At 63.2% G+C, this 57,372-nt stretch carries 56 protein-coding genes and 1 tRNA gene (1 of these 57 only partly in view); 41 read left to right on the plus strand and 16 right to left on the minus strand.

What is annotated here, in order from left to right:
• From EN859_RS16235 to EN859_RS16315, 17 genes are all read left to right on the plus strand, one after another.
• On the plus strand, nt 1-783 hold a 783-nt coding region (locus tag EN859_RS16235), incomplete at its 5' end, for a flagellin (RefSeq protein ID WP_135913534.1).
• Nucleotides 784-1,052: 269 nt separating this feature from the next.
• Nucleotides 1,053-2,051, plus strand: coding sequence for a flagellin (locus EN859_RS16240; RefSeq protein WP_127853904.1), 999 nt, complete (start codon nt 1,053-1,055; stop codon nt 2,049-2,051).
• 134 nt (nt 2,052-2,185) lie between these two features.
• Nucleotides 2,186-3,832: a flagellar basal-body MS-ring/collar protein FliF gene (gene fliF, locus EN859_RS16245; RefSeq protein ID WP_127853905.1), complete on the plus strand. Its 1,647-nt coding sequence runs from the start codon at nt 2,186-2,188 to the stop codon at nt 3,830-3,832.
• Between the two features lie 3 nt (nt 3,833-3,835).
• Entirely contained in the window at nt 3,836-4,459 is a 624-nt protein-coding gene (locus EN859_RS16250) for a hypothetical protein (RefSeq protein ID WP_127853906.1), read from the plus strand.
• Nucleotides 4,456-5,763, plus strand: coding sequence for a MotB family protein (locus EN859_RS16255; RefSeq protein ID WP_127853907.1), 1,308 nt, complete (start codon nt 4,456-4,458; stop codon nt 5,761-5,763). The genes EN859_RS16250 and EN859_RS16255 overlap by 4 nt, the downstream gene beginning before the upstream one ends.
• Nucleotides 5,760-7,139 carry a chemotaxis protein MotC gene (locus tag EN859_RS16260; RefSeq protein WP_127853908.1) on the plus strand — a complete coding sequence of 460 codons (1,380 nt, stop codon included), beginning with the start codon at nt 5,760-5,762 and terminating at the stop codon, nt 7,137-7,139. Before EN859_RS16255 ends, EN859_RS16260 begins: the two co-directional genes overlap by 4 nt.
• Nucleotides 7,136-8,500 carry a flagellar hook-length control protein FliK gene (locus tag EN859_RS16265; RefSeq protein ID WP_127853909.1) on the plus strand — a complete coding sequence of 455 codons (1,365 nt, stop codon included), beginning with the start codon at nt 7,136-7,138 and terminating at the stop codon, nt 8,498-8,500. Before EN859_RS16260 ends, EN859_RS16265 begins: the two co-directional genes overlap by 4 nt.
• On the plus strand, nt 8,430-9,020 hold the full coding sequence (locus EN859_RS16270; RefSeq protein WP_189502009.1) for a transglycosylase SLT domain-containing protein: 591 nt from the start codon (nt 8,430-8,432) through the stop codon (nt 9,018-9,020). The genes EN859_RS16265 and EN859_RS16270 overlap by 71 nt, the downstream gene beginning before the upstream one ends.
• Nucleotides 9,021-9,244: 224 nt before the next feature.
• Nucleotides 9,245-9,913 (plus strand): response regulator transcription factor, encoded by a 669-nt coding sequence (locus EN859_RS16275; RefSeq protein ID WP_127853910.1) that lies wholly within the window; start codon nt 9,245-9,247, stop codon nt 9,911-9,913.
• Between the two features lie 88 nt (nt 9,914-10,001).
• On the plus strand, nt 10,002-11,258 hold the full coding sequence (locus EN859_RS16280) for a flagellar hook protein FlgE (protein ID WP_127853911.1): 1,257 nt from the start codon (nt 10,002-10,004) through the stop codon (nt 11,256-11,258).
• A 30-nt stretch (nt 11,259-11,288) separates the two neighbouring features.
• Entirely contained in the window at nt 11,289-12,740 is a 1,452-nt protein-coding gene (gene flgK, locus EN859_RS16285; protein ID WP_127853912.1) for a flagellar hook-associated protein FlgK, read from the plus strand.
• 3 nt (nt 12,741-12,743) lie between these two features.
• Nucleotides 12,744-13,793, plus strand: a complete 1,050-nt coding sequence (locus EN859_RS16290; protein ID WP_127853913.1) for a flagellar hook-associated family protein — start codon at nt 12,744-12,746, stop codon at nt 13,791-13,793.
• A 31-nt stretch (nt 13,794-13,824) separates the two neighbouring features.
• Nucleotides 13,825-14,172, plus strand: a complete 348-nt coding sequence (flaF, locus tag EN859_RS16295; RefSeq protein WP_127853914.1) for a flagellar biosynthesis regulator FlaF — start codon at nt 13,825-13,827, stop codon at nt 14,170-14,172.
• The gene (flbT, locus tag EN859_RS16300; RefSeq protein ID WP_127853915.1) at nt 14,169-14,612 is read left to right on the plus strand and encodes a flagellar biosynthesis repressor FlbT; all 444 of its coding nucleotides are present in this window, start codon (nt 14,169-14,171) and stop codon (nt 14,610-14,612) included. The genes flaF and flbT overlap by 4 nt, the downstream gene beginning before the upstream one ends.
• A complete protein-coding gene (flgD, locus tag EN859_RS16305) occupies nt 14,612-15,019 on the plus strand; it encodes a flagellar hook assembly protein FlgD (protein ID WP_127853916.1) in 408 nt (135 codons plus the stop codon). Before flbT ends, flgD begins: the two co-directional genes overlap by 1 nt.
• 25 nt (nt 15,020-15,044) lie before the next feature.
• Nucleotides 15,045-15,311, plus strand: coding sequence for a flagellar biosynthesis protein FliQ (gene fliQ / locus EN859_RS16310; protein WP_127853917.1), 267 nt, complete (start codon nt 15,045-15,047; stop codon nt 15,309-15,311).
• A 327-nt stretch (nt 15,312-15,638) separates the two neighbouring features.
• On the plus strand, nt 15,639-17,282 hold the full coding sequence (locus EN859_RS16315; protein ID WP_127853918.1) for an MFS transporter: 1,644 nt from the start codon (nt 15,639-15,641) through the stop codon (nt 17,280-17,282).
• A gap of 101 nt (nt 17,283-17,383) precedes the next feature.
• Here EN859_RS16315 and EN859_RS16320 read toward each other — a convergent pair whose 3' ends face one another.
• Both EN859_RS16320 and EN859_RS16325 read right to left on the minus strand, forming a co-directional pair.
• Entirely contained in the window at nt 17,384-19,165 is a 1,782-nt protein-coding gene (locus EN859_RS16320) for a chloride channel protein (RefSeq protein WP_127853919.1), read from the minus strand.
• A 147-nt stretch (nt 19,166-19,312) separates the two neighbouring features.
• Complete coding sequence (locus EN859_RS16325; protein ID WP_127853920.1) at nt 19,313-19,612, minus strand: putative quinol monooxygenase; 300 nt, start codon at nt 19,610-19,612, stop codon at nt 19,313-19,315.
• A gap of 209 nt (nt 19,613-19,821) precedes the next feature.
• On the opposite strand from EN859_RS16325, the gene flhA reads away from it, so the two are divergent.
• From flhA to EN859_RS16360, 7 genes are all read left to right on the plus strand, one after another.
• Entirely contained in the window at nt 19,822-21,909 is a 2,088-nt protein-coding gene (flhA, locus tag EN859_RS16330; protein WP_127853921.1) for a flagellar biosynthesis protein FlhA, read from the plus strand.
• Complete coding sequence (fliR, locus tag EN859_RS16335; RefSeq protein ID WP_127853922.1) at nt 21,906-22,658, plus strand: flagellar biosynthetic protein FliR; 753 nt, start codon at nt 21,906-21,908, stop codon at nt 22,656-22,658. Before flhA ends, fliR begins: the two co-directional genes overlap by 4 nt.
• A gap of 1 nt (nt 22,659) precedes the next feature.
• Nucleotides 22,660-23,043 carry a hypothetical protein gene (locus EN859_RS16340; RefSeq protein ID WP_127853923.1) on the plus strand — a complete coding sequence of 128 codons (384 nt, stop codon included), beginning with the start codon at nt 22,660-22,662 and terminating at the stop codon, nt 23,041-23,043.
• 458 nt (nt 23,044-23,501) lie between these two features.
• Nucleotides 23,502-24,035, plus strand: coding sequence for a rod-binding protein (locus EN859_RS16345; RefSeq protein ID WP_127853991.1), 534 nt, complete (start codon nt 23,502-23,504; stop codon nt 24,033-24,035).
• Between the two features lie 7 nt (nt 24,036-24,042).
• Nucleotides 24,043-24,468 (plus strand): hypothetical protein, encoded by a 426-nt coding sequence (locus EN859_RS16350; RefSeq protein WP_127853924.1) that lies wholly within the window; start codon nt 24,043-24,045, stop codon nt 24,466-24,468.
• A gap of 34 nt (nt 24,469-24,502) precedes the next feature.
• Nucleotides 24,503-25,024: a hypothetical protein gene (locus EN859_RS16355; protein WP_127853925.1), complete on the plus strand. Its 522-nt coding sequence runs from the start codon at nt 24,503-24,505 to the stop codon at nt 25,022-25,024.
• Nucleotides 25,025-25,253: 229 nt separating this feature from the next.
• Nucleotides 25,254-25,538 carry an SCP2 sterol-binding domain-containing protein gene (locus EN859_RS16360; protein WP_127853926.1) on the plus strand — a complete coding sequence of 95 codons (285 nt, stop codon included), beginning with the start codon at nt 25,254-25,256 and terminating at the stop codon, nt 25,536-25,538.
• A 58-nt stretch (nt 25,539-25,596) separates the two neighbouring features.
• On the opposite strand, the gene EN859_RS16365 is transcribed toward EN859_RS16360, so the two are convergent.
• Together EN859_RS16365 and odc2 are read right to left on the minus strand one after the other, a co-directional pair.
• Nucleotides 25,597-26,160 (minus strand): N-acetyltransferase, encoded by a 564-nt coding sequence (locus EN859_RS16365; RefSeq protein WP_245525592.1) that lies wholly within the window; start codon nt 26,158-26,160, stop codon nt 25,597-25,599.
• A 274-nt stretch (nt 26,161-26,434) separates the two neighbouring features.
• Nucleotides 26,435-27,568, minus strand: a complete 1,134-nt coding sequence (gene odc2 / locus EN859_RS16370) for an ornithine/lysine decarboxylase (protein WP_127853927.1) — start codon at nt 27,566-27,568, stop codon at nt 26,435-26,437.
• Between the two features lie 540 nt (nt 27,569-28,108).
• Here odc2 and EN859_RS16375 point away from each other — a divergent pair.
• From EN859_RS16375 to EN859_RS16390, 4 genes are all read left to right on the plus strand, one after another.
• Nucleotides 28,109-29,308: an amidase gene (locus EN859_RS16375; RefSeq protein ID WP_127853928.1), complete on the plus strand. Its 1,200-nt coding sequence runs from the start codon at nt 28,109-28,111 to the stop codon at nt 29,306-29,308.
• Between the two features lies 1 nt (nt 29,309).
• Entirely contained in the window at nt 29,310-30,209 is a 900-nt protein-coding gene (locus EN859_RS16380; RefSeq protein ID WP_127853929.1) for a LysR family transcriptional regulator, read from the plus strand.
• A gap of 87 nt (nt 30,210-30,296) precedes the next feature.
• Entirely contained in the window at nt 30,297-30,965 is a 669-nt protein-coding gene (locus EN859_RS16385; RefSeq protein WP_127853930.1) for a DUF1007 family protein, read from the plus strand.
• The gene (locus EN859_RS16390; protein WP_127853931.1) at nt 30,962-32,104 is read left to right on the plus strand and encodes a nickel/cobalt transporter; all 1,143 of its coding nucleotides are present in this window, start codon (nt 30,962-30,964) and stop codon (nt 32,102-32,104) included. Before EN859_RS16385 ends, EN859_RS16390 begins: the two co-directional genes overlap by 4 nt.
• Here EN859_RS16390 and denD read toward each other — a convergent pair.
• The 4 genes from denD to EN859_RS16410 all read right to left on the minus strand — a co-directional run bounded on the left by denD (nt 32,101) and on the right by EN859_RS16410 (nt 35,014).
• Nucleotides 32,101-33,063 carry a D-erythronate dehydrogenase gene (denD, locus tag EN859_RS16395; RefSeq protein ID WP_127853932.1) on the minus strand — a complete coding sequence of 321 codons (963 nt, stop codon included), beginning with the start codon at nt 33,061-33,063 and terminating at the stop codon, nt 32,101-32,103. The genes EN859_RS16390 and denD overlap by 4 nt on opposite strands.
• A gap of 1 nt (nt 33,064) precedes the next feature.
• Entirely contained in the window at nt 33,065-33,271 is a 207-nt protein-coding gene (locus EN859_RS16400; protein ID WP_127853933.1) for a hypothetical protein, read from the minus strand.
• 63 nt (nt 33,272-33,334) lie between these two features.
• Complete coding sequence (locus EN859_RS16405) at nt 33,335-34,315, minus strand: cation diffusion facilitator family transporter (protein ID WP_127853934.1); 981 nt, start codon at nt 34,313-34,315, stop codon at nt 33,335-33,337.
• 12 nt (nt 34,316-34,327) lie between these two features.
• Nucleotides 34,328-35,014, minus strand: coding sequence for a GNAT family protein (locus EN859_RS16410; protein ID WP_127853935.1), 687 nt, complete (start codon nt 35,012-35,014; stop codon nt 34,328-34,330).
• An 83-nt stretch (nt 35,015-35,097) separates the two neighbouring features.
• Here EN859_RS16410 and EN859_RS16415 point away from each other — a divergent pair, with 83 nt between their 5' ends.
• A complete protein-coding gene (locus EN859_RS16415) occupies nt 35,098-36,282 on the plus strand; it encodes a pyridoxal phosphate-dependent aminotransferase (protein WP_127853936.1) in 1,185 nt (394 codons plus the stop codon).
• Between the two features lie 36 nt (nt 36,283-36,318).
• On the opposite strand, the gene EN859_RS16420 is transcribed toward EN859_RS16415, so the two are convergent.
• On the minus strand, nt 36,319-37,074 hold the full coding sequence (locus EN859_RS16420) for an SDR family oxidoreductase (protein WP_127853937.1): 756 nt from the start codon (nt 37,072-37,074) through the stop codon (nt 36,319-36,321).
• A gap of 259 nt (nt 37,075-37,333) precedes the next feature.
• Nucleotides 37,334-38,080, minus strand: a complete 747-nt coding sequence (locus tag EN859_RS16425; RefSeq protein WP_127853938.1) for a tellurite resistance TerB family protein — start codon at nt 38,078-38,080, stop codon at nt 37,334-37,336.
• Nucleotides 38,081-38,280: 200 nt separating this feature from the next.
• Between EN859_RS16425 and EN859_RS16430 the strand changes: the two genes are divergently transcribed.
• The gene (locus EN859_RS16430; RefSeq protein WP_127853939.1) at nt 38,281-38,640 is read left to right on the plus strand and encodes a nuclear transport factor 2 family protein; all 360 of its coding nucleotides are present in this window, start codon (nt 38,281-38,283) and stop codon (nt 38,638-38,640) included.
• A 4-nt stretch (nt 38,641-38,644) separates the two neighbouring features.
• On the opposite strand, the gene EN859_RS16435 is transcribed toward EN859_RS16430, so the two are convergent.
• Nucleotides 38,645-39,568 (minus strand): rhodanese-related sulfurtransferase, encoded by a 924-nt coding sequence (locus EN859_RS16435; protein WP_189502011.1) that lies wholly within the window; start codon nt 39,566-39,568, stop codon nt 38,645-38,647.
• A gap of 158 nt (nt 39,569-39,726) precedes the next feature.
• On the opposite strand from EN859_RS16435, the gene EN859_RS16440 reads away from it, so the two are divergent.
• Nucleotides 39,727-40,365 carry a 2-dehydro-3-deoxy-phosphogluconate aldolase gene (locus EN859_RS16440; protein WP_127853940.1) on the plus strand — a complete coding sequence of 213 codons (639 nt, stop codon included), beginning with the start codon at nt 39,727-39,729 and terminating at the stop codon, nt 40,363-40,365.
• 45 nt (nt 40,366-40,410) lie between these two features.
• On the opposite strand, the gene EN859_RS16445 is transcribed toward EN859_RS16440, so the two are convergent.
• The 3 genes from EN859_RS16445 to EN859_RS16455 form a co-directional block, all read right to left on the minus strand.
• Nucleotides 40,411-40,484: transfer RNA gene (locus EN859_RS16445), tRNA-Gln, on the minus strand.
• 136 nt (nt 40,485-40,620) lie between these two features.
• Complete coding sequence (locus EN859_RS16450) at nt 40,621-42,426, minus strand: DUF882 domain-containing protein (RefSeq protein ID WP_127853941.1); 1,806 nt, start codon at nt 42,424-42,426, stop codon at nt 40,621-40,623.
• Nucleotides 42,427-42,805: 379 nt separating this feature from the next.
• Nucleotides 42,806-44,359 (minus strand): sigma-54 dependent transcriptional regulator, encoded by a 1,554-nt coding sequence (locus tag EN859_RS16455; protein ID WP_127853942.1) that lies wholly within the window; start codon nt 44,357-44,359, stop codon nt 42,806-42,808.
• A 158-nt stretch (nt 44,360-44,517) separates the two neighbouring features.
• Between EN859_RS16455 and EN859_RS16460 the strand changes: the two genes are divergently transcribed.
• From EN859_RS16460 to EN859_RS16480, 5 genes are all read left to right on the plus strand, one after another.
• Nucleotides 44,518-46,356 (plus strand): M3 family oligoendopeptidase, encoded by a 1,839-nt coding sequence (locus EN859_RS16460; protein ID WP_189502013.1) that lies wholly within the window; start codon nt 44,518-44,520, stop codon nt 46,354-46,356.
• A 413-nt stretch (nt 46,357-46,769) separates the two neighbouring features.
• Nucleotides 46,770-47,609 carry a proton-conducting membrane transporter gene (locus tag EN859_RS16465; protein ID WP_127853943.1) on the plus strand — a complete coding sequence of 280 codons (840 nt, stop codon included), beginning with the start codon at nt 46,770-46,772 and terminating at the stop codon, nt 47,607-47,609.
• Nucleotides 47,610-47,783: 174 nt separating this feature from the next.
• Complete coding sequence (locus EN859_RS16470; RefSeq protein ID WP_127853944.1) at nt 47,784-48,929, plus strand: aminodeoxychorismate synthase component I; 1,146 nt, start codon at nt 47,784-47,786, stop codon at nt 48,927-48,929.
• Complete coding sequence (locus EN859_RS16475; RefSeq protein WP_127853945.1) at nt 48,878-49,540, plus strand: aminotransferase class IV family protein; 663 nt, start codon at nt 48,878-48,880, stop codon at nt 49,538-49,540. The genes EN859_RS16470 and EN859_RS16475 overlap by 52 nt, the downstream gene beginning before the upstream one ends.
• Nucleotides 49,541-49,593: 53 nt before the next feature.
• Nucleotides 49,594-50,532, plus strand: coding sequence for a DUF3445 domain-containing protein (locus EN859_RS16480; RefSeq protein WP_127853946.1), 939 nt, complete (start codon nt 49,594-49,596; stop codon nt 50,530-50,532).
• 70 nt (nt 50,533-50,602) lie between these two features.
• Here EN859_RS16480 and EN859_RS16485 read toward each other — a convergent pair whose 3' ends face one another.
• Nucleotides 50,603-51,046 (minus strand): hypothetical protein, encoded by a 444-nt coding sequence (locus EN859_RS16485; protein ID WP_127853947.1) that lies wholly within the window; start codon nt 51,044-51,046, stop codon nt 50,603-50,605.
• Between the two features lie 98 nt (nt 51,047-51,144).
• Nucleotides 51,145-51,468: a hypothetical protein gene (locus EN859_RS16490; RefSeq protein ID WP_127853948.1), complete on the minus strand. Its 324-nt coding sequence runs from the start codon at nt 51,466-51,468 to the stop codon at nt 51,145-51,147.
• A gap of 180 nt (nt 51,469-51,648) precedes the next feature.
• On the opposite strand from EN859_RS16490, the gene EN859_RS16495 reads away from it, so the two are divergent.
• From EN859_RS16495 to hemH, 5 genes are all read left to right on the plus strand, one after another.
• Complete coding sequence (locus tag EN859_RS16495) at nt 51,649-52,698, plus strand: LacI family DNA-binding transcriptional regulator (protein WP_127853949.1); 1,050 nt, start codon at nt 51,649-51,651, stop codon at nt 52,696-52,698.
• A 131-nt stretch (nt 52,699-52,829) separates the two neighbouring features.
• Nucleotides 52,830-54,275 carry a homospermidine synthase gene (locus tag EN859_RS16500; RefSeq protein ID WP_127853950.1) on the plus strand — a complete coding sequence of 482 codons (1,446 nt, stop codon included), beginning with the start codon at nt 52,830-52,832 and terminating at the stop codon, nt 54,273-54,275.
• Nucleotides 54,276-54,360: 85 nt separating this feature from the next.
• Nucleotides 54,361-54,738, plus strand: coding sequence for a hypothetical protein (locus tag EN859_RS16505; protein WP_127853951.1), 378 nt, complete (start codon nt 54,361-54,363; stop codon nt 54,736-54,738).
• A gap of 190 nt (nt 54,739-54,928) precedes the next feature.
• A complete protein-coding gene (locus tag EN859_RS16510) occupies nt 54,929-56,971 on the plus strand; it encodes a bifunctional UDP-sugar hydrolase/5'-nucleotidase (RefSeq protein ID WP_127853952.1) in 2,043 nt (680 codons plus the stop codon).
• A 174-nt stretch (nt 56,972-57,145) separates the two neighbouring features.
• A protein-coding gene (gene hemH, locus EN859_RS16515; protein ID WP_127853953.1) for a ferrochelatase crosses the window boundary here: on the plus strand, nt 57,146-57,372 show its 5' end (the start). It continues 838 nt past the right edge of the window; 227 of the gene's 1,065 nt are visible here — the first part of the coding sequence; it begins with the start codon at nt 57,146-57,148; the stop codon falls past the right edge of the window.

Consider the following 57,372-nt stretch of genomic DNA (forward strand, 5'->3'; position numbering starts at 1 on the left):
GACTCACTCGGCCTCGGCGCTTCCAAGGTCGATACCGCCTACACCGGCATGGACAAGGCCATCGAGACCGTCAATGCGATCAAGGTCAAGCTTGTTGCCGCCTTCGGCGCGACCGACACCGACAAGGATAAGATCCAGACCGAAATCACCGCCCTCCAGGCACAGCTGAAGGCTTATGCCGACGGCGCCACCTTCTCCGGCACCAACATGCTGTCGGTGTCCAATGCGACCGGCACGGCTGCCGATGTGAAAGTCGTGTCCGCTTTCAACCGCACCTCCGCCGGTGTGTCTTCGATCAGCACGATCGACGTCAATGTCGAAAACATCAAACTGTACGATGCCGGCGCCGCGCCAACCAAGAAGGGTATTATCGATGCTGTCCGTCTTGGCACGACCGGCGCAATCACGGGCACGGCTCAGGTTCCGACACCAGGTGCGGCGCCCGCGGCCGGCGATACCTACTCGGTCTCTTCACTGACCGTTCAGGGCCACAGCGATGCACAGATTCAGCAGCAGATGTTGGTCGTCGACGCCGCGCTCAAGGACATGACGAACGCCGCGACAAACCTCGGCGCCGCCAAGAGCCGCATCGACCTGCAGAAGACCTTTACTCAGAGCCTGATGGATTCCATCGATCGCGGTGTCGGCCAGCTCGTCGACGCCGACATGAACAAGGAATCGACCCGCCTTCAGGCGCTGCAGGTCCAGCAACAGCTCGGTATCCAGGCGCTGTCGATCGCCAACGGCTCGTCGCAGTCGATCCTGTCGCTCTTCCGCGGCTGATCGCCTACAGCCTAAGTTCGGTCATCTTGAAATCGGGCCGCGCCATCAGCGCGGCCCGATTTCTTTTGTGCAAAAACCCACCCCCGCAAAGTGCCGCTTCTCCCTCGCCAGGTTATTGCTTTTAAGAAGGCATTAACCATATCGCGGTAGTCATGGTTAACCATTCGCTTTAGGACGGACAGACCGGTCGGTCGATTGGCATGACGCCATCCCGTCGAACAGGTTGACCAGGCATGCGCAAGCACGCCTACTTTTTGAAGGGGTGCATCTTGGCAAGCATTATGACGAACGCTTCGGCGTTGACCGCGCTTCAGAGTCTCAACGCCACAAACAAGTCGCTTGAACAGACACAGGCCCGTATCTCGACGGGCTACCGCGTCTCCGAAGCCGCCGACAATGCCGCCTATTGGTCGATCGCCACGACGATGCGCTCCGACAATCAGGCGCTGTCAACGGTGCAGGACGCTCTCGGCCTCGGCGCTTCCAAGGTCGACACCGCCTACACCGCGATGAACCAAGCGATCGAGACGATCAACGCTATCAAGGTTAAGATCGTTGCCGCTACCGGCGCCTCTGATTCCGACAAGAGCAAGATCGACGTCGAGATCAAGTCGCTGCAGGCTCAGCTTAAGAGCTATGCCGATGGCGCTACCTTTTCGGGCACCAACTATCTCTCGGTCAATTCCACTGTCGCCTCGGGAAGCCCTTCGGCCGGTGTCGCCCTTGACGCCAAGATCGTCTCCGCCTTCAATCGTAACGCTGCAGGCAACGTGACCCTGGCTACGATCGACATCAAGGTCGACGCGATCAAGCTCTACGATGCGGCAGCCACGACCAATACCACCAAAGGCATTCTCGAAGGCGTCCGGCTTGGAACCACCGGTCTACGCGACAACACAGCGATCACGCCGGCAGCCAACGCAGCCATTGCCGCGACCGACGGCTACGCCATCTCCACGCTTTCGGTCAAAGGCTACAGCGACGCCCAGATCGCCCAAATGCTCAAGGTCGTCGACACCGCACTTGGCGAGATGACCGACGCCGCCACCGTGCTTGGTTCCGACAAGAAGCAGATCGATCTGCAGAAGACGTTCACCCAGAGCCTGATGGACTCCATCGACCGTGGTGTCGGCCAGCTCGTTGACGCCGACATGAACAAGGAATCGACCAGGCTGCAGGCGCTTCAGGTCCAGCAGCAGCTTGGCATCCAGGCACTATCGATCGCCAACAGCAACTCGCAATCCATACTGGCGCTGTTCAAGAGCTAAGACGCCGGCTGATCATCCTGTTTCGACGAAAGGCCGCGCCGCAAGCGCGGCCTTCTTCGTCTCCGCCTATCATCTTCGCACAAGCTTCGCAGTCTAGTGTTCTGGCGGACAGTCATGCTGGGAGCGATTGAACCGTGCCGGAACAGATCCAGAGCATCATCTCCAATCTCCAGGGATTTGGCGTCAAGCGCCTCGCCATGCTGGCCGGCATCGCTGCGCTGGTGATGACCGTCATCGGCGTCGCCTCGGTCTATCTCAACCGTCCGGCCTACGAAACGCTCTATGTCGGGCTTGAACGCTCGGACGTAAACCAGATCGGCCTCGTGCTCGGCGAGGCCGGCATCGGCTTCGACGTAGGCGCCGATGGCACGACCGTGCTGGTGCCGGCCGGCACCACCGCGCAGGCGCGTATGCTGCTCGCCGAAAAAGGCCTGCCGACCAGCGCCAACGCCGGCTATGAACTGTTCGACAATGTCGGCTCGCTTGGCCTGACATCCTTCATGCAGCAGATCACCCGGGTGCGCGCGCTCGAGGGCGAGATCGCGCGCACCATCCAGTCGATCGCCGGCATCAAGGCGGCGCGCGTCCACATCGTCATGTCCGAGCGCGCCAATTTCCGCCGCGACGAGCAGCAGCCCTCCGCCTCGGTCGTCATCCGCTACTCCGGCATCGACGCCGAAAAGAGCGCCATGTCGATCCGCCATCTCGTCGCCGCCGCCGTTCCCGGCCTTTCGGCCGACAAGGTCACCGTGCTCGATTCCGACGGCAACCTGCTGGCCGCCGGCGACGATCCCAGCAACACCAGCGCCGCCCGCACGCTGGGCGTCGAGCAGACCGTCGAGGCGCAGATCGGCGACAACATCCGCCGCGCGTTGACCCCCTATCTCGGCCCCGACAATTTTCGCGCCAGCGTCAAGGCCGACGTCAACACCGACACCCGCCAGACGGAAGAGACCATCTTCGATCCGGAGTCCCGCGTCGAGCGCTCGGTGCAGTCGGTGCGTGCCAACGAGAACAACAACCAGAAGCAGGCATCGTCGCCGACCAGCGTCGAGCAGAACCTGCCCGAGACCCAGACCACCAGCACCGAGGGTCCGCAATCCTCCTCGCAGAACGACCGCAAGGAGGAGATCACCAATTACGAGATCAATTCGAAGAGGATTGCCACTGTCTCCAACGGCTATTCCGTGACCAAAATGTCGATCGCCGTCGTCGTCAACCAGCAGCGCCTGATGACCATCCTCGGCAAGGACGCCACGCCGGAGCAGGTTGCCAAGCGCGTCGCCGACATCCAGAAGATGGTTGCGTCGGCCACCGGCTTTGATGACAAGCGCGGCGATGTCATCGACGTTTCGGCGGTCGAGTTCATCGACGGGCTGGACGGCGAGCCGATCGAGCAGCCGGGCATGCTGGCATCGATCGGGCAACATACCGGCACCCTTATCAATGCCGGTGCGTTTATCGTCGTGGTGTTCCTGGTCGCCTTCTTCGGCCTCAAACCGATGGCGGCCGCATTGACCGCGCCAGCCAAGCCTGCCATCGCCGGGCCGAGCTTCGACGATGTCCAACGTTCGCTGCCGACGCCCGACGCCGCTGCCGATGGGTCCGCCACGGCCGTCGGCGCCTTGCCCGGTGCCCGCCCTGGCCCCACCCCGCTCGATGACCTTCGCCAGAAGATCAGGCCCGCGCCACAGGAGCGGCTTGCCCGCATGGTCGATATCAATGAGGAGCGCACCGCGCAGATCCTGCGCAAATGGGCTGCCCAGGAAGTCGCGGGGTAGATCATGCCCTCAGCGCTTTTCGACCTCCTGCCGGATTTCGGCGCACGCACGCAGCGCGTCGGCCAGCCTCAAGCTACAGCCGAACCTGAGCGCAAGCCGGACGCGCCGGCGCCGAAGGCCGACATTGGCGCGCTGATCGCCGAGGCGGTCACCGAAGCAGAAGCCGCACTCGAGGCGCGCCTTGCGGTTGCCCATCAGGCAGCGCTCGAAGCGGAACGCCAGGCCAATGCCGAAGAAGCAAGGGCATTTCTCGAAAGCTTCGGCGGCGATGTCGGCAGAACCATCGCGGCACGTGTTGACACCATGGAGGCGCGCGTGAGCGACCTCGTCGGCGCCACCGTTGCCCGCATCATCGGCGGCATCGTCAGCGACGATTTGCAGAAACGCTCGATCGAGGCCCTTGGCCGCACGATCAGCGACGCCATCGGTGACACCGAGGCGGTGCGTATAGCTGTACGCGGACCACTCTCGCTGTTCGAAACGCTAAAAACCTCGCTCGGCCCTCGTGCGGCCAATCTGGATTTTGTCGAGGCGCCTGGCTTCGACCTCACGGTCGCGATCGACGAAGCGGTGTTCGAAACGCGCATCGCCGAATGGTCGGCAGCCCTGTCGGAGGCCCTGTCATGAGCGTTGCCGACGCCGGCGAAGCCAGGCACGAGATCATCATCGTCCGGCGCGGTCACGACGATCACGACGAAGGTCACCATGGCGGTGTCTGGAAGATCGCCTTCGCCGATTTCATGACCGCCATGATGTGCTTCTTCCTGGTCATGTGGCTGATCAACGCCGCCAACGACCAAACCAAGGCGGCCGTCGCCAGCTACTTCAATCCGGTCAAGCTGGTCGACCGCACTGCGAGTCGCAAGGGCCTCGAAAATCTCGGCGACGGTCCGAGCAAGGCCGGACTGACAGCCGACGACCCGCAGGACGCGACGAGCAAGTCCGGGCAAAACGGCAAGAGCGGCGCTGGTTCCTCAGATAGCAAGCTGGCGAAGGAATCGGCGCAAGACGCGAACCTGTCCGACGAACATCTCTTTGCCGATCCCTATGCGGTTCTGTCGGAGATCGCCACCGATACCGGCGTCATGCAGAACGTCAGCCAGAAAGGCGATGGCGGCGTGCAGGATGCCGGCCCGGCGACCGGCGCGTCCGGCGGCGTATCCTACCGAGACCCCTTCGCTCCGGATTTCTGGTCGCAGCAGGTGGCCGCACCCGGCGCCGAGGCAAGCGCCGAACGCACCAGGATCGAAGGCGATCCGGCCAAGCCGGGCGACAAGGTCGCCGAAACCAAAATACCCAAGGTCAAAGCCGTGCCGCCAATGCCGCCGGTGACGGCCGCGCCGCTCGAACCGCTGGCGCCATCCGCGCCGGACAAGGCTGCGTCGAAGCCGGCCGCGCAGGCGCCAAAGGTCGAAACCAAGGCTGAGGAGACAAAGCCCGACGCCATTGAAAAGGCGCCGAGCGCCGCCGCCCTCAAGGTGGCCGCCGAGGTCAAGCAGCAATTGACAGATGCCTTCAAGCCGGGCGACAAGCTGCATGATGGCGTCTCGGTCGAGGCCACCGGCAAGGGCGTCGTCATCTCGATCACCGACCAGTTCGATTTCGGCATGTTCGAGATCGGCTCGGCCTTGCCGCGCCGCGAACTGGTGTTGGCGATGGAAAAGATCGGCCGCATCGTCAACGGCCAGAAAGGCACCATCAGCATCAACGGCCATACCGATGCGCGGCCGTTCCGCAGCGACAGCTACGACAACTGGCGGCTGTCCACCGCCCGCGCCCATTCCGCCTACTACATGCTTGTCCGCGGTGGCGTCGACGAGCGCCGCATCACCGAGGTCGCCGGCTTCGCCGATCGCCAGCCGAAGGATCCCGCCGATCCGATGGCCGCCGCGAACCGCCGCATCGAGATCCTGATGGCGACCGACGGATGAGACGCGCGACCGTCATCGGCCGCGCCATCGGCCTGTTGCTGCTGACCGCCGGGCATCCGTCGGCGGGATCCGCCCAGGATGCGTTGCAGCCGTATCAGCTGGTGCGTTCGCTGCAACTCGTCCAGGACCGCATCGCCTCCGGCGACCATGCCGCTCTGCCGATGCAGGCCAAGCTGCTCGAAATGGCCGACGCGCGCTTTCGTGCGGCAAGTTCGCAGGATTTCAAGGAACCGAAGAATTTCCGTGCCTTGCTTGTCTATGGCATGAGCGGCGGCAACCCGGTGACCGTCGAGGCGGCCACGTCGCGCGCCGAGACGGACCCGCAAAGCCTGGCCGTCGCCAGGGGCATCATCAGCTATCTGAACGGACGGCCGCCCGAGGCGATTGAAACGCTGAAGCCGATCGACCCGATGACGCTGCCGGGCGACCTCGGCGCGTTCCTTGCCCTGGTCAAGGGCTCGCTGCTTGCCACCGACGAACCGGCCGCGGCGCTGAAGCTGCTCGACGATGCCCGCCTGCTCAGCCCCGGCACGTTGGTCGAGGAAGCCGCGCTACGCCGCTCCGTCGGCATCGCCACCACGCAAGGTGACGCAGCACGCTTCGCGCTTGCCTCAACCCAGTATGTCGAGCGTTATCTCTATTCGCCCTATGCCAGCCAGTTCGCAGACTCCTTCGTTTCCGGCGTCATCACGCTGCATATGGCGATCAGTCAGGACAAGCTCGCCGACATCACCTCTATGATGGATGCCGAACGTGAGAAGGTGATCTACCTTCGCATAGCCCGTCGGGCCGCGATTGACGGGCTGACCGAACTATCCGCCTTTGCCTCGGCCAAGGCCGAACAGGGCCGCGATGGCATCCACAACGAGGACGACCCGCGCGCCCTGCTCTATTCCAGCCTCTCCACGGTCACGTCGGGCACCATCGACGACGTACGCGCGAGGCTGAACAAGATCGATCGCAGCAGGCTTTCCGAGGGCGACCGTGCCTTGCTCGATGCCGCGCAAGCCGTCGCTGGTGAGGTGATTGCGCCGCCGACGGCACTTCCGGGAGAGAAGTCCGCCCCTGCAGCCGCAGAACAGCAGCCGGTGCCCGAAACCGTGGCCGCGGAAAAACCGGATGAGGACGGCCTGCCGCCGGTCGAAGGTGCGATGTCCGAGCAATCGGCCGTCCAAGCATCCAGCGGTCCAGCCGCAACGGCACCGGAAACGCCGGCTGCAGCAGCAGCCTCTGGCGATGCGGCGGCTGTCTTGCCGACGTCGGCCCTTGCAACTGCCGCCGGCCTCGACCCCGGCGATCCCACGGACGCCGCCATGATCAACGCCCGCCACCAACTCGATTTGATCGACCAGATACTTGGAGCCGCCCCGAAATGACTACCAGCCTCGGCCAGGCCCTTCCGGAAATTGTCTCCGCACGTGCCCCGTCGAAGCCGGCGGCGGCAAGCGGAAAGAGCGAGGACACCAGCTTCGGCGAAATGGTGCGTGGCACCGACACGTCCACGCCGGAAAACCAGCGGACAACCGGGCAGCACGACGCCCGATGGGCCAAGCACGCCTCCGCCGGCCCCGGCAAGGGAGAGCCGACCCGCAGCGAGCAAGGCAAGATTGCTTCACCGAAACTGCCTGCCGGGAAAACCGCAAGGAACAGTGCGGATGCCAAGCTGAGCGAGGCCTCTGCCGATACGGAGCAGACTGCAAATGCAGTGTCGCTTCAGGACCAGTTGCCGTTGCTGATGGCGCTCCACGATATCAGGCATTTCTCGACGTCGGCCAAGGCGGATGGAGACAATGCGGCAACGGATGAGCAGTTGCAGGATACGGCGCTCGATGGCCAGCTCCGTTCTCCCGCACCATTGTCTTCCAGGAAGCAACGTCCGGCATCTGATGTCGATAGCGGCGCCCTTGAAGCAATGTCGCGGTCAGAACGCGCTTCGATTGCAGCGGGCCTGTCCGGACAGAAAACAGGCACTGTCGGACCTGGTCCAAGTGAGACCTTGCCGCAAGATGGTACGGCGTTTCATTTGCCGGGGGATGAGGCTGTAACCGATGCCTCGCAAGCGAAGCGGTCGGAGCCAGCGACCAAGGGACTTGAAGCAGTCCAGTCGGCAGCACCGTCCGAACGGGGAAGGCTGGCCTCGTCAGCCGCGCGCGTCAACATCGTCGCCGAGCAGAGTTTTCCCGCGCCGGCGCAACATCCGATGAGCCAGGCGGCGTCCGCCGTTATTGACGCGATCGCTTCCGATGGCGGCCTGCGACAGGCGCTTTCGACACCCTCCGCAGCCTCCCAGATTGCCAGCTCTGTTGCCGTTCCGACACATACATTGAAGATCGAGCTTCATCCGGCCGAACTCGGCATGGTCACGGCCAGCCTGCGGCTCGCCGGAGAGCAACTTTCCATCGAACTGAAGCCGGAAACCCACGCAGCATACCGCCGTCTCACCGCCGACAGCGAGGCCATCGTCAAGTCTCTGCGCGGGCTCGGTTTCGACGTCGACAAGGTCGCCATCCTGCAACCCTCGATAGCAGTGCCGGCGGCCACCCGTACCGATGCCAGCAGCTCCTTGCCGATGTCACCAGGTCGTGATCAGTCCTCCTTTCAGCCCGGGAACTCAAGTGGCAACAATGCCGGTTCCGGCGGTCAGCAACCGGGAAGGAACCACAACAATGACGCCCAGGAATTTGGCCGCGCTGCTTCACCTGCTCGCGAGCGCGCTGGCGACGATATATTCATCTAGTCTGGCCGCCGGCGCCGCGAACGCCGCCGCCAACCCCTGCGAACCGGAGATCCTGCGCGCTGCCGATCGCTACGGCGTGCCCGCCGGTATCCTCTATGCGGTCGGGCTGACAGAGACCGGAAACAAGGGCAGCCTCCAGCCCAACGCCTTGAATATAGAAGGAAAAACGGTCTTTCCCCGAAGCCGCAATGAGGCATTGGCTACGTTCGAGAACGCCCGCCGCGAGGGCAAGACGCTGATCGACCTCGGCTGCATGCAGATCAACCACCACTATCACGCCTCGCATTTCCGCAGTGTCGGCGACATGCTCGATCCGCGCCAGAACGTCGACTATGCGGCGCGCTTCCTGGCCAGCCTCCACGCCCGTCACGTGACCTGGTCGATGGCTGTTGCCCGTTACCACGCCGGTCCAGACAACGACCCGGCGCAGAAGATCTATGTCTGCCGTGTCATCGCCAACATGGTCGCCACCGGCTTTGGCAAATGGACTTTGAACGCCAGCACTTTCTGCAACCCATAGCTGTCCTAGATGTTTCGCGGACAGCCAGCTTTCCCCGACCTTTCCGACACCTTGGATATCGTCGGCGCATTGCCGCCGTCGACGCATTGAGGCAGCCGCTCTTATTTCGGATGTCGAAAAAACTCCCAAGAAAATAGCTACAAGAAATGACGGTTGTTCAGGATTCCCGCCACCGGTTACGGCTTTTGTCACGGGGCAAATGAGCTGATTCGGAGGGCGGGCCGATGATTGTGATCGTTGACGAGCGTGAGCTCGTAACAGAGGGATACAACTCACTTTTCGATCGCGAGGGCGTCGCCTGTGCAGGCTTCGCACCAGGCGAATTCGGCGAATGGGTGACGTCCGCCGCCGACACCGATCTGAGGTCGGTCAGAGCCTTCCTCATCGGTGACTGCCGGGAAGGCGCCATTTCACCACGCCAGATTCGCGACCGCACCGGCGCACCGGTCATCGCGCTCAGCGAGCAGCATTCGCTCGAAAACACCCTTCGGCTGTTCGAAAGCGGCGTCGACGATGTCATCCGCAAGCCGGTTCACATCCGCGAGATACTGGCCCGCATCACCGCCATCCGCCGCCGCGCCCAGGAAGACGTGGCCTACACCGAGGTCGGTGCCATGCGCATCTTCATGGATGGCCGCGATCCCGAGATCGACGGTCAGCCGCTGCCCTTACCCCGCCGCGAGCGCCGCATCCTCGAATATCTGGCGAGCAATCGCGGACGCCGTGTCACCAAGAACCAGGTCTTCAACGCCATCTACGGCATCTTCGACGAAGAGGTCGAGGAGAACGTCGTGGAGAGCCACATCAGCAAGCTGCGCAAGAAGCTGCGCGAGAAGCTCGGCCACGACCCGATCGATTCCAAGCGCTTCCTCGGCTACCGGCTGATATTCTGATGCTCGAAGATCCAATCCGCGCCAGCCTCGCGCAAGACACAAGGCGTAGCCTCGTGGCCTGCAATACCGGCATTGAGGAGACGTTTCGATGAGCCTTTACGGGATGATGCGGACCGGCGTTTCCGGCATGAACGCGCAGGCAAACCGCCTGTCCACCGTGGCCGACAATATCGCCAATTCCGACACCACGGGTTACAAGCGATCCTCCGCCGAGTTCTCGACGCTGGTCATGCCGACCACCGGCGGCGCCTATAATTCCGGTGGCGTTACCACCACCATCCGTTCCTCGATCAGTGCGCAGGGCGTGCTCCAGTACACCACCTCGGTTTCCGACCTGGCGGTCAATGGCGAGGGCTTCTTTGTCGTCCAGGATCCGAGCGGAACGCCTTTTCTCACCCGAGCCGGCGCTTTCGTTCCTGACGCCGAGGGCAAGCTGGTCAATGCCGCCGGCTACCAGCTGATGGCCTACAGCTACGCCAACGGCGAGCCGGCCGCCACCGCCAACGGGTTCGAAGGGCTTGTGCCCGTCCAGATATCCGACCAGGAAATGACGGCGTCACCCAGCACCGCGGGCAACTTCAATGGTAACCTGCCTGCAGGCGCGACCCCGGTTGCCGCTGCCAACTTGCCCACCACGAACACCGCCGCCGCCCAATACACGGAGAAATCCTCGCTGGTCGCCTACGACAATCTGGGCAATAAGGTGCTGCTCGATGTCTATTTCACCAACACCGGCGCCGGCACCTGGCAGGTCTCGGTCTTCGATCAGTCCAAGGCGACGCCCGGTACGTCCTTTCCCTATGCGGGTGGCGCCCTCGGCACAGCCAACCTGACGTTCGACACCACGACCGGCAAACTCAGCGGCGCTATCGACAGCGTGTCGTTGACGGTGCCGAATGGCGCCACCCTCAAGCTCGACCTGTCCAAGCTCACTCAGCTCGGCACCGGCTTCACCGTTTCCGATGCAGAGGTCAACGGCAACGCGCCGAGCACCATCGAGAAGGTCCAGATCGGTGAGGACGGCATCATCTATGCACAATACCAGGACGGCTCCACCAAGCCGCTCTACAAGATTCCATTGGCCGACGTTCAAAGCCCCGACCGCCTCGCCGCGCTGCCCGGCAATGTATACGCGCAGAGTTCGGACTCCGGCGCCGTGCGCATCGGCTTTGCCAATGAAGGCAAGCTTGGTGCCATCATCTCCGGCGCGCTGGAGAATTCCAACGTCGACATCGCCGAGGAACTGACCAACATGATCGCTGCGCAGCGCAGCTACACCGCCAATTCGAAAGTCTTCCAGACCGGTTCCGACCTGATGGACGTCCTTGTCAACCTCAAGAGATAACCGACGGGCGTCAGCCCGTGAAAGATCCACATGTCGCTTTCCTCCGCATTGAGCATCGCCCAGTCGGCGCTTCTGACCACATCGAAGCAGACCGGCATCATCTCCCGCAACGTCGCCGATGCGTCCAATCCGGACTATGCCCGGCGCCAGGCCGTCGTCACCAGCACGGCGCCCGGCGCACGTTCGGTGGAGATCCAGCGCGCCGCCAATGCCCTTCTCTTCCGCCAGAACCTCAGCGCGCTGTCGGCATGGAGCGGCCAGAGCGCGCTCTACGGCGGCATGGATCAGCTCGACCTCGCCGTCAACGGTGTCGACAACGCATCCTCTCTTTCGACCGCGATCGGTAATCTGCAGCAGGCGCTGCAGCTCTATGCCACCTCGCCGTCAGACCAGAACCTCGGCGCCAGCGTCATCGACGCGGCTCAGCTGGTCGTGCGCTCACTGAACGACGGCACCAAGGCGATCCAGGATTTCCGCACCCAGACCGACGGCGAGATCGCCACGGCGGTCGATGATCTCAATTCGCTGCTTAGCCAGTTCCAGGATGCCAACAAGGCCGTCATCTCCGGAACCCGTTCAGGCGGCGATGTGTCCGATGCGCTCGACCAGCGCGACGGCCTGCTGAAGAAGATTTCGGAATACGTCCCCGTCTCGACCTTCACGCGCGGCGACAACGACATGGTCATCACCACCGCCGACGGCACGACGCTGTTCGAGACGGTGCCGCGCTCGGTAAGTTTTGCGCCATCGCCTGGCTATGCCGCCGGCGTTCCCGGCAACACCATCTATATCGATAACGTGCCGGTCTCAGCCGGGGCCGGTGGCAACACCAGTGCCAACGGCAAGCTCGCCGGCCTGATCACGTTGCGCGACGGCGTCGCCGCAACCATGCAGAGCCAGCTCGACGAGACCGCGCGCGGGCTCATCACCGCCTTTGCCGAGACCGCGCCGTCATTGCCCAATAAGGCCGGCCTGTTCACCTGGTCCGGCGCGCCTGCGGTGCCGCCGGCCGGCACGCTGGTCAATGGCCTTGCCGGCTCGATCAGCGTCAACGCTGCGATGGACCCGAGCGTTGGTGGCAACCCGACGCTGCTGCGCGACGGCGGCGCCAACGGTGCCGCCTATGTCGCCAACACCGGCGGCGCGTCTTATTCCGGCCTTTTGATTGGCTATGGCGACCGGCTCGACCAGCCGATCGCCTTCGACGCGGCCGCCGGCATCACGAAGACATCCAGCGTCGCCGACTACGCTGCCAACGCCATCGGCTGGTTCGAAGGCGTGCGCCAGCAGGCTTCGACAACCGCCGATGCCAAGGAGGCGCTGGCCGCGCGCACGGCCGAAGCGCTTTCCAACGACACCGGCGTCAACGTCGATCAGGAGATGTCGTTGCTTCTCGATCTCGAACACACCTATCAGGCCTCGGCCCGCATGATGCAAACCGTAGACGACATGCTGGCGGCCCTGTTCAATGCCGTGGGATAATCCATGAAAGCGACATCCGTCTCCTCCGCCGCCATGTCGAACGCAATGCGCTACTCGCAATTGCGCATGCAGCGCGACCTCGTCAACGCCCAGAAAGAAGCTTCAACGGGCACCATCGCCGACGTTGGCCTGGCGCTTGGCGGACGCACCGCCCAAGCCGTCACGTTCTCCCGCGACCTTGACCGGCTGAACGTCATCATCGATTCCAACGCACTGGTCACAGCGCGGCTTTCATCGACCCAGACATCGCTTGGCGACTTGTCCGACGTAGCGCAGGATTTCCTCTCCAGCCTGACCAGCGCCGCTTCCGGCGATTCCTCGAACAGCACTACGCAGTTCGCCGGCAAGACAGCCTTGCAGCAAATGACCTCTATCCTCAACACAAGCGTCAACGGTGAATATCTGTTTGCCGGCACCAACACCGACGTCAAGCCGATCGACGACTTCACCGCCGCCGGCTCGGCCGCCAAGGCGGCGTTCGACGCTTCCTTCCTGGCGTATTTCAGTTTCACGCCGAGCGACCCGGCCGCAGCCAATATCACCGCAGCGCAGATGGATGCGTTCATCACCAGCAATGTCGAACCACAGTTCCTGGGTTCAGGCTGGCAGGGCACGTGGTCGAATGCCACCGACCAGGAGATCGTCAGCCGCATCGCGCTCAACGAAACCACCCAGACCTCGGTCAGCGCCAACGACGATGGCATCCGCAAGCTCGCCATGGCGGCCGCCATGGTCACCGGCCTGCTCTCCAGCAACATCAGCCAGGCGGCGAAGAATTCAGTCGTCAGCCGCTCCGTCTCGCTGGTCGGCGAAGCGCTGGGCGGGCTCGCCCAGTTGCAGTCCGAGACCGGCTTCATCGAGAAACGCGTGTCCGACGCCAGTGACCGCATGAAAACGCAAGTCGATCTCTTCGAGCGGCACATCATCGACCTGGAAGGCGTCGACCCCACCGAAGCCGCCACCCGCGTCGCAAATCTGACGACGCATATCGAGACCTCCTTCGCGCTGACCGCACGCCTGCAGCAACTCAGCCTATTGAATTACCTGACCTGACACCTCCAAACGGAACGGCAGAGCTCCAACGATGTACCAATTCTCCTACGCCGACATCCAGACAGACTCCGTCGCCGACGCGAAGGACCGCGAGCGGCAGCTGCTTACCCGCTCGATCGAGATGCTGTCGGCGGCGGCAGCGGTTGGCCAGGGCTCGATGGAGGCGATCGAGGCATTGCATTTCACCAACCGCGTCTGGACCACCTTCGTCGAGGATCTCGGCTCGAGCGACAACGCCCTGCCCAAGGAGCTGCGCGCCAACCTGATCTCCATCGGCCTGTGGCTGCTGCGCGAGGCCGAGGACATCCGCCAGGGCCGCACGAACAATTTCGAAGGGCTGATCGAAGTGTCTCAGATCATCAGGGACGGCATTCAATGACCAACACGCTGAAGATATCGCTGAAGCCGAACGAGAAAATCTACATCAACGGCGCCGTCATCCGCGTCGACCGCAAGGTCGCCATCGAGCTCATGAACGACGTGCAGTTCCTGCTCGAAAGCCATGTCATCCAAGCCGAGGACGCCTCGACGCCGCTCAAGCAGCTCTATTTCATCCTGCAGGTCATGCTGATGAACCCGCCGGGCGCCTCCGAGGCGCGCGACATGTTCCGCCGTTCGCTGCCCTTGCTTTTGGCAAGCTTCGACGACGAACGGATTTGCAGCGCGCTGAAGCAGATCGACCGCATGGTCGGTGAGGATCATATCTATGAGGCGCTGAAGGCGATCCGCGCGCTTTATCCGCTCGAGCGCCGCGCGCTTGGCGGCAATGACGATGTTGCGGGTGTGCCGCGCCCGCTGGCCGTGGGAGCACGATACTGATGAACGTGGACATGACTACAACCATACCGACCGGCGCCAACCAGGCCAGCCAGTCGACCTCCAAGACGGCCGTCGACTACCAGTCGTTCCTGAGGCTGCTGATCGCCGAAATGAAGAATCAGGATCCGGCGAAGCCGATGGATTCGACGCAATACGTCGCCCAGCTCGCCACCTTTTCGCAGGTCGAGCAGTCGGTGCAGACGAACACCAAGCTTGACCAGATCATGCAGTCCTCGGCACTGTCGCAGGCGGATGCCCTGATTGGCCGTTCGATAACCTCCGCCGACGGCAAGACATCAGGCACTGTGGCATCGGTGCGTCTCGCCAGCAGCGGCCTCATCGCCGTGCTTGAGAACGGGACGGAACTCGCCGTCGGCCCAGGCGTCTCGATCAAGGCGGCCAGCTAGGACACGCAGGTTTCGGGTTCATCGTATGAACGAGGCCGACGCCCTCGATATCGTCCAGTACGCGGTGTGGACGGTGCTGACCGCTTCCGCCCCGGTGGTGCTGGTCGCCATGGCCGTCGGCATCGGCATCGCCCTGATCCAGGCCTTGACCCAGATCCAGGAAATCACCCTGACCTTCGTGCCGAAGATCGTCGCCATCATGCTGGTCGTGGCGCTGACCGGGCCGTTTATCGGCAGCCAGATATCGGCATTCACCAACGTCATCTTCGAGCGCATCGAAAACGGATTTTAGCGCGTCACTCCGAACCAAAGGTTCGCACCAGCGAAAATCGGGGTCTATTTCGCCGGGGATCATGCGCAAATCAAAAGTGCTACCCGCGTTTCTCGCCCGCCCTGAAGGACACGCATTGATGGCCATTGGTCCAGACCAATGAGACGCTTGGGTTAGGCACGAAATCATCACGTCCAGACCTATTTTCGCCTGCGCTATCCTGTTGTTGGACCATGATCTTTTTCGAAGAGGCGTTCGCCCTTTGCGGTGCCATGCTCTACATCGTGCTCTACATGATGACGGACGGGTGGGCGGAAGAAACCAGCACGTGACGGCGGGACAGCATTCATGATCGACGACGAGCCGGACAGCGAACGCGTCTCTGCGCTGGCGCCGTTCCGGCACGGCATTTTCCGTGCCGTATGGTCTGCCAGCCTGGTGTCGAATTTCGGCGGCCTGATCCAGGGCGTCGGCGCCGCCTGGATGATGACCACCATCGCCACCTCGTCCTATCAGGTCGCACTTGTCCAGGCCTCGACCACCTTGCCGATCATGCTGTTTGCGCTCGTCGCCGGTGCCATCGCCGACAGCTTCAACCGGCGCAAGGTGATGCTGATCGCCCAGACCTTCATGCTGGCCGTCTCAGTGCTTCTGACCCTGTTCACCTGGCTCGGCCTGATGACGCCGTGGACGCTGCTTGCCTTCACCTTCCTGATCGACTGCGGTACGGCGCTCAACAGCCCGTCGTGGCAGGCTTCGGTCGGCGACATGGTGCCGCGCGCCAAGCTGCCGGCGGCCGTCGCACTGAATTCGCTGGGCTTCAACCTGACGCGCAGCGTCGGCCCGGCGATCGGCGGCGTCATCGTCGCCGCCGCAGGTGCTGCCGCGGCCTTTGCCGCAAACGCATTGAGCTATGTCGGGCTCATCGTCGTACTGGCCCGCTGGAAGCCTGACCTGCCGGCGTCGACGCTGCCGCGCGAGACACTGGGCGCGGCGATGGGCGCCGGCTTACGCTATGTCGCCATGTCGCCCAACATCGGCAAGGTGCTGGTCAGGGGCTCGGCTTTCGGCTTCAGCGCCGGCGCGGTCCTGGCGCTGCTGCCGCTGGTCGCGCGCGATGTCGTTAGGGGTGATGCCTTGACCTACGGCATCATGCTCGGCGCTTTCGGCATCGGCGCGGTCGGCGGCGCGCTGATCAGCGTCCGGCTGAGGCAGATGCTGTCAAGCGAGACGATGGTGCGCTCGGCATTCGCCGGCTTTGCGCTCTGCGCGTTCAATGCCGCCATCAGCCACCATGCCTGGCAGACATCGCTCGGACTGCTTGTCGGCGGCGCCTGCTGGGTGATCGCGCTGTCGCATTTCAACGTCACGGTACAGATGTCGACGCCGCGCTGGGTGGTCGGCCGAGTACTTTCGGTCTATCAGACGGCGACATTCGGCGGCATCGCGCTCGGCAGCTGGGTCTGGGGCGTCGTCGCCGACGCGCACGGCGCCGAGGTCGCGCTGGTCGCGGCGAGCATCGCGATGCTGGCGGGCGGCGCGATCGGCCTGTTGCTGCCTCTGCCGCAGCAGGCGGTGCTCAACCTCGATCCGCTCAACCGTTTCAAGGAGCCACATCTCGGGCTCGACCTCAAGCTGCGCAGCGGTCCTATCGCCATCATGATCGAGTATGTCATCCGCGACGAGGACGTTCCGGAATTCCTCGCCACGATGGCCGAACGCGGCCGCATCCGCCGCCGCGACGGCGCCCGCAACTGGACGCTGGCGCGCGATCTCGAAAATCCCGCGATATGGATCGAGCACTACCATTCGCCGACATGGCTCGAATACATCCGCCACAACAAGCGGGCCACCCATGCCGACGCCGTCATCAGCGAGCGCGTACGAGCGCTGCACAGCGGCGACGAGCCGCCGCGCGTCCGCCGCATGATCGAGCGTCCGACAACCGCCGGCACCGCGCTCGTCATGCCGAAAGGGCCGATCGAGCACTAGGCAGCCAAATGGAATTATTTGGCGTCCGCATAAATGCGGCAAAACAAATAGTTAGAGCGGTTCCGGACGGACCGGAACCGCTTTATGCGTTTCGGGCAGCTTTAACCCTCGCCCGACAGATCCCGCCGCGCCTTGTCGAGTTCCTCGGCATAGCGCCGCATCAGATGGCCTTCGGTCAAAAGCCCGACGACGACACGGTCGGTGAAATCCTCGACCACCGCCAGTTCCTCGGCGCCCGCGCGCTGGAAGGTCTCGGCCGCGGATTGGACGTTCATGCTCGGCACCAGCACCGCGTCCTTGAACCTGGCGAACGACAGCACCGGCATCTCGCCGTCGGACAGATCGCTGTGCAGTTCGGCAACGATCAGCACGCCCAGATAGTGCTGTCTTGAATCCACGGCGATGACACGCTGCGCGGAGCCGAGCGGCACTTCCTTGCGAAACGCCGCAAGCGTTTTCGAGGCGTCGATGGTGCGGACATCCTTTCGCATCATGCTGCCGACTGTCAGGTTGCGCATCCAGCCGACATCATGAGCGCTGCGGATGGTCTCGCCGCGTAGGTGGAAACGCCATGTCGAGAAGGAATAGCCGAAGGTCTCGCGCACCAGGACCGCCGCCATGATCGAGGCCGCCAGCACCACTCCGGTGAGCGTCAGGTCGCGGGTCGATTCAAGCGCCAGGAACGTCATCGTCAGCGGACCGCCGACGACGCCGACAGCCAATGAGGTCATGCCGACGACGGCGGCGACGGCGGGATCGATACCGGTTGCCGGCGAGATCAGGGCCATCGCGCCGGCGAACATCTTGCCGAGCAGGGCGCCGAGGAACAGCGATGCGAAGAACAGTCCGCCGCGAAAGCCCGAGCCCAGCGAAATCGCCGACGCCGCCAGCTTCAGCACGAAGACGCTGGCGACGACGGTGAGCCCGTAATTCATCGCGAACTCGCGATGCAGGGCACCGTGGCCGCTGGCCAGGACCTGCGGCGTGACCAACCCCAGCATTCCGACGATCACCCCGCCAATGGCGGGTCGCAGCGAAGCATCGATCGACAGCCGGGCAAAACCACGCTCGATCAGGCTCACCAGATGCATGATGGCAATGGAGGCGGCGCCTCCCAGCAGCCCGAGCAGCAGGAACGGCAGATACTGGCTGGCGGTGAGCGTCGGCAGGCCGGAGAGCTCCAGCGGAAACGGCACGACGCCGAACACCGCGGCGGTCAGCGAGGCGCAGATCGCAGCGGCCATCACCGGTGCGACGTTGGCGACCGAGTAGATGCCGATGATCAGCTCGAAGCCATAGAAGGCGCCGGTCAGCGGCGCGTCGAAGGCGGCCGCGATCGCGCCCGCGGCGCCGCAGCCGACCAGGATGCGGACATCGTTGCGGCGAAGCCTGAAGGCGCGCGCCAGCCGCGACGCCAGGCCAGAGCCGACCTGGGTGTAGCCGGCCTCCAGACCAACCGAAGCGCCGAAGCCGCTGGAGATCATCGTCTGCCCGGCGATGATGAAGGTGTCGGTGAGCGACATGCGCCCGCCGTAGAGCGCGTTGGCCTCGATCGGATCGACCGGGGTGCGGAATTTCCATCGTCTCAGCCAGATCACCGTCAGTCCGAGCAGGATGCCGCCGATCATCGGTATCAGCGCCTGCACCGGGCTAGCCAGGGAAAACATGGCCGAAAGCCGGCCGCCTGGCTGGACGCCAAACAACAGCAAATGCAGGCCCTGCACCACCTCGCTCATTCCGGTGACCAGCACGGCCGACATCAACCCGACGGCACCGGCCAGGATGACGATGACGATGCCGCGCGCCTCTAGCAGCGGGATCGATCTGAGAAGCACCGCGCGAAGTCGGCGGGCATAGACTTGCGGTTCGTTTCTGGAAAGCACCGGAGCGGCTCGCCGATATCCAAGGGAGGTGGAAGCCTGATACGCCCGGCGACACCGCATGGCAACCACGGCGCCGGCCGCCAAAGGGCACCATTTTTCGGCTCTGGATCGATCAGGGCGATAGAGACGACAGGTGCCCTTGACCGATCAGATCGGTTGGGCTTCACCGACCTCATAAAGCACGAGATTGCGGTCGGCGATGCCGAGTGCCGCCCAGCTTGAACGCCAGTGCGCAATGTGTGCCGAGCGGAAATGCTCGTCCAGCGCGGGTCTGTCGCGCCAAATCTCCTTGACGTGAATGAGCCCGGCCTCGAGCACGTCTTGCGCATAGGAATATTCGATGCAGCCGGGCTCGGCACGGCTGGCCGAGATCATGCGCTCCATCGCCGGCCTTGCCTCGACAAGTTTGTCCGGCGGCAAGCGGACCGTGCCAACGATCAACAGCATGAGATTTCCCTTCGCGCTGGAAGACCGAACTGCTTCCATTCGATTTACAATATTGGCTGAGGTTTGGAATTGAAACCAGTGCTTGGAGCCATGGCGCCGACCGCGCCGTCGCCGCTCACCGCACCCCATTCTCCCACCCTCGCGCAAGCTTGGCCGGTTAGTCTCGAAAGGCTGCCGCGCGCTCGGCAGGCTTGCGATTTGAGGACGATATGGCGATCAGCGAAAGCATTCCGGCCGGCGCAGTGGCCAAGAACGGCCGCGACGTCTTCTTCGCGCTCGGCATCATCATCATCCTGGCTGTGCTGTTCCTGCCGATCCCCGCTTTTCTCATCGACGTCGGTCTCGCCTTCTCGATCGCGCTGTCGGTGCTGATCCTGATGGTGGCGCTGTGGATCCAGCGGCCGCTCGATTTCTCATCGTTCCCGACCGTGCTGCTGATCGCCACCATGCTCAGGCTGTCGCTCAACATCGCCACAACGCGCATGATCCTGTCGCACGGCAACGAGGGCACCCACGCCGCCGGCTATGTCATATCAGGCTTTTCCAAGCTGGTGATGTCGAGCGATTTCGTCATCGGCCTCATCGTCTTCATGATCCTGATCGTGGTGAACTTCATCGTCATCACCAAGGGCGCCACCCGTATCGCCGAGGTCGGCGCGCGCTTCACGCTCGACGCCATTCCCGGCAAGCAGATGTCGATCGACGCCGATCTTTCCGCCGGCATGATCGACGACAAGACCGCACAGCTGCGCCGCCGCGAACTGGAGGAGGAATCCTCCTTCTTCGGCTCGATGGACGGCGCCTCGAAATTCGTGCGCGGCGACGCCATCGCCGGCCTCATCATCACCGCCATCAACATCGTCGGCGGCATTGCCATCGGCTACATCCGACACGGCATGGGCATGGGCGAAGCCGCCGATGTCTTCATAAAGCTGTCGGTCGGCGACGGCCTCGTCACCCAGATCCCGGCACTCATCGTCTCGCTCGCCGCCGGCCTGCTTGTCTCCAAGGGCGGCACCCGCGGCTCGACCAACCAGGCGGTGTTCGGCCAGCTCGGCGCCCATCCGCGCGCGCTTTATGTGGCGGCATCCCTGCTCATCCTTCTCGGCCTGATGCCCGGCCTGCCGCTGTTTCCGTTCTTCGCGCTCGCCGGCGGCATGGCCGGTCTCGGCTACATCATCCCGATGCGCCACAACCGCGCCGCCGCCGCGGCCGAAGCGCTCAAGGACCAAGAGAAGGCGGACAAGGTCGAGGAGGAAAAGAACTCGGTCAAGGCCTCGCTCGCCACTGCCGAGATCGAACTTCTGATCGGCAAGCAGCTTTCGACGAGGCTGCTGGTGTCGCACCAGGAACTGGTGTTCCGCATGGCCAAGATGCGCAAGAAGTTCGCCACGCAATACGGCTTCGTCGTGCCGGAAGTGCGCGTCTCCGACGATTTCGCCATTCCGCCCAAGAGCTACCAGATCAAGGTCCACGGCACCGTCGTTGCGGAATACCAGATGCGCGTCGGCGAGATCATGGTGCTGCTCGGCACCCGCGACGTGCCGGAGATACCCGGCGAGGAAATCCGCGAGCCGGCCTTCGGCATGCGCGCCTTCTCGGTGCTCGAAACCTTTGCCGAGGATCTGAAGCGCGACAACTATACATTTGCCGACAACATGTCGGTGCTGCTCACCCATCTCTCCGAGGTCATCCGCAACAACCTGCCGCAGCTTCTGTCCTACAAGGACATGAAGGCGCTGCTCGAACGCCAGGACCCGGAATACCGCAAGCTCGCCGACGAGATCTGCACTTCGCATATCTCCTATCCCGGCCTGCAGGCGGTGCTGAAGCTGCTGCTTGCCGAGCGTGTCTCGATCCGCAACCTGCACCTGATCATCGAGGCCATCGCCGAGATCGCACCGCATGTGCGCCGCACCGAGCAGATCGTCGAGCATGTCCGCATCCGCATGGCCCAGCAGATCTGCGGCGACCTTTCCGAAGGCGGCGTGCTGAAAGTGCTGCGTCTCGGCAACCGCTGGGACCTCGCCTTCCACCAGAGCCTGAAGCGCGACGCCAAGGGCGAGGTGCGCGAATTCGACATCGACCCGCGCCAGCTCGAGGAGTTCGGCCAGGATGCGACCAAGGCGATCCGCAAACATCTCGAAGCCGGCGAGCGTTTTGTCCTCGTCACCGCGCCGGATGCGCGCCCCTATGTGCGCATGATCATCGAGCGCCTGTTCACCACGCTGCCCGTGCTCAGCCACGTCGAAATCGCCAAGGGCGTCGAGATCAAGGTGCTCGGAACCATATCGTGACCGCGCTCTCGCAAGGCGTCGTACTCGCGGCCTTCCTCGCCTTCTGCCGTATCGGCAGCTGCTTCATGCTGATGCCCGGCCTGTCCAGCACCCGGGTGCCGATCCAGGTGCGGCTGTTCGTGGCGATCGCCGCCACCGGCGGCCTGCTCACATTCCTCTGGGACCGTATCTATCCCTTCGTCGATCCGCGCCCGCAGATACTGGCGCCCATGATCGTCTCGGAACTTCTGGTCGGCGGGCTGATCGGTGCCATGACCAGGCTCTACATGGAAGCGCTGCGCTTCATGGGCTCGGCCATCGCCACAATGATCGGCTACGGCGGCACCGGCGGACCAGCCATCGAAGAGCCGGAACCGCAGGCAGCCCTTGCCGCCATCATCTCGTTCTCGGCCCTGCTGTTGCTCTTCGTCTTTGATTTCGACCACGAGATCGTGCGGGCGCTCGTCGCCTCCTACACAGTCGCGCCGGTCAACATCTTCTTCAACCCGCAGGCGGCACTCGTCGATGTCACCGACACGGTCTCGGATGCCTTCTTCCTGGTCATCCGCCTTGGCAGCCCGTTTGTCGCCTATGCCATCCTCGTCAATCTGACGATCGGCTTCGTCAACAAGCTGACCCCGCAGATCCCGGTCTATTTCATCTCGCTGCCCTTCGTCATCGCCGGTGGACTGATCATCTTCTACTTCGCCATCGCCACCTTGCTGTCGCTGTTCGTCGACGGCTTCGTCGATCTCACGCTGGCGCGGTAACATGACCACGCGCAAGGATCGCCTGAAGAAACTGGTCAAGGTGCAGGAACAGCTGAAGGCGCTGCACGAGACCCGCCATGCGACGTTTCTGTCGGCGGCCGCTGCCGCCGAAGCCGAAGCCAGGGAACTGGTCGAGCATTTCGACGCGTCGGACTCACTGGCCGGCCTGTTTCCCGATCTTTACCATCGTCGCATCGCCAATGCCGTCGCCCGCCGGGAGGCGAACCTGGAAAGCGCCAGGCAGGAGGCTGCCTTGATCGCCACCGCCACCGCGCGCATCAACATGGTCGAGCGCGCCTACAAGGATGTGCGCCGCCGCGACGACCGCGAACGCTCCGACCGCGAGCGGCTGGAGCTGATTGCGCAGAAGCGGGGGCATGAGTGAGCTTATCGAGACCGGTCCGACGTTGCCGGCAGCGGGTTTTGGCAGCCGCATTTTGACGCTCCCATAACTTCAGACCGAAGAGCCCCATCGGCGCCGGAGTTTTTCGATTTCCGCATCGGCTGAAGTTTCTCCAATATCCTTCAACAGACGATCACTCAGCGTATTCCAGGGAGTGTTTCGTTCTTCGTTAAAGGCGCGAGAGCCTCGTCAACCCGAAACAGACGCGCTTGCCAAAGTCATCACGGATACATTCGAAGCGAGGGCCGCTACCCAGGGGAATCCCTCGGGCAGTACGAATCCCTTTAGGAAATGCGATCTTACCAAGGTCTGCCCTGCCCGTCGGTCGTTGCCGCCATCCACCGCAAGCCTGCCACAAGCTTGTTGCGGCATTGTCCGGCCAAGCAAAACCGGCAAACAGGCGGACTTTCTTGGCCATCTCTCCACCTAGTGACATCGTTATGGATGTTGCCCGCGCCGTCGAGCCGTCAGGCATCGAGGCCGCCCGCGCAGCCCTGGCGAAACGGGCCGGCGGCGCAGCCGGCACCTTTTCGGTCGACACGGCCGCTTCGGTCAACACCCGCGCAACACTCTCGCGCGCGACGGCAGACAAGGCCGAGGCGACCGACCCGACGAAAAAATTCCAGCGCTTCGAGGCGATGGTGCTGCAGACCTTCATCCAGAACATGCTGCCCAAGGACACCGAAGGCGTCTACGGCAAGGGCCTGGCCGGCGACATGTGGAAATCGCAGCTTGCCGAGCGGCTGGCCGATGTCATGGCCGAGCGCGGCGGCATCGGCATCGCCAGGTCGCTGCTGGCCGACCACTATCTCGACGGCAAGCGCACGGTGCCTGTCGGGCCGGTTTCGGGCGGACCGGAAAAGACCGAGATCGACCAGCAGACCCGCCTGTCCACCTCACTGGTCGAGGAATTGCAGCGCAAGGCCGCACGGTCGATGACCGGCGACGAGATCGAAACCGAGACGAAGATTTAGGATCCTCATGGCCGACCATTCGGAATTCTCCTCTAACCTGCCGGCGCGCACGACAACGCCGGAAGCGCCGATCCCGCTCGCGCGGCCTGGAAACCTCGCCGCCATCATCGGCCGCATCGAGGAAGCGGTCGAGGAAGAGACTGCGGCGATCCGCACCGACACCGGTTTCGACCTCAAGGCCTCGAACGCCCGCAAGAGCCGCTACCTCTATGAGCTGACCCGCGCCATGAAGGGCGCCAACGAAGCCGAATTCCTGGAGCAGCATCGCGAGGGGCTGACACGGCTGCGCCAGAAGCTGGCCAAGAACGAGGCGGCGATCCTCGCCCATCTTAGCGCCGTCAACGAGGTCGCTAATCTGCTGAAGAACGCCATCCAGCGCGCTGAAGCCGACGGCACCTATTCGGCCAGCGAATTCGGATGGGCCAGGGCATGATCCCAAGCGGCAAGATCGCCCAGGGGAAGACCTGGTGATCAAATTCATCGCTGCCGCGATCTGGATCTGCGCCGCCACGCTCGGCGCGGTGTTCTATTCGTTCCAGGCAGCCGGCGAACGCGGCGTCGGCGAGACGCCTAAGCCTATGCTGGGCGGTCTTGATTACGTCAAGACCGAGGTCATCTCGGTGCCGCTGATCCACGATGCCAGGATCGACGGCTATTTCCTGACCAAGCTCGTCTACACTGTCGAGCCGGAGCAGATAAAGAAGCTGTCGATCCCGGCCGAAGCGCTGATCACCGATCAGGTCTATTCCTATCTCTATTCCAACCCGCAGATCGATTTCACCAAGAAGGAAACGATCGACCTCGACGCTTTCCGCGCCGCCATCCGCGACACCATCAACACCCGTGTCGGCGCCGACCTGGTGCATGAGGTGCTGATCGACCAGGTCAATTTCCTGACCAAGGACGAAATCCGCGACAATGCCATGCGCCACCGTGACGGCGCCGGCGCGACGGCGACGGAAATGACCAAGACATCCAAGCAACATTGACCACCCATAGGGGGTAGACCGGCTACAAATAGTCTGCCTGCCCTGCCATGGGCCTCGATCGATTTGTCCATCAGCTGAAACGAGATGACGCATGGCAACCGCGTTGACGTAAACGTCAACCCGAAGCTATATCCGGCCAGCGACCGTGATCGCGACACGCGCAAGGCAGCGACGCCGGCCAAGGCGAGGCACCGACGCGCATCAACGCAACAGGACGAGGAGAACAGCAATGAGCGTTCAGGAGATTGCCGACAGGATGAGGTCGCGAGTGGCAAGCGCCGGGTTCGAGCATTCGGTGAAGTTCGACACCGGCAGCGACGGCGTCATCGTCATCGACGGCGCAACCGTCTCGACCACCGATGCAGCGACCGACTGCACCGTGAAACTTTCGCTCGACGATCTGGACTCGCTGATTGCCGGCGATCTCAACCCGACCATGGCCTTCATGTCCGGCAAGATAAAGGTCGAAGGCGACATGACGGTCGCCATGGCGCTCAGCCAGTTGCTCGGCTGATCCACTCACGGATGGAAACAAAACGCCGCCCAATGGGCGGCGTTTTGGCTTCGGTCCATCAGGCGACGAGCGGTAGCGTCTGCGCCTTCAGCTTGCGCCCCGCAGCCTTCAGCGTGCCCTGCACGCCGTCGAGCGCGCCTTCCGTCAGTTCCAGCGCTAGCAGGCGGTGCCGTTCATACGGCCCCGGCATGGCGAGCGAACCGGTCTTCGCCGAAGAAAAGCCGAAACGCTCGTAATAGGGCGCGTCGCCGACGAGCAGGATCGCGGCATGGCCAAGGCGCGCGGCCTCTGCAACCGCGTGGCGCATCAGCGCCGAGCCGATACCGGCATTCTTGATGGCCGGGTCGACGGCAAGCGGGCCAAGCAAAAGGGTCGCCGGACCGCCCTCGCCCAGCACCACATCCCACAGCCGTACGGTGCCCGTGACGACGCCCGACGCGTCGCGCGCAACAAAGGCGAGGCCTTCCGAAGGCCGGCGGCCGCGACGCAACTTTTCCGATGACTTCTTCCGGCGCTTTGGCCCCATGGCACGATCGAGCAAGGCCTCGCGCGTCGCCACATCGGCGGCGGTTTCGGCGGTGATGACGACGGCGCCAGCAATCTCCCCCCTTGAGGGGGAGATGTCGCCGGAGGCGACAGAGGGGGTCGCCGCGCGTGAAGCGCCGGCCCCACACAGTCCAAGAGAAGTTGCGGCAGCCGAACCGACCCCCTCTGGCCGCTTCGCGGCCATCTCCCCCTCAAGGGGGGAGATCGGCCAATCGCGCTGCGCAGCGCCTTCAATGAAATTTACAACGTCCATTTCCGCGATCCTTCACGAGCGGATTGTTCCACAGGCGAACCGAAGCGGGCGATCTCATCGCCCGCACCGGGTGATCTGACCGGCTCTTGGCGAGCCGTCAGATCACGTAAGATCGGAGAGGCTCGAAGCCGTTGAAGGCGACCGAGGCGTAGGTCGTCGTATAGGCGCCGGTGCCCTCGATCAGCACCTCGTCGCCGATGGTCAGCGACAGAGGCAGCGGATACGGCGTCTTCTCGTACATCACGTCGGCCGAATCGCAGGTCGGCCCGGCGAGCACGCAGGGTGCGGTCTCGCTGCCGTCATGCCGGGTGACGATCGGGTAGCGGATCGCCTCGTCCATCGTCTCGGCGAGACCGCCGAACTTGCCGATGTCGAGGAAAACCCAGCGCACATTGTCGTTGTCGGCTTTCTTCGAGATCAGCACGACCTCGGACTTGATGACGCCGGCATTGCCGACCATGCCGCGGCCCGGCTCGATGATGGTCTCGGGCAGCGCGTTGCCGAAATGCTTGCGCAGCGCCGAGAAGATCGCCTGGCCATAGGCCTGCGCCACCGGCACGTCCCTGAGGTAACGGGTCGGGAAGCCGCCGCCCATATTGACCATCTTCAGGACGATGCCTTCCTCGGCCAGCGTGGCGAACACCTGCTTGGCATCGCCGAGCGCACGGTCCCAGGCCGTCAGGTCGGTCTGCTGCGAGCCGACATGGAACGACACGCCATAGGCGTCGAGGCCCAGCGCCCTGGCATGGCGCAGCACGTCGACCGCCATCGCCGGCACGCAGCCGAACTTGCGCGACAGCGGCCATTCGGCGCCTTCGCCGTCAGTCAGAACGCGGCAGAACACGCGGGCGCCTGGCGCTGCGCGGGCGATCTTCTCGACCTCCTCGACGCAGTCCACGGCAAATAGCCGGATGCCAAGCTGGTAGGCGCGCTGAATGTCGCGCTCCTTCTTGATGGTGTTGCCGAAGGAGATGCGGTCCGCCGGCGCACCGGCGTCCATCGCCATCTCGACTTCGGCAACGGAAGCGGTGTCGAAGGACGAGCCCATCGCAGCAAGCAGGCGCAGGATTTCCGGCGCCGGGTTTGCTTTCACCGCATAGTAAATTTTCGAATCGGGGAGCGCCTTCTCGAAGGCGCGGAAATTGTCGCGCACGACATCGAGGTCGACGACCAGGCAGGGGCCGTTCGGGCGTCGGGTGGCGAGGAAGTCAAGGATGCGCTGGGTAGCCATCGGGGTCTCTCCAATCACGCCTTTCGGCGTGCACAAAGGCTGCGAGACGCAGGCCGTCGGCCTCGCGAACACGCGGTGGACAAAGGCGGGACGAAAATCCATGGAACCAGCCGGTGGAGACCCCGGACCCATGAAGCGCCGTCTCGCGGCGATGAACCTTGGCCTTGCCCGGCTTCGGTTCGCTTTGTCTGCCTTGGCTTGGATGGGAGACCATCCGCACTGCCGGCAATGAAGGTGTGCCTCTTCAGTAACCCCGGTCTTTGGACAACCGGCAGAACACCAGAAAGGCCCGCACCGTCGTTGCTTCAAGGTGTCCTCGGTCTGGCGGTTGGCCGCTAAACCGACTGGAGGGGTTGGCTCCAGTTACCTTACCGATTGCCCTCACCATTCGAGGATCGGCGGACACCCACAGGCACGTGCGACTTTGGGCAAGCGCGATATAAGAGCGAAGGGTTTCACAATCAATAAAAATCGTATCGCAGGTTGTAAAATTTTTGGCACCGAACAATGCTGCTGCAGCTGTATCCGGATATCGAACGAATGACAGGCACTCGCGGCCCGCTGAACGCTTTTCTCGACGTTGACCAGATCGCCGTTGCCAACGTGCAATCCGGCCCGCTTGCCGGCTTGCGGCTGGCCGTCAAGGACATCTATGACATGGCCGGCTACCGCACCGGCTGCGGCAATCCGCAAAGATATCGGGAGACTTCGCCTGCCTCGGCAACCGCGCGGGCCATCCAGGCGCTGCTTGATTCGGGCGCGCGCTTCGTCGGCAAGACGCAGACCGACGAGCTGGCCTTTTCCCTGATGGGTCTGAACGCGCATTTCCCGTCGCCGGTCAATCCGGCAGCACCGGGCCGCGTCACCGGCGGCTCGTCCTCCGGCTCCGCTGCCGCGGTCGCCGGCGGATTTGCCGACATCGCCATCGGTTCCGACACCGGCGGCTCGATCCGCGCCCCGGCAAGTTTCTGCGGCCTGATCGGCCTCAGGACCACGCATGGCCGCATCTCGCTCGACGGCACCATGCCGCTGGCTCCTTCCCTGGACACGTTCGGATGGTTTGCCAGGGATATGGTCATCTATGACAAGGTCGGCGCCGTGCTTCTCGGCGACGATTTGCACCGCCACGAATTGCAGCGTCCGCTTGCGCTCGACGTGCTGGACGCGCTCGTGCTCGGCCCGAAGGAGGCCGATGAATATCGCGGCATGGTCCAGAATGTCGCTTCGGTGATCGGCGCACCGCAGGCAGCAAGCCCGCTGTCGCATTCCATCGACGATCTCTACTGGTGCTTCCGCAAACTGCAGGGCTATGAAGCCTGGCAAAGCCATGGCGCCTGGATCTCCGAGGGTGACCGGATGCTGGGACCCGGCGTCAAGGAGCGCTTCGAGCACGGCGCGACCATCGATGCGGCGACAGCACGATGCGAAGCCGAACGGCGCGACGCCTTCCGCCACGAACTCGCCGACCGTCTTGACGACGACGGCGTCATCGTGCTGCCGACCGTGCCGGGCGCCGCACCGCTGAAGGCCGCTTCGTTCGACGATCTGCAGATCTGGCGCGAACGAGCGCTGAGACTGCTATGCCTTTCCGGCCTGTCCGGCTTTCCGCAGATCACGTTGCCGCTGGGCCAGGTCGACGGCGCGCCCTTTGGCCTCTCGCTGCTGGGACCGAAAAACAGCGACCGGCAGCTGGTTGCGCTTGCTGCACGCATCTTGGCCAACCGTCAAAGGAGCGCATGACATGGACACGCTGACCCGCATGCGCGCCTTCATCGACGTGGTCGAGGCCGAGGGCTTTTCAGCCGCCGCGCGCAAGATCGGCCGCTCCAAGGCGCTGCTGTCGAAATATGTGCGCGAGCTGGAAGACGAGCTCGGCGCGCTGCTGCTCAACCGTACCACACGGCAGTTCTCGATGACGGAGGCGGGCCACACCTATTATCGCCGCGCCTCGGAAATCGTGCGCGAGGTCGACAGCCTCGCCGATGCGGTGCGCGAATCCTCCGGCGACGTGCGCGGCAGGATCAAGCTTTCGGCGCCGCGCACCTTCGCCGACGCACCGATCGGCCAGTCGCTGATCGACTTCGCCAAGCAGCATCCCGACATCGTGCTCGACATCCATCTCGACGATCGCTTCGTCGATCTGGTCGAGGAAGGTTTCGATCTCGCTGTACGTATCTCGCGGCTGGAGAACTCCTCGCTGATCGCCAGGCGCCTGGCGCCGTTTTCGGTGCGGCTATGCGCGTCTCCCGAGCTGATCGCCAAGCACGGCATGCCAGTGCGGCCGCAGGACCTCGGCCGCGTGCCGTGCATCATCGACACCAACGGCCGCTGGATGACCAACTGGCCGTTCAAAGGCGACAGCGGCGATACGGTGAGCGTTTCGGTGTCCGGTCCGATCGAGGTCAACAGCCCGATGGCAGCGCGGGCGGCCGCCGTGGCGGGTCTGGGATTTTCCATCCTGCCGGATTTCATCGCCGCACCCGACATCGAAAACGGCCGGCTGGTGACTGCGCTCGATGACCGCATCCTGTCGGGCGGCGGCATCTTCGCCGTCTACCCGCACCGGCGCTATCTGCCGGCGAAGGTTCGCGTCTTCGTCGACTTCCTGGTGCAGTGGTTCAAGACGCTTGAATCCGCGTAATGCGTTTCAGCCCTGCTGCGGTCCCATTTTCGCCCCCTTTCTGGTAACTCTCGACATTCACCGAAGTCGATGGATTCGCGACCGAGAATGCACCCAAAACGGCTAGCAACGATGATGGCTTCTGCCATGGCGACAACATTTGCGGCAGTCGAACCCGCGGAGGTGCATCCCCATGTCTTCGCCGAAGCCCGCCTTGACGTGATCCTCAGCCCGGATCACCAAACCGTGAAGACGCTGCGCCATCTCTGGCGCTTCGACGACCTGTTCTCCAGTACGGTGATGATGGAGTTCGATAAGAATTCCGACCTCAAGCTCGACGACAAGGAGCTGAAGGAAGTCGCCGACACGGTCCATGCCTCGCTGGCGGAGTTCAACTATTTCCAGCTCGTCACCGTCGACGGCAAGGACGTGCCGATGACGCCGCCCCCGCATCTGATGGCCAACTTCGACAACGACCAGCTCATCATCCTGTTCGAGTCCGAGCCAAAGCAGCCGATCAAGCTGGCCGGCAAGATCGATATCGGCGTCTACGATCCGACCTTCTACACAGCGATCGATTTCACCGAGGATGCCAATCTGCAGGTCGAGGGCCTGCCGTCGACATGCACGAGCAAGGTCATTCGTCCGGATCCGGACCAGGCGATCGCCGAGAACCAGAAGACCCTGACGCAAGCCTTCTTCAACGATCCGACAGGCACCGACATGAGCAAAATCTTCGCCACCAAGCTTGAACTGACCTGTCAACCAGAAGGATAGATCCGGTGACGAAACCGTCCCTGCGTTTGGCATTAGGCCTTGTCGTCCTCACCCTTATAACGTCGCATTTCCTCGGCTCCGCTCACGCCCAGAGCTCGCTCGGCATCGGCACCAACGACGGAATGGCCCCCACCGCCAACGGCCCGTTCGCCCACATTCTGATGTGGATCAATCTGCGCCAGCAGGAATTCTACCACGCGCTTGCCGGCACCATGAAGGCGATGCGCCAGGACGGCAGCAAGTTGTGGCTGCTCATCGGCCTGTCCTTCGCCTACGGCATTTTCCACGCCGCCGGCCCCGGTCACGGCAAGGCGGTGATCTCGTCCTACATGGTGGCCAACGAAGTGGCGCTGCGGCGCGGCATCATGCTGTCCTTCGTTTCGGCGCTGCTGCAGGCGCTGACGGCGATCGTGGTCATGGTGTTCGCCTATTTCGTCCTGCGCGGCACCGCTGTTTCGATGACCGATGCGGCATGGTTCCTCGAAATCATGAGCTATGTCTTCGTCACGCTGTTCGGCGCCTGGCTTTTGTGGCGCAAGGCCGGCTCCGCCATCCTTCGCCTGTTCGGCGCGAGCCCTGCCTTCAGCCTCTCGGCCGCCCATGCCGGTCATTCGCATGCCGGCCACTCGCATTCGGCGCATTCCCATGCGCTTTACGCGCACGACGATCACAACCATGCGGCACATGACCATTCCCACGCACATGACCACCATGACCATGGCGCGCACGATCATCACCACCACGACCATGCCGCGGGCGAGGTCTGCGAAACTTGCGGGCATTCGCATGCGCCCGACCCGAAGCTGCTTTCCGGCGACCGTTTCGACTGGCGCACGGCCTGGTCGGCGGTGGCTGCAGTCGGCATTCGCCCCTGCTCGGGCGCGCTGATCGTTCTCAGCTTTGCCTTGCTCAACGGGCTGTGGACCGGCGGCATCCTGTCGGTGCTGACCATGGCGCTCGGCACCGCGATCACGGTCTCGGCCCTGGCGACGCTTGCGGTGACCGCCAAGAACTGGGCAGTGTATTTCGCCGGCGATGGCCGCATGGGCAACCGCATCCACTCGATCGTCGAGATCGGCGGCGCGGCCTTCGTCTTCCTGTTCGGACTGCTGTTGCTGTCGGCGAGTCTGACAGTTTAGGCCAGCTCGTCCTCGATATGGGCGCGGATGATTTCGTCGAAACTCGTTTCGGCTGAAAAGCCAAGCTCCCTTGAGCGCCGCGCCTCGAACCTGGTCGGCCAGTCTTTGACGATCGCCCAGATCGTTTCGTCGGGCTGCTCGCGGATCAGCTTCACCGGCTCAGGACCGGCGACACGCTCCAGCGCCTCGATCTGCTCGCCGACGGTGACGGCAACGCCGGGCATCGTCAGATTGCGGCGTGGCCCGACGGCAGCGCCGTCGATCTCAGCCGCATGGATCAGGAAATTCACCGCCGAGCGCGGGCTGGCATGGGTGTGCACCACCGAACGCGGCACCGGCAGGATAGCTTCCTCACCCTTCAACGGTTCGCGGATGATGCCGGAGAAGAAGCCCGAGGCTGCCTTGTTCGGCTTTCCGGGCCTGACGCAGATGGTCGGCAGCCTGATGCCGATGCCGTCGAAGAAGCCGCGCCGCGTATAGTCGGCAAGCAATGCTTCGCCCATCAGCTTCTGCGTGCCGTAGGAGGTCAGCGGCGTCGGATGGAATTCGTCAGGGATGACATCCGGGAACGGCGCGCCGAACACGGCGATCGACGAGGTGAAGACGACGCGCGGCGCAAAAGCGGCCAGCCGGATGGCATCGAACAGCGCGCGGGTGCCGTCGAGATTGACGCGGTAGCCGAGATCGAAATTGGCCTCCGCTTCGCCGGACACGACGCCGGCAAGGTGGAAGACCACATCGGGACGTGAAGCGACCAGGCCTGCCGTTGCGCTCGGCGCGGCGAGATCGCCGGTGTGGACAGTGACGCTGACGCCTTCCATGACCGGCGCCTGCGACGGCACGATATCGTGAAGGTCGAGCGCGGTGATCTTCCGGCCGCTGAGCGTTCCGTCCATCGCCAGCCGGGCGATGAGCTTGCGGCCGACCATGCCGGCCGCGCCAGTGATCAGAATACGCATATCAATCACCCTTTCTTCGCTGGCTGCGGCCGCGCAGCCAGAACACGACGAAAATCGCCACCATGAAGACGGCAGCGACGACACCCGCGAGAACGGTCGAGATGTTGCCGACGGCCAGCATCACGGTCGGCAGATAATAGGCGGCGATGCAGAACAGCAGCAGCACCCAGAGAGCGCCGATCGCTGCATTACGCGTGTCACGGTCCATCACGCATTCCCAATGCGACGGGCTTTCATCAAGATTGCTGCAGATGCCATGGAATTCCCTGCGTCAGTGATAGTGGCCGTGATGTGGAGCCGAATGGTGCTCGTGATCGTGATCATGTTCGTCATGGCTGTCGGCGCACTGGCCGAATTCCGGTTCGACGGTGGTGTGACTGATGCCATGTTCGACGGCAAGCCGCTTCTTGATGGCGCTGACCGCCTTATGGGCATCAGTTCCTTCGTTGAGGCACGCATGCAATGTCGCCATGTTGCTTGAGCCGTCCATCGACCAGACATGCATGTGATGGACCTCGCGCACGCCCCTTACTGTCCCCTCGATGTCCTTGGCGATCAGGTCGCGATCAAGGCTGGCCGGCACGCCTTCGAGCAGGACATGGGCGGCTTCGCGCATTAGCGACCAGGCCGTCGACAGGATCAGCAGCGAGACAAGGACAGAGAGAATCGGATCGATAGGCGTCCAGCCCGTCGCCAGGATGACCAGCGCTGCCACGATGGCCGCCGCCGAGCCGAGCAGGTCGCCGAGCACGTGCAGGATGGCGCCGCGCATGTTCAGGCTGTCGCGGTCGCCGCCATGCAGCACGAAGAAGCAGCCGATGTTGACCAGCAGGCCGGTGATCGCCACGACCAGCATCGGCCCGCCGAGCACCGGCTCCGGCGCCAGCAGGCGCCCCCACGCCTCGTAGATGATCCACAGCGCAATGGCGAAAATGGCGATGCCGTTGGTATAGGCGACCAGCGTCTTGACCCGGCCGAAGCCGTAGGTGAGGCGGACGGTCGCCGGCCGGCCGCCGAGATGAAAGGCATACCAGGCAAGGCCGAGCGCGATCGAATCGGCGAGCATGTGGCCGGCATCGGCCAGCAGCGCCAACGACCCTGTGAGCAGGCCGCCAAGCGCTTCCGCGACCATGAAGCCGGCGGTCAGGCAGGCTGCGACCAGCACACGCTTCTTGTCGGTCGAGCCATGCACATGACCGGCGCTATGGCTGTGATCATGCCCTTGCGAACCATGGTCGTGGGTGTGCGCCATCTGCGAACTCCGCTACGCACCGAACTCGGCGCGGAAATCCTCAAGCCGTCGCTTCTGCCGGCCGTCGCCATCGAAATTGGCCGGATCGAGCCATGCCTCATAGGCTCTGCGCAGATCGGGCCATTCCTTGTCGATGATCGAATACCACGCGGTATCGCGGTTTTCGCCCTTGACCACAAGATGCTGGCGGAAAATGCCCTCGAACTTGAAGCCGAAACGCTCCGCCGCGCGCTTCGACGGCTCGTTGCGGTTGTTGCATTTCCATTCGTAGCGGCGGTAGCCAAGCTCGTCGAAGATATATTTCATGAACAGGAACTGTGCTTCCGTCGCCGCCGGCTTGCGCGAGATCAGCGGACCCCAATAGATATTGCCGATCTCGATGACGCCGTAGTTTGCATCGATGCGCATCAGCGTCTGGCGCCCGGCGACCTTGCCGCTGGCCTTGTCGATGACGGTGAAGAACAGCGGGTCTTGGCTGGCTTCCGCCTTGTCCAGCCATGGCTGGAAGGCGGCGCGGGTCTGCGGCGGGTAGTCGAAAAGCCAGGTGAAGCGGCCATCGACGTCAGGCACGGACGATGCCTCGAACAGGCCGTCGCCGTGCTTTTCGGCGTCCAGCGGCTCAAGCCTGACATAGCGGCCCTCCAGCACCTTGCGTTCGGGCCGCGGGCGCGGTTGCCAATTCTCGAGATTTTCCGACACCCAAAGCTCCAATCCATTTGACTTTTGTGAAACGACGCTCACAAAAACGCACGCTCGGTGAAAGAACCACACGGACAGGAAAAATGCTCCACACGATTTCGGCCTTCGACCGCCTCGGCGAGGAAAATGCCTTCGCAGTGCTGGCTCGTGCCACGGCGCTCGCCCATCAGGGCCGCGATATCGTCAATCTCGGCATCGGCCAGCCCGACTTCAAGACGCCGCAGCACATCGTCGAGGCGGCGATCAAGGCGCTACGCGACGGCCACCACGGCTATACGCCGGCCAACGGCTTGTTGGCGACGCGCGAAGCGGTGGTCCGCCGCACGCTGACCACCACCGGCGTCGAGGTTTCGCCCGAGGCAGTGATGATCCTGCCCGGCGGCAAGCCTACCATGTTCGCGGCGATCCTGATGTTCGGAGAACCGGGCGCGGAAATCCTCTACCCCGATCCCGGCTTTCCCATCTATCGCTCGATGATCGAGTTCACCGGCGCTGCCCCCGTGCCGGTGCCGATGCGCGAGGAAAACGGCTTTGCCTTTTCGGCCGAGGAGACGCTGGCGCTGATCACACCCAAGACCAGACTGCTGATCCTCAACTCGCCGGCCAACCCGACCGGCGGCGTCACCCCGCGCGCCGAGATCGAGAAGCTGGTCAAGGGGCTGGAGGCGCACCCGGATGTCGCCATCCTCTCCGACGAGATCTACGACGTCATGACCTATGACGGCGAGACGCACTGTTCGCTGCTTGGCTTCCCAGAGATCCGCGACCGGCTGATCATCCTCAACGGCTGGTCGAAGACCTGGGCGATGACCGGCTGGCGCATGGGCTGGTCGATCTGGCCGAACGGCGACAAGAGCGCCCACCTCTACGACAAGGTGCGCAAGCTGGCGGTCAATTGTTGGTCCTGCGTCAACGCACCGAGCCAGTATGCCGGCATCGCGGCCATCGACGGCCCGCAGGACGACGTCGACAAGATGATGCGCGCCTTCGACAGCCGCAGGAAGATCGTGGTCGAGGGACTGAACGCCTTGCCCAATGTTTCCTGCGTCACGCCAAAGGGCGCGTTCTATGCCTTCCCCAATGTTTCCAAAACCGGCTGGAAGGCCAAGAAACTTGCCTCGGCGCTGCTCGAGGATGCCGGCGTAGCGCTGATCGGCGGCCCCGATTTCGGCATTCTCGGCGAGGGCTATGTCAGGCTCTCCTACGCCAATTCCGAGGAGAACATCCTGCGCGCGCTGGAGCGGATCGAGGCGTTTCTGGCAAAGTGAGCGCCCCAGTTGAGGACCAGTGGAGAGGGTAAAGTGCTATCCCCTGCCCACGAACGGCATCTTGGTCGCCATCACGGTCATGAACAGCACATTGGCGTCGAGCGGCAGGCTGGCCATGTGGATGATGGCGTCGGCGACGCGCTCCACATCCATCACCGCTTCGGCGGCGATGGTGCCATTGGCTTGCGGCACACCGACCGTCATCGCTTGCGCCATGTCGGTCAACGCGTTGCCGATATCGATCTGGCCGCAGGCAATGTCGAAAGGCCTGCCATCCAGCGCCAGCGTCTTGGTCAGTCCGGTGATGGCGTGCTTGGTCGCCGTGTAGGGTACCGAGCCCGGCCGTGGTGCATAGGCCGACACCGAACCGTTGTTGATGATGCGGCCGCCCATCGGCCGCTGCCTGCGCATGGCGCCGAAGGCGGCGCGGGCGCACAGGAATGAGCCGGTGAGATTGACCCCGACGATGTCGTTCCACGCCTCGACCGGGATTTCGTCGATCAGCGTCGACTTGTAGCTCATGCCGGCATTGTTGAAGAGCAGGTCGACCCGCCCGAACGCTGCCACCACCGTCTCGAACAGATCGTCGACCTGATCGGCCTTGCTGATATCGCAGGCGACGGCCAATGCCTTGGCCTGCGTCGACCCTGCATCGGCGATCGCCTCGTCCAGCACCGACTTGCGGCGGCCGCAGAATACCGTGTTCCAGCCCTCTCTGAGCAAAGCCGTAGCGACGCTTCTGCCGATGCCCGTCCCGGCGCCGGTTACGATCGCGGTTTTATAACTCGTCATGACGGTCATCCTGAACTAAAAGCAGGCTGTGATTTTGGCGGTGCCATCGCAATCCTGGAGATTATGGCAGGCCGAACCGTTTCCGATCAAGGAAACATCCGACAAAAAGGGCGGTCATTAGCGACCGCCCTGATCTGAACCGGGCCTGGGAGGAGTAAAAGCCGGTCCGACTGCCTAAAATCATGCGCTTCCTGGGTTAACGAGACGTTAACGGCAAAAGGGCGCTGGGGCTCCGGCTCTCGGCGCTCCCGCTTGAAGCCTACCAGCGCGAATTGGCGGCTGGCTTGGCCGCCTTGTCCGACACCGGCACCTTTGCCGCCGACACCGTCGCCTCGACATGGTCGACCAGCGCGTCCGGCAGGCCGAGACGGCCGGCGAGCAGGTCGAGATAGCCGCGCTCGGTACGCGTGTCCGGATCGATGGTCAGGCGCGATGCGGTGTAGAGTTCGAGTTTCTGCGCGTCGGTCTTGGCGCCGGCGATCAGCGTATCGAGGTCCAGCGGCGTCTCAAGTTCCGTCGTCAGGAATTTCTCCGCCTCGGGACCGATGCCCGCGAGGCTGAGCTTGCCGGCGATCTTCTGGCGTTCGTCGTCGTCGATATGGCCATCGGCCTTGGCAGCCGAGATCATCGCCCGCACCAGCGTCAGCGTGAATTCGTCCTCGCCTTGCGGCGCCTGTGATGGATGGAAGGCCGTATCGGCGGGCGGCGGCAGCAATTCCGGTTCGCCGGCGGCCGGCGTCTCCGCCGGAGCGCTGCCATTCTTGTAGTTCTGGTAGGCCTTGTAGGCGAGGCCGCCGATAACCGCCAAGCCGCCGAGCTTCACCGCAGTACCAGTGACCTGACGGCCGGCGCCTGTCCCAAGCAGCACCGCAGCCAGCGCACCGGCGGCAAGCGGATTGTCCTTGGCCATCTGCACGGCCTGCCCCGCCTTGTCGCGAACGGTGGAGCCGGTACCCGGAACTTGTGAGCCGAGCAGATCGTCGAGAAGCTTCTTGGGATCGAACATCAATACCTCCAGAAATGAGCCCGCCGAGCATGCACGGGCAGGTTTTGGACGTTGAAGACGTAGGCCCCGCACATTGACATTACAATGACAGGTGCACGCTTTGCCAGCGCGGCAGCAGCTGGATTTACAATCGGATGTGTCGAAATCGGCTTCGGCTTCGAGCAGTGTCGCGGTCCGATTGAATTGCCCGGAGTGCCGCCATGACCGATGAACCAAGCCGTGAGCCGGCGCGTGATCCTCAGGATCTCGAGCGCCTGCTGATCGCCCGACAATGGGCCGGAGACGTCGACGGAATGGCCGCCCTTTTTGAGCCGCATGCGGTCATCGACAGTGGTGAGGGACAGTTGACGCTTGGCCGGCGAGCCATCCGGGCGCTGTTTGCGGAGATCACTGCAACGGGGCGAAAATTTCAGTCCGGAGATCAGCGCCCAGCTGTCGTCAGCGGAGATCTGGCGCTCACGTCGACGCGGCTTCCCGATGGCACCGTGACCACCGAAGTCGCCCGCCGGCAGAGCGACGGGACATGGCTTTGGGTCATCGATCGGTTCTCAGTCTCTTAGCTCACTAGCTTCCGAGATGGCGGCGATCGCCCCGCGCATGCGCCAACTCGACCTGACGCTGGCGCTCGGCGTAGCGGGCACGATCCTCGTCCGAGCGGGCATCGAAGCAATGCGGGCACGAGACGCCGACGGCATATTTCGGTGACAGCCGGTCTTCTCCAGTCAGCGGATGCCGGCAGGCGCGGCAGAGTTCTGCCTCCCCTTCGACCAGGCCGTGCGACACCGAAACCCGCTCGTCGAAGACAAAACACTCGCCTTGCCACAGGCTTTCCTCTGCAGGCACCTCTTCGAGGTATTTCAGGATGCCGCCCTTGAGATGGAACACATCCTCGAAGCCGAGCGACTTCACATAGGCCGTCGCCTTCTCGCAGCGTATGCCGCCGGTACAGAACATGGCGATCTTGCGATCGTCGAGTTCGTCCCGGTGCTGTTCCACCCAAGCAGGGAATTCGCGAAAGCTGGTCGTGGCGGGATCGACCGCACCCTTGAAGGTGCCGATCGACACCTCATAAGCGTTGCGCGTGTCGATGACGATGGTGTTTGCATCCGAGATCAGCGCGTTCCAGTCGGCCGGCGCGACATAGGTGCCGGCGCTTGCCGCAGGGTCGATGTTCTCAACTCCCATGGTGACGATCTCGCGTTTCAGCCGCACCTTCATGCGGTGAAACGGCATCTCGGCGGCACTGCTGTACTTGACCTCGAGACCGGCGAGGCCTTCGATCGACTCCAGATGGTCGATCAGTGCTGCGATCGCCGCTTCGCTGCCGGCAACCGTGCCGTTGATGCCCTCATGCGCCAGCAGCAGCGTGCCCCTGATCCCGCGCTCGCAGCAGAAGGCGGCGAGCGGCACGCGCAGCGAATCGAAGGCTTCTAGCCGGGCAAACCTGTAAAGCGCGGCGACGCGGAAGGGTTGATTGGAGATTGTCATCGCCGAAGCCACTAAACGCTCGTGTACGCCGATTCAAGGCAAAGCGAGCGAAGCTCCGCTTGCCGGCCATGCGTGACATCGCGACACGCTTCGTTTCGTGGACAGAAAAACGGCCTTCTGCTAACCGGGTGAACTGATCAATACCGGAGAGACGACGAATGCCAGCCAAGACCGAAAAGCTCCTTTCGCTCCTCAACGGCCAGCCGGTTATCCCAGTGCTGAAGATCACCAATGTCGCCGATGCTGTGCCGCTGGCCCGTGCGCTGGCCCGCGGCGGCCTGCCGGCGGTCGAGATCACGCTTCGAACCGCCGACGCGCTGGAAGCGATCCGGCAGGTGGCCGGCGAAGTCGAGGGCGCCATAGTTGGCGCCGGCACCATTCTCGATATTAGCCAGTTCGGCGAGGCGGCCGCGGCCGGCTCGAAATTCATTGTCAGCCCCGGCATCACCCGCGAGCTTCTGGCGGCGGCGAAGGACAGCGATGTTCCCTTGCTGCCCGGCGCCATCACGCCAGGCGAGATCATGGCGGCGCGCGAAGCGGGCTTACGCTTCCTGAAATTCTTCCCGGCCGAACAGTCGGGCGGTATCGCCTCGCTCAAGGCATTCGCCTCGCCGCTCGCCGATGTGAAATTCTGCCCGACCGGCGGCATCACCGGCAAGAACGCCGCCGACTATCTGAGCCTGCCCAACGTCATCTGCGTCGGCGGTTCCTGGGTGGCGCCGGACGATCTGGTCAAGGCAGGCAAGTGGGACGAGATCGAAGCCCTGGCGCGCGCTGCGAGCGAGCTCGGGCGGTAAGGTCTTCCTGCACGAAAAAGCCGTGGTCGATCATCGGTCGGCGGCTGGTTCCCGCTCATGGACTCGAACCACGATTCACGCCTTCAAAGGGCGCTGTCCTACCATTAGACGAAGCGGGAGAAATGCAGATCGGTTGTTAGCATCCCGGCGCAAACGAAACCAGCTCCAAGCCGGAGTGGGGCTGCTGGGCATGCCATGAAAAGCAAAAAGCCGCGCTGGCGTCCCGAGCAGCTTTTGATTTACCTGGCCAGGCCCTTACTTGGTCTGAAAGCGTGCGACCGACAGGAACTTGACAGCGTTGCCGGTGAAGCGGTGGGCGTCGGCCATCCCGTTGTCCGGCTGGAAGCCGGCGGTGTAGACCTCGCTCGGCGGGGTGTGCACGGCATTATAGGCAAAGCGCGGCGCCGTCGTGGCGTCCGAAACGGTGGCGACATATTCGCCGCTGTTCAGCGCCCAGCGCGCGGCCTGCGGTGCCGCGGCGACCACCACCGGCTTGGGCCCTGGCTTCAGGTCGCGGGCGGTGGCCCTAGGCGCCTTGCGTGTCGTCTTGACGCCGGCGCCGATCGCCGAAGCCGGATCGGAACCGACCGGGCGTGTAGCGACGGCATCGCGCGGCGATGCCGCGTCGACGCCCGACGGGTCGTTGAACGCCGAGCGCGGCGCAATGGTGAGCGAGGCGAGCTGATATCCGTCGGTTGCTGTCGTTGCGCTGGCTTGTTCGAGAACGGCCTTGACCTCGTCCGGACGCGCGGACGGCAGCACCGAGAAGGCATCGCTAGCGGTCTGGTCGTGTGATGCCGTGTTCGCCAGCGCCAGCAGCACATCCTTGTCCGGCGGCGCAAGGTCAGCCGGCAGCGCATGGTCCGGACGCCAGGTCGGCAGCGGAATGTTGTTGACCGCGACCTGCGCCGGATCGGTAACGGTGGATGGATCAGCCATGCCGAAAGGAATGTTGGCTTGCGCTGTCGCCACCGTCTGCTCGGCGGTGACGGTGGCATCCGCCGTGCCAAACGGAACATTTTCAGGCGTCTGCGGACCGACATCGGCTTTTGGCCGCGGCGCGAAATCAGGCAGCGGAATGCTGCGCGCCGGCAATGCCGCGATGATCGTCTCCGGCGTGTCCTGTTGCGGCTCCGGGTCCTGGGCGTCCGCGACCTGAGGAATCTCCGCACGCTGCGCATCCTTCGGCGCCACGATGGCGATTCCCGGAACGTTGTTGCTCTTTGCGCTCGCGGTCGCTGTTGCTGCCGGCTTCACGGTCTTCGGCTTGGGCGAAGGTGCTGCAGTCGCGACATCGGCGCTGTCGTCCGCCTCGTCGTCGCCGCCGCCGAAGAAGGCAGCCAGCAGGCCGCCGGACTTTCTGGAGCCGCCGCTTGCGCTTGCCAGTTGGATCGCCGGAGCGCCGGCGCCCTTGCGCGCTTTGTAGGAGGCGAGCGCCTGTTCATATCCCGGCAGCGGCCGGCCGTCGCTCGGCACATGCAGCGTCTTGCCGTTGGGGAATACCCTGACGAGTTCCTGGCGGCTGATGCCCGGCCAGTGGCGCACATTGCCGACATCCATGTGGACGAACGGAGAGCCCGACGTCGGATAATAGCCGACACCGCCACCCTGCATCTTGAGGCCGATGTCGCGCAGCTTTTTCAGCGGCACGCCGGGAATGTAGAAGTCCATGGCCCTGCCGAGCATATGCTGGCTTTTCTCGGCGACGCCCCTGCTGCGGCTGCGCAGCATTGAGTTCGTGGCCGGCGAGCGATAGCCGCAAACGACCTGGATGTAGTCGGTGGCGCCGCTGGCGCGGTAGGCTTCCCAGACCAGGTCCAGCAGGCGCGGGTCCATCTTGGTTGGCTCATTGCGGCGCCAGTCGCGCAGGATGATGTTGACCTTCCTGAGCCCCTCCGGATCGTAGCGGCCATTGCGCTTGAAGACGATCTCGGCCTTTTCTTGCGTGTGGAGGTGATAGAGCTTCAGCGAGCGGATCTCGGCGCTGGCCCCGGTCGCAGCCGCCGCAAGCAAACCGACAGCAAGAATCACCGCTGCCAGCCACCTCGGCCAGACGCTCATGTGATAGTGTCCCCCGATTTCGCGTCGTTCGACTTGGTTCAAATCAAATGGCCTTGCAGGCTGCCGTTTGTCCCCGGATTTGCCCAAACGGATGCGTGGTCTTCAGCATCCGAATATCGATCCTAATGGTTAATCATCGCTTATTGAAGTCGAAATGCGGTAACACCGTGGCGATATCCCGTCAAAAATATTGCACAGGGTTTCTTGGTAAACCACTGGTTTAGATGATGTTTCCGCTCCCGATCGAAACACGATCTGTTACCGTTAGCCTTAATACGTGAACGACACTGTACGTCGTCACGGCGCACGTAGCGCTCCTCGTTGGTCGTCAATTTGCGGTTAGTGCTAGGCTGGCAAGCTGGTCCGGAGCTTGCAGCCGTCAGGAGGCGAGCCGGTCGACGCGGCCGGTTTCCGGGTCGATGCCGTATTCCTTGAGCTTCCTATACAGCGTCGAACGGCCGATGCCGAGGCGACGGGCGACCTCGCTCATCTGGCCGTTGTAGTGGTCGATCGCCAGCTTGATCATTTCCAGCTCGACATCGGCGAGCGCGCGCACATCGCCGCGCTCGTCCAGCGCCCGCAGCGTGCCGAAGCGAGGCTGCAGCCTAGCCGGAGGATCGGCAGCAGCGCCATTGTCGGTGGACAGGACACGGTCGTCGATGGATGCGGTACGGTCGTCGCGCAAGCTATCCGAGGCAAGGCCGGTGTGCGGCGAGGCAACGTGCGCATCGAGATTGACGATGCCTTCCACCTGCGCCCGGATCTGCGGGAATTCCTCCTCGGTCAGCACGTCGCCTTCGGCGAGCACCGAAGCCCTGAAGACGGCATTTTCCAACTGTCTGATGTTTCCCGGCCAGTCATAGGCCTGCAGCATGGCGAGCGCCGCATCCGAGATGCCGTGCAGGCGGTAGCGCGGGTCGGCTGGCGCAGCCCTCTCCATGAAGTGCCTGACCAGATAGGGGATGTCGTCGCGGCGGTCGCGCAGCGGCGGCACGAAGATCGGATAAACGTTCAGCCGGTAGAACAAGTCCTCGCGGAACTTGCCGTCCTTGACCTGCTGCAAAAGGTTGCGGTGCGTCGCAGAGATCAGCCTGATGTCGACCCTGACGGTCGAACGGCCGCCAACTGGATCGACCTCCCCGTCCTGGACGGCGCGCAACAACTTGACCTGCACGTCGAGCGGCAGGTCGCCGATCTCGTCGAGGAACAGAGTGCCCGAATGCGCCTCGACAAACTTGCCGGTATGCTTTTCGGTGGCGCCTGTGAACGAGCCCTTCTCGTGGCCGAACAGGATCGATTCGACCAGATTATCGGGAATGGCGCCGCAATTGACGGTAACGAAGGGTTTCGAGCGCCGGTCGCCGCTGCCCTGGATGGCGCGCGCCACCAGTTCCTTGCCGACACCGGACTCGCCCTCGATCAGGATCGGTATGTTGGACGCCGCCGCCTTCTGGCCGAGACGAATCACCCGGTCCATCGCCGGGCTGTGGGTGATCAGGTCCTTGAAGGTCAGATGGCCGCCGCGCCGCCGCGACGTGCGCTTCACCTCGTCCTCGATTGCCTCGACCTTGAGCGCGTTGCCGATCGATGTCTGCAGCCTGTCCGGAGACGCCGGCTTGACAACGAAGTCGAAGGCGCCGTGGCGCATCGCCGAAACGACGGTCTCGATGCCACCTTGCGCGGTCTGCACGATGACCGGCACATTGATGCCGCGCTCGCGCATCGCCTTCAGAACGCCGATGCCGTCGAGGCCGGGCATGACAAGGTCGAGGATGACCACCGACACATCGCGCGCATTGGGCCCGTCGAGGGTGTCGAGACCGGCCTCGCCGCCATCGGCAATAATCGCGCTGTGGCCGAATTTCGTCACAGCCGCCTCGAGCAGTCGGCGCTGCACGGGATCGTCATCGACTATGAGTATGGAACCTGTCATGACTGATTTGAATTTCCCGCCTAAGAATCCCCATGAATCGAAATCCCCATGGATCATCTTGGCACAGGGTTCTAAACAAGGTTTCAAAAAACCCGGTGAACGAATTCCTTAGGATTTGACCGGCTTTCCTTTCCCCCCTCGATCCGGAAGGTGTGTTGATGCGCTTGGTGTTTGGTCGGCAGCTTGCAGCAGCGGCATCCGGTCAGGGCGCGGCGGAGCTAGGCGACCTGCCGGAATGGAACCTCGCCGATCTCTATTCCGGCATGGAGGCGCCCGAGCTGACACGCGACATCGCCAAGGCCGCGGCCGATGCCGCCAGCTTCGAAGCCCGCTGGAAAGGCACGCTTGCCGCCGAAGCCGGACGCGGCGGCGCGGGCAGGCTGGGCGAAGCGCTCGCCGCTTACGAGGCGCTGGAGGAACTGATCGGCCGCATCGTCTCCTATGCCGGACTGGTCTATGCCGGCAATACATCGGATCCGCAGCGCGCCAAGCTCTACGGCGACATCCAGGAGAAGATGACCGACGCCAGCGCGCATCTTCTGTTTTTCGCGCTCGAACTGAACCTGATCGACGATGCCGCGATCGAGAGTGCACTCGCCGCCGACGCCGGCTTCGCCCACTACCGGCCGTGGGTGCTCGATCTGCGCATGGACAAGCCCTACCAGCTCGAGGACCGGGTCGAGCAGCTGTTCCATGAAAAGTCGATTACCGGGCGCGGTGCCTGGAACCGCCTGTTCGACGAGACGATGACCGACCTGCGCTTCGATGTCGACGGCGAGGAGCTGACGCTGGAGCCGGCGCTGAACCGCCTGCAGGATGCCAACGGCGAGGTGCGCCGCCGGGCTTCCGAAGCGCTGGCCGCAACCTTCCGCAAGAATTTGCGCACCTTCACGCTGATCACCAACACGCTGGCCAAGGACAAGGAGATCTCCGACCGCTGGCGTGGCTTCGAGGACATCGCCGATTCACGCCATCTCGCCAACCGCGTCGAGCGCAGCGTTGTGGATGCGCTGGCGTCCGCCGTCCGCGACGCCTATCCGCGCCTGTCGCACCGCTACTATGCGATGAAGGCACGCTGGCTCGGCATGGAGGTGATGAACCACTGGGACCGCAACGCGCCGCTTCCCGAAACCCCGCAGGCGGTCATCCGCTGGGACGATGCCAAGAACACGGTGCTCTCGGCCTATCAGCGCTTTTCGCCCGACATGGCGGAGATCGCGAGAACGTTCTTCGACCGCAACTGGATCGACGCGCCGGTCAGGCCGGGTAAGTCGCCCGGCGCCTTCGCGCATCCGACTGTGCCGTCGGCGCATCCCTATGTGCTGCTCAACTACATGGGCAAGCCGCGCGATGTGATGACGCTGGCGCATGAGCTCGGCCATGGTGTGCATCAGGTGCTGGCCGGCGGCCAGGGCGCGCTGATGGCTTCGACACCGCTGACGCTGGCCGAGACGGCATCCGTCTTTGGCGAGATGCTGACCTTCCGTTCGCTGCTCGACCAGACCACCGACAAGCGCGAGCGCAAGGCCATGCTCGCCCAGAAGGTCGAGGACATGATCAACACCGTCGTGCGCCAGATCGCCTTTTATGAATTCGAGCGCAAGGTGCATGCCGAGCGCAAGAACGGTGAGCTGACCTCCGACAGGCTCGGCCAGTTCTGGCTCGAAGTGCAGGCCGAAAGCCTCGGGCCGGCGATCAAGCTGCGCGACGGATACGAGGTCTTCTGGACATACATCCCGCACTTCATCCATTCGCCCTTCTATGTCTATGCCTACGCCTTCGGCGATTGCCTGGTGAACTCGCTCTACGCGGTCTACCAGAATGCCGAGCGCGGCTTTCAGGAGAAGTATTTCGAGATGCTGCGCGCCGGCGGCACCAAGCATCATTCGGAGCTTCTGGCGCCGTTCGGCCTCGATGCCACCGATCCAGCCTTCTGGCAGATCGGGCTTGGCGTGATCGGCGGCCTGATCGACGAACTGGAAGCGCTGGACAAGTGACACGCGTCCGGTGTGCGGCCCAAGGGGGAGCGCCTATTAATCTGATCGAAACCGCGGGTTTGACAGAACAGTTTAGCCGGAATGCATATTGAGACCGTTCTATTCTTGCCGTAAATATTTGTTCTTGAATAACTCTCCGTGGAATTTTTCCGTTAGCTTTCTGTAAGCTGTATGGTAGCGTCTCGTCTCAAGCTCAGCCGGGCGCGCGGCTCAGGCCAGAAAATCTCGGTCAGTCATGGCGCTTCGGCGAATGCGAAAGTGGCCATCGGCATGGCACAAAGCCGATCGCCGACGGATCGAGGTGAAGACGACTGTTCCGCGAACGCGGAACCGCTATTGAATGGTCCTTGCGCCAAGGTCATGACTCCCGGGCCACGGCAGACAGATCCGACTGGAGAGAGAGAGAGAAGAAGATGGGCACTTTTTTCTACATGCTCCTGGCCTTCCTTGTAGGTGTGTTGGTTGGCTGGTTCATCTGGGGACGCCTGCGTGGCGAACTCGACAGCTTGCGCGGCGATCTCGACCGCACACGCAGCGAGCGCGACAGGCTGCGCGCCGATGCCGACCGCCTGACCGGCGAGTTGGAGGCGGGCGGTCGTGCCCGCGCTGAGGCGCCATCCGCAGCCAGTAAAACGGGCGCCGCGAAGGCAGCTGTCCCAGCGCCGTCAGCCCTGATGGCAACACCCGCGGTAGCCAAATCCGCACGCGCCAAGCCTGCAGCAGCCAAATCTGCAGCGGGCAAGTCCGCGGCAGCTAAATCTGCTCCGGCCAAAGCTGCTCCAGCCAAGTCTGCTGTGCCCAAGCCAGTTGCAGCCAAGCCAGCTACAGCCAAATCATCTGCAGCCAAGACTGGAGCAGCCAAGAAACCCGCCGAAGCGGCACCCGCACCAAAGCCTCTTGCGTCGAAGGCGGCTGCACCCAAGGCAAGTACTGCGCCGAAAAAGACCGCTCCTGCGGCAAGGAAAGCCGCATCGACGCCCGGCAAGGCAGTGGCCGGCAAGGCCGACAATCTGCGGCGCCTGATCGGCGTCGGCCCGGCCAACGAGAAGCTGCTCAAGGGGCAAGGGGTCACGACCTACGCCCAGATCGCCGCCTGGACACCAGCCGACGTCAAGCGGATCGAGGAAGTCCTGAACTTCGACGGACGCATCGAGCGCGAGCGCTGGATCGAGCAAGCGAAATTGCTTGCCGCAGGCGACGAAAAGGAATTTGCACTCCGCTTCCCGACTGCGGGCACCGCCAGCAACACCTGATCATCCTGCCGCATGAGCATATGGCGAACTGGCGGCGTCCGTGACGGGCGCCGCCAGTTTGCTTTTTGGATTAAGGCCGTCTTTGCGTCTTGAGACGCCGTTCTCTCGATTGCGCAAGGCCGGGGCCCCATATAGAGCGATCACTGGCGCCATCGACCGCAGCATCCGAGCCCCATGTCCCTGCCCTCTGCAATCTTCCGCAATGACGAGAGCGCTCGCCAGCTCGTCTTCGACAATCCGGCTGAGATCATTGTGGCGCATGAGGCGGAAGATTTTCTGCCGGCACTGGAAGCCGCGCAGACCGCACACGGAGCCGGCAAATGGTTGGCCGGTTATTTGTCCTATGAGGCGGGCTACCTGCTCGAGCCGAAGCTCGTTCCACTGCTGCCGGCGGGCCGGCGCGCGCCGCTGGTTTGCCTGGGTGTCTTCGATGCTCCGGCCGACCAGGCCTTGCCACGCAGCAGTGCGCCGGCCAGCAACGGTCCGATCTTCGACGCCAGGGCGGCCTGGTCTTTCGAAGACTATGCAAAACGCTTTGCCGAGCTGCACGACCACATCCGCAAGGGCGACTGCTACCAGGGCAATCTGACCTTTCCGGTCCATGCCCAGTGGTCGGGTGATCCGCTGGCGGCCTTCGATGCGCTGACCGAACGCCAGCCGGTGAAGTATGGCGCCCTGGTTGCGCTCGGCGATCCAATCGTCTTGTCGCGTTCGCCGGAATTGTTCTTCAAAATCGATGCCGAAGGCATGATCGAAACGCACCCGATGAAGGGCACGGCGCCGCGCGGTGCGACCAAGGCCGAGGACAAGCGGCTGAAGGCGTTCTTGCGCAACGACGAGAAGAACCAGGCCGAGAACCGGATGATCGTCGATCTCCTGCGCAACGACATCTCGCTGATCAGCGAGGTCGGCACGCTGGCGGTGCCGGAGCTGTTCCGCATCGAGAGCTACCCGACCGTGCATCAAATGGTCAGCCGCGTGCGGGCAAAGCTGTTGCCCGACATGACCATCCGCCAGATCTTCGCGGCACTGTTTCCGTGTGGTTCGATCACCGGCGCTCCCAAGATCCGCGCCATGGAGATCCTGCACGACCTGGAGGGCACGCCGCGCGATGTCTATTGTGGCGCCATCGGCTGGATCGCGCCGGGCGGCACGATGCGCTTTTCCGTGGCGATCCGCACCATCTCGCTCTTTTCTGGCGGCGAGGCCGTCTACAATATCGGCGGCGGCGTCGTCTTCGATTCGACGGCTGAGGAGGAGTATCAGGAGTGCCTGCTGAAAGCGCGCTTCGCGACGGGAACGCTGCCGATTTCGAGCTGATCGAGACCATGCGCTGGGAACCGGGCCAGGGTTTCCTCCGCCTCGATCGCCATCTTGCGCGCCTCTATGGCTCGGCAGCGGAGCTCGGCTTTGCCTGCGATCCGCAAAGGGTCGGCGAAGTGCTCATGAACACGGTCGGCCGGCAACAAATCGCCCTGCGCATGCGCCTCCTTCTGTCGCGCAATGGCGAGATGACCGCCTCGGTGCAGCCCTACGAGCCGCTCGCCGCCGACAAGGTCTGGAGACTGCAACTGGCGCGGACGCGGCTCGATTCGGGCGACATGCTGCTGCGCCACAAGACCAGTCGTCGAGAGACCTACCAGCGGGCACGCGCGGAATATCTCGCCAGCCGGGCCGACGAGGTGCTGCTGGCCAACGAGCGCGGCGAAATCTGCGAGGGCACGATCACCAATGTCTTCGCCGATTTCGGCGACGGCGTGCTGGCGACGCCGCGGCTCGATTGCGGCTTGCTGCCTGGCGTATTGCGCGGTGAGTTGCTGGATGAAGGCCGCGCCCGCGAAGCAATCTATACCTTGGATGATTTGAAGTCGGCCAAGGCGCTTTTCGTCGGCAATTCGCTGCGCGGGTTGATCCCGGCAAAATTGGGCTGATACGAAGCGGATACGAGAATGATCGCTGCCGCATTGGACTCCTGCAGACAAGCATGAATTTCCGCTCGCCGACCCACACGCCCTATGACGGTTCATCAAAGCTCTTCACCATCGGGCTGAAGCCGCTCGACCTCGACGCATGGATCGAGGTCGACGAGCATCTGCTGCTCTATCACGCCGAGAAGCGCCGCCTCTACGCGCAAATCCCCGATAAGGTCTTTGTCGAGGAGGACGGCACGCGCGAGGCCCAGCGTGAAGTGCTCGATCTGCTCGGCGCGCATCTGCCAGCGAAATTCCGGCACGCCTACCTGCGCTCCGGCGCCGGCATCGAACTGACCGGCGCCGCGTGCGATTCAGCCGGTATCTGCACAGCCGATGATCTCAGCGACGCCCCTCTGGTCGCGGCCTCGCTGCTCGTTCAGGAAGACCTGATCCTGATGCGCCGGGACGACAGCGGCTGGCGGCTGGTCGCCGGCTCGCTGTGCTTTCCCTCGTCATGGTCGCTGATCGAGAAATTCGGCAGGCCGCTGCAGCAGATCCATGCGCCGGTGCCGGGCTTCGGCCCGGGCACGCGCCCGGCCGATCTCATCAACCGCATGTTCGACGGTCTCCAGGGCCAGGCGGTCGAGCGCTACAACTGGTCGATCCAGGCTGGCGATGCGCTCTACCATCCGCTCTCCGGCCTCGAACGCATCGACCGCGCCACCAACCGCCCGTCCAGTTTCCCGGACGGCGACATCGACGCCCATGCCTTCATCCGCGTCGAGCGGCAGACGCTGCGGAAGCTGCCGGTATCGCGCGACATCCTGTTCACCATCCGCGTCCATCTCGACCCGCTCAAGGTGCTGGCCCGCCACCCCGAAGGGGCAACGCTCGCGGCATCTTTCGCCGCTGAATTGCAGGCACTCGACGAGGCGCAACTCGACTACAAGGGCATGACGGCCGACCGCGACCGGCTGGTCACCATGCTCAGGACGCTGGCGCTGTCCTAAAAGCGCGTCGCATCTGGAGTGATCCATGCGATGCGCTTTGTCGTCATCCCAAAACCGCTGCGCACTTGCATTAAATCGCCGCCAGGCCCAGCAGCAGGATTGTGGACATCGCGGTAAACACGGTGACGTTGACGTCCCACCGCCAACCCGCCGGTCCGAATGGTGGCCGGAACGGCAAATAGCCATTCTCGTCGTAGAGCACACCGCCATAGATCGGTCGCGAGAGCATGGCCACGAAGAAGGCTCCATACATGGCGGCACCCAATCCGCCGGCGAGATAGAGCCGTTCGGCTTCGAGTTGCCCCTTGATCCAGATGAGCCCCAGCGCAATCAGCGCGACTCCGGTGTAGCTCAGCACCTGCCAGACGACGTGAAACCGGGCGTGGGGAGTCCACAGCGGATTGGTGGCGTGGGTGGCGTTCAAGTCGGCTTTGATCGTCACCACACCGTAGCCAATGGTCGCGAGGCTCAGAAGAACGCGGGCAAGCAGATGACTGTCGTAAGCGATTTCCATCGCACTTTCCTCCTCATTAGAGAAATCGATGACAGGCACTTCAGCAGTGTGCCGGCCGCACATGGCTGCCGCGCCTGGCCACGACGCGGCATGCCATGTTACGCCGCCGGAATGGATTGAATAGCGCCCTGGGCACAGAAGAGCTGTCCGTCGGCCAGCCGCGCATAATTATGGACGATCCCATTTTCATGATCCTGCAGCTGCACAACGAAGTTGCCGCTCTGTTCCGTCCAACTCACGAGCACGAGGTTCGGGCGTACGCTGGTCAGGTCGACCTTGACCATCTCATCAATTTCAGTAGCTCCAATCGACGCCTGCACGTGCAATTCCTCCGGCGAGAAAAACGTTAGCCGGGGTACGAAGGAGCCGAAAACACAATCGAATGTCTTACCGATAAGCGAGGCTGGAAAAGCTTCCACCATAACTCCCTCCGTTTGGCTGTGACTGTTGTCACCAAAGCCATCTCAATTCTCGGTACCTTAGGCTCATAATGCGTTTTGGAGCGCTCCAAATTGACGATCTGCCTCTTCCAACCCTGAGTCAACAAATTCTTGGAGCGCTCCAAAAAATGGGCTAACTGAACGGAAAATGAGGAATCGCAAATGCCAACCCTAGCCGATGTCGGCAAAGCCGCCGGGGTTTCCCGGGGGACAGTTTCCAATGTCTTCAACCGGCCGGAACTGGTGAGGCCTGAATTGCGCCAGCGCGTCGAAGCGGCTGCGCGAGCGCTCGGATTTGGCGGCCCCGATCCGAAAGGACGATTGCTGCGCCACGGCAAGTTCAATTCCATCGGGTTCATGCCGCCTGGTGCCTACGCCATCGCCGACGTGATGAGAAGTCCCTATGGCCGCGAGTTGGTGCTAGGCGTTTCGCTCGCCTGCGACGAGGCAGGAGTGACGCTCAGCCTTGTAAACGGCACCGACAATACGCGCATTGCCAGTATCCGCGAGGCCCTGGTTGACGGCTTCATTCTTGGTCACAGCGCCGACATCGGCCTCATAACCTCGGCGCAACGACGGCGCCTCCCCTTTGTCATTCTCGAAAGCGATGCAGGCCCCGACATCAATTCGATAAAGATCGACGGCAGAAGTGGCGCGGTTGCAGCCGTCCGGCATCTGACAGGGCTGGGACATCGGCATTTTGCCATCCTGTCCGTGCGCCGGACTTCTGGCCCTCCGATCGTCCATATGCCCGGACAGGCGAAGCGCCCGCTTCTAGCCGGCTTCTCGCTCGACGACGAAAGGCTCGACGGCTTCAGACAGGGTTTGACGGAGGCGAATTTGTCGATCGATGATGTCCCGATCATCGAGACAACGCCAGGGGATCCGTCTGCCGGAGCGATGGTGTTCGACTGTGTGCCGGAGGCGACCGCAATCCTGACCATGTCGGATTGGCAGGCGATCACAATACTCGACGAGGCGGTTCGTCGCGGTATAGACGTGCCGGGCCATGTATCGGTCATTGGCTTCGATGGCACTGCTGAATCTGCACGCACCACGCCGCCGATGACGACTGTGGCGCAAGACGTGATCGGAAAAGGCCGGCTTGCTGCCCGCATGATTCTTGACAACGCAGCACCCCGGCAGATCGTCCTGCCCGTAGAATTGGTGGTTCGGGCATCCACAGCTGCGCCGAGGGCAAAAATCCGCTGAACGGACGGGCACGCGTCGCCTGGGCCTTGGCGCTTTTCGCTGGTTTATGACAATAATCTGTGGTTGTAGCGCTTTGCAGTCCGGCAAAAAATCCCCGGCTTTTCCCCTTGTTCGAAGGAGTATTCGATAAAATGGCGAATGAAAACTGGCCCGTTTACGGTGAAATCACCGGCCCTGTCGTGATGATCGGCTTCGGCTCGATCGGACGGGGAACGCTGCCGCTGATCGAACGCCATTTCAAGTTCGACAAGTCGCGCATGACGGTCATTGACCCGCGCGACACCGACCGCAGGCTGCTGGACGAGCGCGGCATCACCTTCATGCAGGATGCGGTGACCAAGAAGAACTACAAGAAGCTGCTGACGCCGCTTTTGACCAAAGGTAGTGGCCAGGGTTTCTGCGTCAACCTGTCGGTCGATACCTCTTCGCTCGAACTGATGAAGCTCTGCCGCAAGCTCGGCGTGCTCTATGTCGATACGGTGGTCGAGCCGTGGCTCGGCTTCTATTTCGACAAAACGGCCGACAACGCTTCACGCACCAACTATGCGCTGCGCGAGACCGTGCGCGAGGAGATCGAGAAGAACCCGGGCGGCACCACGGCGATCTCGTGCTGCGGCGCCAACCCAGGCATGGTTTCGTGGTTCGTCAAGCAGGCGCTGGTCAACTTGGCCACCGATCTTGGGCTGGAGTTTTCCGAGCCCGCCCAAACTGATCGCGAGGGCTGGGCCAGACTGATGAAGAAGGCCGGCGTGAAAGGTATCCACATCGCCGAGCGCGACACCCAGCGCACCAAGAAGCCGAAGCCGATGGACGTGTTCTGGAACACCTGGTCGGTCGAAGGCTTCATCTCGGAAGGGCTACAGCCGGCCGAACTCGGCTGGGGCACGCACGAAGAGTGGATGCCGAAGAACGCCAGGCAGCACATGTATGGCTCGAAGGCGGCGATCTATCTGGAGCAGCCGGGTGCCAACACGCGTGTGCGCACATGGTGCCCGACGCCCGGCCCGCAATACGGCTTCCTAGTGACGCACAACGAGGCGATTTCGATCGCCGACTTCTTCACCCTGCGCGGCAAGAAGGGCAAGGTGCAATACCGCCCGACCTGCCATTACGCTTACCATCCCTGCAACGACGCGGTGCTGTCGCTGCACGAGATGTTCGGCGCCGCCGGCAAGGCGCAAACCGTGCACCACGTGCTCGACGAGAACGAACTGGTCGATGGTCTCGACGAACTCGGCGTGCTGCTCTACGGCCACGACAAGAACGCCTACTGGTATGGTTCGCAGCTATCGCTTGCGGAGGCGCGCAAGCTGGCGCCTTACCAGAACGCCACCGGTATGCAGGTCACCTCCGCCGTGCTGGCCGGCATGGTATGGGCGCTGGAAAATCCCGAGGCCGGCATCGTCGAGACCGACGAGATGGACTACAAGCGCTGCCTGGACGTGCAGAGCCCCTATCTCGGGCCGGTCAAGGGCTACTATACCGACTGGACGCCGCTTGATAATCGCCCGGGCCTTTTCCCCGAGGATCTCGACAAAAACGACCCGTGGCAATTCCGCAACATCCTCGTGCGATAGCACCTCTGCCAATAGGCCCCACCGCCTTGCAATCGCCCGGAAATCGGGCGATTGAAGAGCTGCGGACTGAGGAGAGGATTTTCAGATGGTGATTGCGCGCAAAGTTCTTTCTATGGGCCTGGCGGGCGCCCTTGCGACGATGCTCGCTGCCTGCGCGACCAGCGGCCCGGGCGAGCCGCCGGGAGCGGCGGCGCCTACAGGGGTCGAAGGCTCCTGGCTCAACGCTGAAGGCAACGCAGTCTCGACATTGAACGGCGGAAAATTCACGACCGTTTCTGCCGAAACCGGCGAGAAGTTTGCAGATGGCAGCTATACCAAGACCGGAACCACCTCGGTCGCGATCAACGGCACATCGCTGATCCGGCAGCAGCCGATCAGCTTCAATTGCCTGCTGGTATCCACCAGCCAGCTCAACTGCACCAGCGCGACCGGCCAGAACTTCGTGCTGACCAGACGCGTCTGAACCAACCGGCATCCGCTTTATCGAGGGACGGCGGCTTGTGGCCGCCGTCCTTTTTTGCGCCGGCAAAGTCCAACCCGATTTCTGCTTGCATCCGCCAAAACAGGGTGTGAACATGGTCTTGAGAGGGCTGTTACATTCCAGTCAAGCAAGAGCGTTAAACGCCTCTGGTCAGGTCATCTGGGAGACAAAAATGAAAAAGATCGCCGCCATTGCCGCGCTGTCGGCATCCACGCTTGGCCTGTCGGCCGGAGCATCCTTTGCCGACTACACACTGAACATATTGCACATCAACGACTGGCACAGCCGCATCGAAAGCAACAATAAATACGAGTCGACCTGTTCGGCCGAGGAGGAAACCAAGGGCGAGTGCATCGGCGGCGCGGGGCGGCTGGTCACGGCAATCGCCCAGGAGCGCAAAAAGCTCGAAGGCCAAAACCTGCTGCTGCTCAGCGCCGGCGACAATTTCCAGGGCTCGCTCTTCTACATCACCTACAAGGGCAAGACCGAAGGCGAATTCCTCAACCAGATGAAGTTCGACGCCATGGAGCTCGGCAACCATGAGTTCGACGATGGCGAAAGTGCGTTGGCGCCGTTCCTGGACATGATCCAGTTTCCGGTGCTTGGCGCCAATGTGAAGGCCAACGACCAATCCAAGCTTGGCGATCGGGTCAAGCCCTCGATCGTGCTCGAAGTCGGCGGCCAGAAGATCGGCATCGTCGGCGCCGTCACCAACGACACGCCGGAGCTCGCCTCCCCCGGCCCGAACATCAACATCGAGGACGATGTCAAGTCGATTACCGCCGAGGTCGAGAAGCTGAAGGGACAAGGCATCAACAAGATCATCGCCGTCACCCATATCGGTTACAAGCGCGAACGCGACGTCATTGCGAAAATTCCGGGTATCGACGTGGTGGTCGGCGGCCACAGCCATTCGCTGCTGTCCAACACCGATCCCAAGGCGGAAGGCCCCTATCCGACGATGGTCGACAATCCGGACGGCTACAAGGTGCCGGTTGTCCAGGCAGCGTCCTATTCGAAATATCTCGGCGAGTTCAAGGTCGTGTTCGACGACAACGGCGTCGTCAAGCAGGCCAGCGGCGACCCGATCCATCTCGATAAGTCGATCACGCCCGACCCAGCCGTGCTCGCCCGGATCAAGGAGCTTGGCGCGCCGATCGAGGCCTTGAAGAACAAGGAAGTCGCCGAGACCACCAAGCCGATCGATGGCAGCCGCGACAATTGCCGCGCCCGCGAGTGCGAGATGGGCAATCTCGTCTCCGACGCCGTCCTCGATCGCGTCAAGGACCAGGGTGTGGAGATCGTCATCTCGAATGGCGGCGGCCTGCGCGCCTCGATCGACCAGGGCACCGTCACCATGGGCGAGGTGCTGACGGTGCTGCCGTTCCAGAACACGGTGGCGACCTTCCAGATTTCCGGCAAGGATCTGATCGCCGGGCTGGAAAACGGCCTCAGCCAGCTCGAGGACGGCGCTGGACGCTTCCCGCAGGTCGCCGGCCTGAAATATTCATTCGACAAGTCGGCTGTGCCCAATGCGGGCCGAGTCAAGTCGGTCGAGGTGATGGAAGGCGGCGCCTGGACCCCGCTCAATCCCGACAAGGACTACCTGGTCGCTACCAACAACTATGTGCGCCAGGGCGGCGACGGCTACAAGGTCTTCGCCGAAAAGGCGAAGAACGCCTATGATTACGGTCCAGGCCTCGAACAGGTGGTCGCCGACTATCTTGGCGCGCACCGGCCCTACACGCCGAAGCTCGATGGCCGCATCACCGAGATCGCCACAACCACTGCAGCGGCCCCGGCCGCGCAACCGGCCAAGCCGACAGCAGCAGCACCCGCCGAACCGGCGATGCCCGCGTTGCCAGACGGCTCGGGCAATATCGCCCAGACGCCGCCGATCGTTCCGGCGGAACCCGCGCCGGCGACGCCTGCACCTGCCGAGCCCGCAAAACCGGCCGAGCCTACAAAACCGGCCGAGGCGGCGCCTGCAACACCCGCCCCGGCCCCACCCGCCCCAGCGGAACCGGCCAAGCCGGCTGAGGCCGCACCAGCCGAAAGCAGCCACGTCATCGTCGCCGGCGATACCTTCTGGGACCTGGCAAAGAAGGCCTATGGCGACGGCACCAAGTGGAAAATGATCTCCGACGCCAACAAGGCCTACGAGCCGCGCCGGCTCCCCATCGGCGCGACCCTGACCATCCCAGCGGCGAAGTAATTCGCTTCCTCAGCGCTGAAACCCGTCTGGGGCAACCGGGCGGGTTTTCTGCTTTCGAGTTATTAGAGATAAGGTGCGGCCAGACGTTGCATTGAAAACCGGCGCCACATCGTTAGAGCAAAGATGCTCCAGGATCGGTATATCCTGGTTTCCGCGCTGTATCCGGAGACCCCTATGACCCTTTCCAGCCCTGTCGATGGCAAAGCCGCGAAGGCTCGCGGCCCGTTGCCGGCGGGACATATGCCGGCCAAGACTGGCAAGGTCGGCATCATGCTGGTCAATCTCGGCACCCCCGACGGCACCGACTTCAAGCCGATGTGGCGTTACCTCAGGGAATTCCTCTCCGATCCGCGCGTCATCGAGCTCAACAAGGCGATCTGGTATCCGATCCTCTACGGCCT

The organism is Mesorhizobium sp. M00.F.Ca.ET.216.01.1.1, assembly GCF_004010325.2.
Classification (GTDB): domain Bacteria; phylum Pseudomonadota; class Alphaproteobacteria; order Rhizobiales; family Rhizobiaceae; genus Mesorhizobium.

Coding starts and splice junctions, on each gene's coding strand:
- EN859_RS16250 (WP_127853906.1), top strand. CDS start 3,836: ATGCCCTCAGCGCTTTTCGACCTCCTGCCGGATTTCGGCGCACGCACG.
- EN859_RS16255 (WP_127853907.1), top strand. CDS start 4,456: ATGAGCGTTGCCGACGCCGGCGAAGCCAGGCACGAGATCATCATCGTC.
- EN859_RS16260 (WP_127853908.1), top strand. CDS start 5,760: ATGAGACGCGCGACCGTCATCGGCCGCGCCATCGGCCTGTTGCTGCTG.
- EN859_RS16265 (WP_127853909.1), top strand. CDS start 7,136: ATGACTACCAGCCTCGGCCAGGCCCTTCCGGAAATTGTCTCCGCACGT.
- EN859_RS16270 (WP_189502009.1), top strand. CDS start 8,430: ATGACGCCCAGGAATTTGGCCGCGCTGCTTCACCTGCTCGCGAGCGCG.
- EN859_RS16275 (WP_127853910.1), top strand. CDS start 9,245: ATGATTGTGATCGTTGACGAGCGTGAGCTCGTAACAGAGGGATACAAC.
- EN859_RS16280 (WP_127853911.1), top strand. CDS start 10,002: ATGAGCCTTTACGGGATGATGCGGACCGGCGTTTCCGGCATGAACGCG.
- flgK (WP_127853912.1), top strand. CDS start 11,289: ATGTCGCTTTCCTCCGCATTGAGCATCGCCCAGTCGGCGCTTCTGACC.
- EN859_RS16290 (WP_127853913.1), top strand. CDS start 12,744: ATGAAAGCGACATCCGTCTCCTCCGCCGCCATGTCGAACGCAATGCGC.
- flaF (WP_127853914.1), top strand. CDS start 13,825: ATGTACCAATTCTCCTACGCCGACATCCAGACAGACTCCGTCGCCGAC.
- flbT (WP_127853915.1), top strand. CDS start 14,169: ATGACCAACACGCTGAAGATATCGCTGAAGCCGAACGAGAAAATCTAC.
- flgD (WP_127853916.1), top strand. CDS start 14,612: ATGAACGTGGACATGACTACAACCATACCGACCGGCGCCAACCAGGCC.
- fliQ (WP_127853917.1), top strand. CDS start 15,045: ATGAACGAGGCCGACGCCCTCGATATCGTCCAGTACGCGGTGTGGACG.
- EN859_RS16315 (WP_127853918.1), top strand. CDS start 15,639: ATGATCGACGACGAGCCGGACAGCGAACGCGTCTCTGCGCTGGCGCCG.
- EN859_RS16325 (WP_127853920.1), bottom strand. CDS start 19,612: ATGCTGTTGATCGTTGGCACGGTCCGCTTGCCGCCGGACAAACTTGTC.
- flhA (WP_127853921.1), top strand. CDS start 19,822: ATGGCGATCAGCGAAAGCATTCCGGCCGGCGCAGTGGCCAAGAACGGC.
- EN859_RS16340 (WP_127853923.1), top strand. CDS start 22,660: ATGACCACGCGCAAGGATCGCCTGAAGAAACTGGTCAAGGTGCAGGAA.
- EN859_RS16345 (WP_127853991.1), top strand. CDS start 23,502: ATGGATGTTGCCCGCGCCGTCGAGCCGTCAGGCATCGAGGCCGCCCGC.
- EN859_RS16350 (WP_127853924.1), top strand. CDS start 24,043: ATGGCCGACCATTCGGAATTCTCCTCTAACCTGCCGGCGCGCACGACA.
- EN859_RS16360 (WP_127853926.1), top strand. CDS start 25,254: ATGAGCGTTCAGGAGATTGCCGACAGGATGAGGTCGCGAGTGGCAAGC.
- odc2 (WP_127853927.1), bottom strand. CDS start 27,568: ATGGCTACCCAGCGCATCCTTGACTTCCTCGCCACCCGACGCCCGAAC.
- EN859_RS16375 (WP_127853928.1), top strand. CDS start 28,109: ATGACAGGCACTCGCGGCCCGCTGAACGCTTTTCTCGACGTTGACCAG.
- EN859_RS16380 (WP_127853929.1), top strand. CDS start 29,310: ATGGACACGCTGACCCGCATGCGCGCCTTCATCGACGTGGTCGAGGCC.
- EN859_RS16385 (WP_127853930.1), top strand. CDS start 30,297: ATGCACCCAAAACGGCTAGCAACGATGATGGCTTCTGCCATGGCGACA.
- denD (WP_127853932.1), bottom strand. CDS start 33,063: ATGCGTATTCTGATCACTGGCGCGGCCGGCATGGTCGGCCGCAAGCTC.
- EN859_RS16400 (WP_127853933.1), bottom strand. CDS start 33,271: ATGGACCGTGACACGCGTAATGCAGCGATCGGCGCTCTCTGGGTGCTG.
- EN859_RS16405 (WP_127853934.1), bottom strand. CDS start 34,315: ATGGCGCACACCCACGACCATGGTTCGCAAGGGCATGATCACAGCCAT.
- EN859_RS16415 (WP_127853936.1), top strand. CDS start 35,098: ATGCTCCACACGATTTCGGCCTTCGACCGCCTCGGCGAGGAAAATGCC.
- EN859_RS16420 (WP_127853937.1), bottom strand. CDS start 37,074: ATGACGAGTTATAAAACCGCGATCGTAACCGGCGCCGGGACGGGCATC.
- EN859_RS16425 (WP_127853938.1), bottom strand. CDS start 38,080: ATGTTCGATCCCAAGAAGCTTCTCGACGATCTGCTCGGCTCACAAGTT.
- EN859_RS16430 (WP_127853939.1), top strand. CDS start 38,281: ATGACCGATGAACCAAGCCGTGAGCCGGCGCGTGATCCTCAGGATCTC.
- EN859_RS16435 (WP_189502011.1), bottom strand. CDS start 39,568: ATGACAATCTCCAATCAACCCTTCCGCGTCGCCGCGCTTTACAGGTTT.
- EN859_RS16440 (WP_127853940.1), top strand. CDS start 39,727: ATGCCAGCCAAGACCGAAAAGCTCCTTTCGCTCCTCAACGGCCAGCCG.
- EN859_RS16450 (WP_127853941.1), bottom strand. CDS start 42,426: ATGAGCGTCTGGCCGAGGTGGCTGGCAGCGGTGATTCTTGCTGTCGGT.
- EN859_RS16455 (WP_127853942.1), bottom strand. CDS start 44,359: ATGACAGGTTCCATACTCATAGTCGATGACGATCCCGTGCAGCGCCGA.
- EN859_RS16460 (WP_189502013.1), top strand. CDS start 44,518: ATGCGCTTGGTGTTTGGTCGGCAGCTTGCAGCAGCGGCATCCGGTCAG.
- EN859_RS16465 (WP_127853943.1), top strand. CDS start 46,770: ATGGGCACTTTTTTCTACATGCTCCTGGCCTTCCTTGTAGGTGTGTTG.
- EN859_RS16470 (WP_127853944.1), top strand. CDS start 47,784: ATGTCCCTGCCCTCTGCAATCTTCCGCAATGACGAGAGCGCTCGCCAG.
- EN859_RS16480 (WP_127853946.1), top strand. CDS start 49,594: ATGAATTTCCGCTCGCCGACCCACACGCCCTATGACGGTTCATCAAAG.
- EN859_RS16485 (WP_127853947.1), bottom strand. CDS start 51,046: ATGGAAATCGCTTACGACAGTCATCTGCTTGCCCGCGTTCTTCTGAGC.
- EN859_RS16490 (WP_127853948.1), bottom strand. CDS start 51,468: ATGGTGGAAGCTTTTCCAGCCTCGCTTATCGGTAAGACATTCGATTGT.
- EN859_RS16495 (WP_127853949.1), top strand. CDS start 51,649: ATGCCAACCCTAGCCGATGTCGGCAAAGCCGCCGGGGTTTCCCGGGGG.
- EN859_RS16500 (WP_127853950.1), top strand. CDS start 52,830: ATGGCGAATGAAAACTGGCCCGTTTACGGTGAAATCACCGGCCCTGTC.
- EN859_RS16505 (WP_127853951.1), top strand. CDS start 54,361: ATGGTGATTGCGCGCAAAGTTCTTTCTATGGGCCTGGCGGGCGCCCTT.
- EN859_RS16510 (WP_127853952.1), top strand. CDS start 54,929: ATGAAAAAGATCGCCGCCATTGCCGCGCTGTCGGCATCCACGCTTGGC.